General features: G+C 60.9%; 49 protein-coding genes (1 of these 49 only partly in view). 21 read left to right on the plus strand and 28 right to left on the minus strand.

The genetic code is table 11. The annotated features are described in order from the left end of the window. Positions 1-1992, plus strand: the 3' end of a protein-coding gene (locus tag J3P79_RS03335; protein WP_434608155.1) for a TcdA/TcdB pore-forming domain-containing protein. It extends 5037 nt beyond the left edge of the window; the window shows 1992 of its 7029 coding nt (coding positions 5038-7029); the start codon falls outside the window, past its left edge; its stop codon occupies positions 1990-1992. A 145-nt stretch (positions 1993-2137) separates the two neighbouring features. Here J3P79_RS03335 and J3P79_RS03340 read toward each other — a convergent pair whose 3' ends face one another. After that, positions 2138-2785: a hypothetical protein gene (locus tag J3P79_RS03340; RefSeq protein ID WP_434608158.1), complete on the minus strand. Its 648-nt coding sequence runs from the start codon at positions 2783-2785 to the stop codon at positions 2138-2140. 214 nt (positions 2786-2999) lie between these two features. On the opposite strand from J3P79_RS03340, the gene J3P79_RS03345 reads away from it, so the two are divergent. Then, complete coding sequence (locus J3P79_RS03345; protein ID WP_434608159.1) at positions 3000-3824, plus strand: hypothetical protein; 825 nt, start codon at positions 3000-3002, stop codon at positions 3822-3824. A gap of 18 nt (positions 3825-3842) precedes the next feature. Here J3P79_RS03345 and J3P79_RS03350 read toward each other — a convergent pair whose 3' ends face one another. The 8 genes from J3P79_RS03350 to prmA all read right to left on the minus strand — a co-directional run bounded on the left by J3P79_RS03350 (position 3843) and on the right by prmA (position 14189). Then, positions 3843-4439 carry a MarC family protein gene (locus J3P79_RS03350; protein WP_434608161.1) on the minus strand — a complete coding sequence of 199 codons (597 nt, stop codon included), beginning with the start codon at positions 4437-4439 and terminating at the stop codon, positions 3843-3845. A gap of 61 nt (positions 4440-4500) precedes the next feature. After that, entirely contained in the window at positions 4501-7272 is a 2772-nt protein-coding gene (locus J3P79_RS03355; RefSeq protein WP_434608162.1) for a response regulator, read from the minus strand. Between the two features lie 99 nt (positions 7273-7371). Then, positions 7372-8667: a phosphoribosylamine--glycine ligase gene (gene purD / locus J3P79_RS03360; RefSeq protein ID WP_434608164.1), complete on the minus strand. Its 1296-nt coding sequence runs from the start codon at positions 8665-8667 to the stop codon at positions 7372-7374. Positions 8668-8855: 188 nt separating this feature from the next. Then, positions 8856-10463 carry a bifunctional phosphoribosylaminoimidazolecarboxamide formyltransferase/IMP cyclohydrolase gene (gene purH, locus J3P79_RS03365; RefSeq protein ID WP_434608166.1) on the minus strand — a complete coding sequence of 536 codons (1608 nt, stop codon included), beginning with the start codon at positions 10461-10463 and terminating at the stop codon, positions 8856-8858. A gap of 83 nt (positions 10464-10546) precedes the next feature. Next, the gene (gene fis / locus J3P79_RS03370) at positions 10547-10867 is read right to left on the minus strand and encodes a DNA-binding transcriptional regulator Fis (protein WP_003186237.1); all 321 of its coding nucleotides are present in this window, start codon (positions 10865-10867) and stop codon (positions 10547-10549) included. Beyond that, entirely contained in the window at positions 10864-11871 is a 1008-nt protein-coding gene (gene dusB, locus J3P79_RS03375; RefSeq protein ID WP_039593520.1) for a tRNA dihydrouridine synthase DusB, read from the minus strand. Before dusB ends, fis begins: the two co-directional genes overlap by 4 nt. 185 nt (positions 11872-12056) lie before the next feature. Beyond that, complete coding sequence (locus J3P79_RS03380) at positions 12057-13280, minus strand: DUF3426 domain-containing protein (protein ID WP_434608167.1); 1224 nt, start codon at positions 13278-13280, stop codon at positions 12057-12059. A 30-nt stretch (positions 13281-13310) separates the two neighbouring features. Beyond that, the gene (prmA, locus tag J3P79_RS03385) at positions 13311-14189 is read right to left on the minus strand and encodes a 50S ribosomal protein L11 methyltransferase (protein WP_434608169.1); all 879 of its coding nucleotides are present in this window, start codon (positions 14187-14189) and stop codon (positions 13311-13313) included. A gap of 192 nt (positions 14190-14381) precedes the next feature. Between prmA and J3P79_RS03390 the strand changes: the two genes are divergently transcribed. Beyond that, the gene (locus J3P79_RS03390; protein WP_434608170.1) at positions 14382-18326 is read left to right on the plus strand and encodes a type III effector 1; all 3945 of its coding nucleotides are present in this window, start codon (positions 14382-14384) and stop codon (positions 18324-18326) included. Positions 18327-18387: 61 nt separating this feature from the next. Here J3P79_RS03390 and accC read toward each other — a convergent pair whose 3' ends face one another. The 6 genes from accC to J3P79_RS03420 form a co-directional block, all read right to left on the minus strand. Beyond that, positions 18388-19743: an acetyl-CoA carboxylase biotin carboxylase subunit gene (accC, locus tag J3P79_RS03395; protein ID WP_039593524.1), complete on the minus strand. Its 1356-nt coding sequence runs from the start codon at positions 19741-19743 to the stop codon at positions 18388-18390. Between the two features lie 17 nt (positions 19744-19760). Further along, on the minus strand, positions 19761-20225 hold the full coding sequence (gene accB, locus J3P79_RS03400) for an acetyl-CoA carboxylase biotin carboxyl carrier protein (RefSeq protein ID WP_434608172.1): 465 nt from the start codon (positions 20223-20225) through the stop codon (positions 19761-19763). Between the two features lie 48 nt (positions 20226-20273). Next, on the minus strand, positions 20274-20726 hold the full coding sequence (aroQ, locus tag J3P79_RS03405) for a type II 3-dehydroquinate dehydratase (protein ID WP_434608174.1): 453 nt from the start codon (positions 20724-20726) through the stop codon (positions 20274-20276). Positions 20727-20972: 246 nt separating this feature from the next. Then, positions 20973-21293: a hypothetical protein gene (locus J3P79_RS03410; protein WP_434608176.1), complete on the minus strand. Its 321-nt coding sequence runs from the start codon at positions 21291-21293 to the stop codon at positions 20973-20975. 440 nt (positions 21294-21733) lie between these two features. After that, positions 21734-22282, minus strand: coding sequence for a methyl-accepting chemotaxis protein (locus J3P79_RS03415; protein WP_434611334.1), 549 nt, complete (start codon positions 22280-22282; stop codon positions 21734-21736). Between the two features lie 1450 nt (positions 22283-23732). Then, positions 23733-25403 (minus strand): GGDEF domain-containing response regulator, encoded by a 1671-nt coding sequence (locus J3P79_RS03420; RefSeq protein ID WP_434608178.1) that lies wholly within the window; start codon positions 25401-25403, stop codon positions 23733-23735. A gap of 427 nt (positions 25404-25830) precedes the next feature. Here J3P79_RS03420 and J3P79_RS03425 point away from each other — a divergent pair, with 427 nt between their 5' ends. The 6 genes from J3P79_RS03425 (at position 25831) to J3P79_RS03450 (ending at position 32477) form a co-directional block, all read left to right on the plus strand. Beyond that, positions 25831-26898 (plus strand): DUF2333 family protein, encoded by a 1068-nt coding sequence (locus J3P79_RS03425; RefSeq protein ID WP_434608180.1) that lies wholly within the window; start codon positions 25831-25833, stop codon positions 26896-26898. 3 nt (positions 26899-26901) lie between these two features. Next, positions 26902-27459, plus strand: coding sequence for an NUDIX hydrolase (locus J3P79_RS03430; protein ID WP_434608183.1), 558 nt, complete (start codon positions 26902-26904; stop codon positions 27457-27459). Positions 27460-27630: 171 nt separating this feature from the next. Then, complete coding sequence (locus J3P79_RS03435) at positions 27631-28002, plus strand: translation initiation factor Sui1 (protein WP_434608184.1); 372 nt, start codon at positions 27631-27633, stop codon at positions 28000-28002. Between the two features lie 210 nt (positions 28003-28212). Next, a complete protein-coding gene (gene speA, locus J3P79_RS03440; RefSeq protein ID WP_039593533.1) occupies positions 28213-30126 on the plus strand; it encodes an arginine decarboxylase in 1914 nt (637 codons plus the stop codon). Between the two features lie 246 nt (positions 30127-30372). After that, positions 30373-31683, plus strand: coding sequence for a contractile injection system protein, VgrG/Pvc8 family (locus J3P79_RS03445; protein WP_434608186.1), 1311 nt, complete (start codon positions 30373-30375; stop codon positions 31681-31683). Continuing rightward, positions 31680-32477 carry a DUF4123 domain-containing protein gene (locus tag J3P79_RS03450; protein ID WP_434608188.1) on the plus strand — a complete coding sequence of 266 codons (798 nt, stop codon included), beginning with the start codon at positions 31680-31682 and terminating at the stop codon, positions 32475-32477. The genes J3P79_RS03445 and J3P79_RS03450 overlap by 4 nt, the downstream gene beginning before the upstream one ends. Positions 32478-32481: 4 nt before the next feature. Here the strand turns inward: J3P79_RS03450 and J3P79_RS03455 are convergent, their stop codons facing one another. Beyond that, positions 32482-33831 (minus strand): MATE family efflux transporter, encoded by a 1350-nt coding sequence (locus tag J3P79_RS03455; protein WP_434608190.1) that lies wholly within the window; start codon positions 33829-33831, stop codon positions 32482-32484. 70 nt (positions 33832-33901) lie between these two features. After that, the gene (locus J3P79_RS03460) at positions 33902-34195 is read right to left on the minus strand and encodes a hypothetical protein (protein WP_434608192.1); all 294 of its coding nucleotides are present in this window, start codon (positions 34193-34195) and stop codon (positions 33902-33904) included. Positions 34196-34358: 163 nt separating this feature from the next. On the opposite strand from J3P79_RS03460, the gene J3P79_RS03465 reads away from it, so the two are divergent. The 4 genes from J3P79_RS03465 to J3P79_RS03480 are packed head-to-tail and all read left to right on the plus strand — an operon-like array spanning position 34359 to position 36621. Then, entirely contained in the window at positions 34359-34667 is a 309-nt protein-coding gene (locus J3P79_RS03465; RefSeq protein ID WP_039593538.1) for a MazG-like family protein, read from the plus strand. Further along, positions 34660-35409: a methyltransferase gene (locus J3P79_RS03470; RefSeq protein WP_434608194.1), complete on the plus strand. Its 750-nt coding sequence runs from the start codon at positions 34660-34662 to the stop codon at positions 35407-35409. The genes J3P79_RS03465 and J3P79_RS03470 overlap by 8 nt, the downstream gene beginning before the upstream one ends. Before the next feature lie 24 nt (positions 35410-35433). Continuing rightward, entirely contained in the window at positions 35434-36042 is a 609-nt protein-coding gene (locus tag J3P79_RS03475) for a DUF4136 domain-containing protein (RefSeq protein ID WP_434608196.1), read from the plus strand. A gap of 21 nt (positions 36043-36063) precedes the next feature. Beyond that, positions 36064-36621 carry a DUF4136 domain-containing protein gene (locus J3P79_RS03480; RefSeq protein WP_434608197.1) on the plus strand — a complete coding sequence of 186 codons (558 nt, stop codon included), beginning with the start codon at positions 36064-36066 and terminating at the stop codon, positions 36619-36621. 15 nt (positions 36622-36636) lie between these two features. On the opposite strand, the gene J3P79_RS03485 is transcribed toward J3P79_RS03480, so the two are convergent. Both J3P79_RS03485 and J3P79_RS03490 read right to left on the minus strand, forming a co-directional pair. Continuing rightward, on the minus strand, positions 36637-37491 hold the full coding sequence (locus J3P79_RS03485; RefSeq protein WP_434611336.1) for a MaoC family dehydratase: 855 nt from the start codon (positions 37489-37491) through the stop codon (positions 36637-36639). Positions 37492-37493: 2 nt separating this feature from the next. Next, entirely contained in the window at positions 37494-38846 is a 1353-nt protein-coding gene (locus J3P79_RS03490) for a 3-oxoacyl-ACP reductase (protein WP_434608198.1), read from the minus strand. Positions 38847-38991: 145 nt separating this feature from the next. Between J3P79_RS03490 and J3P79_RS03495 the strand changes: the two genes are divergently transcribed. Then, the gene (locus J3P79_RS03495; RefSeq protein WP_434608200.1) at positions 38992-40269 is read left to right on the plus strand and encodes an acetyl-CoA C-acetyltransferase; all 1278 of its coding nucleotides are present in this window, start codon (positions 38992-38994) and stop codon (positions 40267-40269) included. Here J3P79_RS03495 and J3P79_RS03500 read toward each other — a convergent pair. Then, a complete protein-coding gene (locus J3P79_RS03500; RefSeq protein ID WP_434608202.1) occupies positions 40256-41284 on the minus strand; it encodes a bile acid:sodium symporter family protein in 1029 nt (342 codons plus the stop codon). The genes J3P79_RS03495 and J3P79_RS03500 overlap by 14 nt on opposite strands. Positions 41285-41363: 79 nt before the next feature. On the opposite strand from J3P79_RS03500, the gene J3P79_RS03505 reads away from it, so the two are divergent. Together J3P79_RS03505 and J3P79_RS03510 are read left to right on the plus strand one after the other, a co-directional pair. Further along, positions 41364-42155 carry a helix-turn-helix domain-containing protein gene (locus J3P79_RS03505; protein ID WP_434608204.1) on the plus strand — a complete coding sequence of 264 codons (792 nt, stop codon included), beginning with the start codon at positions 41364-41366 and terminating at the stop codon, positions 42153-42155. 209 nt (positions 42156-42364) lie between these two features. Continuing rightward, on the plus strand, positions 42365-43258 hold the full coding sequence (locus J3P79_RS03510; RefSeq protein ID WP_249876276.1) for a PA4780 family RIO1-like protein kinase: 894 nt from the start codon (positions 42365-42367) through the stop codon (positions 43256-43258). A gap of 59 nt (positions 43259-43317) precedes the next feature. Here J3P79_RS03510 and cueR read toward each other — a convergent pair whose 3' ends face one another. From cueR to J3P79_RS03525, 3 genes are all read right to left on the minus strand, one after another. Beyond that, entirely contained in the window at positions 43318-43719 is a 402-nt protein-coding gene (gene cueR / locus J3P79_RS03515; RefSeq protein ID WP_434608206.1) for a Cu(I)-responsive transcriptional regulator, read from the minus strand. After that, positions 43716-46109 (minus strand): heavy metal translocating P-type ATPase, encoded by a 2394-nt coding sequence (locus J3P79_RS03520; RefSeq protein WP_434608208.1) that lies wholly within the window; start codon positions 46107-46109, stop codon positions 43716-43718. The genes cueR and J3P79_RS03520 overlap by 4 nt, the downstream gene beginning before the upstream one ends. Positions 46110-46217: 108 nt before the next feature. Beyond that, positions 46218-46601, minus strand: coding sequence for a hypothetical protein (locus J3P79_RS03525; protein WP_434608209.1), 384 nt, complete (start codon positions 46599-46601; stop codon positions 46218-46220). A 147-nt stretch (positions 46602-46748) separates the two neighbouring features. Here J3P79_RS03525 and J3P79_RS03530 point away from each other — a divergent pair, with 147 nt between their 5' ends. Beyond that, complete coding sequence (locus tag J3P79_RS03530; protein WP_434608210.1) at positions 46749-46946, plus strand: heavy-metal-associated domain-containing protein; 198 nt, start codon at positions 46749-46751, stop codon at positions 46944-46946. A 94-nt stretch (positions 46947-47040) separates the two neighbouring features. Continuing rightward, positions 47041-48243, plus strand: coding sequence for a multidrug effflux MFS transporter (locus J3P79_RS03535; protein ID WP_434608212.1), 1203 nt, complete (start codon positions 47041-47043; stop codon positions 48241-48243). Position 48244: 1 nt separating this feature from the next. On the opposite strand, the gene J3P79_RS03540 is transcribed toward J3P79_RS03535, so the two are convergent. Beyond that, positions 48245-48415, minus strand: coding sequence for a hypothetical protein (locus tag J3P79_RS03540; RefSeq protein WP_434608213.1), 171 nt, complete (start codon positions 48413-48415; stop codon positions 48245-48247). A gap of 170 nt (positions 48416-48585) precedes the next feature. Then, entirely contained in the window at positions 48586-49599 is a 1014-nt protein-coding gene (locus tag J3P79_RS03545) for a zinc-binding alcohol dehydrogenase family protein (protein WP_434608214.1), read from the minus strand. A gap of 390 nt (positions 49600-49989) precedes the next feature. On the opposite strand from J3P79_RS03545, the gene J3P79_RS03550 reads away from it, so the two are divergent. Together J3P79_RS03550 and J3P79_RS03555 are read left to right on the plus strand one after the other, a co-directional pair. Further along, the gene (locus J3P79_RS03550; protein ID WP_434608215.1) at positions 49990-50724 is read left to right on the plus strand and encodes an ArsR/SmtB family transcription factor; all 735 of its coding nucleotides are present in this window, start codon (positions 49990-49992) and stop codon (positions 50722-50724) included. 86 nt (positions 50725-50810) lie between these two features. Next, a complete protein-coding gene (locus tag J3P79_RS03555; RefSeq protein WP_434608216.1) occupies positions 50811-52193 on the plus strand; it encodes an MFS transporter in 1383 nt (460 codons plus the stop codon). A 118-nt stretch (positions 52194-52311) separates the two neighbouring features. On the opposite strand, the gene J3P79_RS03560 is transcribed toward J3P79_RS03555, so the two are convergent. Next, complete coding sequence (locus J3P79_RS03560; protein ID WP_434608218.1) at positions 52312-53265, minus strand: adenosine deaminase; 954 nt, start codon at positions 53263-53265, stop codon at positions 52312-52314. 166 nt (positions 53266-53431) lie between these two features. Here J3P79_RS03560 and J3P79_RS03565 point away from each other — a divergent pair, with 166 nt between their 5' ends. Further along, positions 53432-54523, plus strand: coding sequence for a calcium:proton antiporter (locus J3P79_RS03565; protein WP_434608220.1), 1092 nt, complete (start codon positions 53432-53434; stop codon positions 54521-54523). A gap of 54 nt (positions 54524-54577) precedes the next feature. Here J3P79_RS03565 and J3P79_RS03570 read toward each other — a convergent pair whose 3' ends face one another. Together J3P79_RS03570 and J3P79_RS03575 are read right to left on the minus strand one after the other, a co-directional pair. Continuing rightward, entirely contained in the window at positions 54578-55936 is a 1359-nt protein-coding gene (locus J3P79_RS03570) for an 8-oxoguanine deaminase (RefSeq protein WP_434608222.1), read from the minus strand. 157 nt (positions 55937-56093) lie between these two features. Beyond that, the gene (locus tag J3P79_RS03575; RefSeq protein WP_434608224.1) at positions 56094-56780 is read right to left on the minus strand and encodes an SDR family oxidoreductase; all 687 of its coding nucleotides are present in this window, start codon (positions 56778-56780) and stop codon (positions 56094-56096) included. Positions 56781-57034 lie beyond the last annotated feature (254 nt).

Consider the following 57034-nt stretch of genomic DNA (forward strand, 5'->3'; position numbering starts at 1 on the left):
TACAACCCGGAGGACGTGCGAATCTGGCAAGTCGATGCCGACAATGGCCAAGTGATCCGCTGTTATTGGTTGTGGTGTCCGCAAAGCATGACGAGCAAGATCCAAAGTATCGAGGTCGATGCCCACGGCATGATCAGTTTCGCACAGCACATTGCCCATAACGACGGGTCCCACGATGTGTTGGGTTATCTGATTCATGAAGAGAAGCTGCTTCTCAGTTCAGTGATTCGAGGCAGGGATAGCAGGCTGGAGTCGGTGTTCAATGCTGGCGAGACGTTGGCAAGCTGGTCGAGCGTGCTTCGTGAGGCTTTTGTCGTCCAGGCGCATTTGTCGGACGGACATGCCTTCGATACCGTGGTTTGGCAGCCGGCTCCTTTCGTTTCGGTTTGCTGGAAGATTGATGATGAATCACGGGATATGGCGTGGATTCGCAGCCGTGATTGCTTGATCATCCGCCCCTCGCCACGGCCCAAGCATTATCGTAGCTGGCCCGATTCAATCAAGAACCTGACCGATCTGGCGTTGCTTCCCCCGGTAGATGGTGGTGATAGTTTTATCATCTACAACAGACTCACCCAGTTCCTTTGTCACCAGCAACGCACACTTGTGGGGGGCAAGGGGCAATGGTCTGCTGCCTGGAAACGTCCCGCAAAACTGAACAATATTGTGGCTACCGGCACGGGGTATGTGGCTGTGAATGACGATGGGTTGTTTTTCAACCTGACGCCTCAATTCGAACTGTCATTGGCCGGCGTCGGTGAGCTGTGGCTCAAGGACCGCCAGCATTGGTGGGCTGACCTGGACGCGCTAGGCGGGAAGTACAAGGTTGATAGCTTTGCCATCGCCGGTTTGACCAATGCCGCTGGCGACTCGAAATTATGCGCCTGGTACCTGGGCGGCAGGCTATTGCTGGCTAACCTCGGCTATGGAAAGGATGTCCGTTTATTGAGGGGTATCCCGGACAGCGAGGCTGCCTGGTTGTTCGATGTTTCCAGTGGTGAGGTGTATCGCCAAGCCTTGATCGACCCGCAAGCGTTGACGCTCGCGTTTGGCTCCGGATCGAAATTATTGAAGGCTGACGCGATACCCGCCGCCGAACGTGAATGGGCCCCCCTGCAGTTCAACAAATTGACGACCGACGGTCCGGGGCTTCGGGGCGTCACCCTCGAAGGTGTGATTGTTACGCTGCGCGAGGCAGAGCCGGCGCTGATCACCGGAGTCTCAGAGGATTGGGTGGCTATCCAGGGTGACCGTGTGCTCGAGGGGCTTGAGCGACTGGCGGCCCAACCGTCGCGCAGTGCCCTGCTGACGGTTGAAGATGCCAATCAACTCAAGTGGTTCGTCGCCGCGACCGGGAAGTTGATCCAGGCTCCCAAGGCCGCCGCCCCGCAAGTCTTCGAGGTGTTGGGAACGTTAAGGCGCACCAACGTATTACTCCACGATAAAACGGATGGAAAGTTGCTCCTCTTGCCAAAGCCGAAACAGACCGCGTCACTCGATTATGTCCTTCGTGAGGGAGAAGTGATGGTCGTCGAGGGTCAAGCTTTGAAAAGCGGGGATCTGCGCCCGCTGGTTCCGGATGATGTACGCACACTTGTCTTGCGCTTGGGGCTGGGGGAGACCACTTATCGTTTGTCAAAGGCGGTCTGGTTGCTGGTCGACTCGGTCATCCTTGATTGTCAACGTTCATTGGGCAGCGTGGTGGCAAGTCCGTCCAAGTTTATCTGGGTGCTGGATGAGCCCGACCAACTGCTGCTCAGCAAAGTCGACAAGCACTTGGTCATCATTGACCCGGACAGCGGGCGCAGTGTGATTGGTCGCGATGTATTCGCCACGGATGACGTCTTGCTTGGCGACGTGTTGCTCAGTTTCGGTGAGAAACGGCACTGCGAGCTCTCGACCTTGATATCGCGTATGAGGGCTTTATCGGACATCCAGAACGGCGTAACACTGGGTAAATTGTTAGCGGTGACGGCGATCCCGACAACTTGATGGGTTAAATGGCTGATCCATGGGGTGAAAAAAGGGTTGCAGATATCATCCATCTGCAACCCTTGATCATAGTGGGCCGTTCGTTATTAGATCTATTTCGCCGCAAACGCATCGGGTGAAAGTAACAACCTCAAGCCAAGTTTCATCAAACGTTCTTTCGCAGGGTAAAACGCCTCATGACGTGTGTATCCAGCTTCTTGTTGATAAGCGCTCTTCGCCCGTCCAGCGCGCTTCTGTCCAACTTCAGATATGCCTTTCGCTGGGTAATGCTGGCGGAATTCTTTGTCCACTCCCAGAACAAGAAGCTGTGCTTTCTTGTGCTGACGCTCAGTTCGAGTTTGTACAGGGCGATAATCAGATTGCCCCGTGCATCGTAGCGCGCCGGAACAATTTGAAATGACTCGCCCTCGCGGGTTTGCGTGTCCAGCGAGAGCATGGCCGCCTCGCTGGTTTTGAGCGTATCCAGCGTATCGATCATCGCATTGGCCTGCGATGAGTCACGCATTCCATACGCACTCTCCACCAGGAAATCCGCCACGGAGCCCGAGACCATATGCTGGGTGGTTGTGTAGATAGAGTCGTGGTGCAGCGACCAACCCAGGAAATTAAGGGTGCGCACATACTCTTCGAACCAGCCCTTGGGGTCGGCGTAGCGGTGATAACCGAGATCGGCCGAGCCGGTGGCAATGTTATTGCAATCGGCGATGTCGTCGTGGTCTTGCTGTAGAGGCGCCCCGATATATGAGAAAAGATTCGGGCCTGTCACCAGTCCGGTTAAGGGTTGTTCGTCCATGGTAATTATCCGTTTGCTGATGTAGGGCTTATATGAATACAGCTGCGGCGAGGATCTTCAAGTTTGTTGAGATTTTCATTGGCTTCTAAATGTGTTGTTTCGGATGGCTGTGCTACATATGTTGTATTCAGTTTTCAATGTTAATTCTTAGTTCGATAAATTAGATTCTGAGTCGTCCGCAGGAGCGGTCGTTTATTTAAAAAGGGAAGCAATCATGGAAATTTTTGAAAGTGGCGTAAGTATTGCGCAGAGCGTTGAACTGGTGAGTGCACGTATCAACAGGCGCAAGGCGTTGGCTTCTACTATGCGGCGCATGCGCAGGTCTGCCGTGCTGTCGGTACAAGACAACCCAACCCAAGAGATGGATGCGCTGATGTTGGGGGATGCACTGGTAGGCTACGGCCAAGGCATGTCGCTCAATAACATGGCAATCATGGAAAACCTGATGACCATGGCGATCATGGAAGCCAACTTCGAAGTGCCCGGTGGCAAAAACACCCGCGGATGGTATGACGCCTTCATTCGCTGCCTGCAGGACCTCGGCTGTTTCGTCGCCGATGACGGTTACTCCCGTTATTCCGAGAGCTCCCTGCAGGTGGATATGGACCTGGTGATCAGCGATATCGTCAAAGGGATCGTCGACGGCGTGAAAGCCAGCATCCCCGCGGCGACAGTGCTGGGTTCCGTGGTCAACACCACGATCGATGGTTTGAAGCAGGACAAGGAAACCCTCAATCTGTTCGACACCCAGGCCAAGTCGGCCGATGGCGCACGTCTATCCGTCATCCCTTGCGAACAACTGTCCAACGGTATTCTGATTGCGTCCTCCAGCTCGATCAAACAGACCGGGTCTTCCAGTAACGGTGGCGTGCTCTTCGTTAACTGGCGCGCCTCGGCGCGGGAGATCTTCCGTGGCAAGTCGTTCGTGACCTTCAATCCGGCGCGTTACGAGGACTTCAGGCAGGAAATCGAAGAATACCTGGGCGTACATCGTCGGGAAGTCTTGAGCAAGCGTTTCAGCCGTCGCAAGCGTGCCTGAGTTCAATACTGGCCAGGGTCACGGCGCCAGGTAGCCTTTCACCCCGGTAAAGATGATCTGCGCTGCCAATGCACAGACGAACAGTCCCATCAAGCGGCTGACAATCTGCAAGCCCTGGTCGCCAAGAATCCGTTCGATACGGCTGGACAGGTAAAGCACGACGCCAACGGTGAAGCTGGCCAGGGCAATGCTGATGATGGCCATGAGTTTGTCGTCCCAGTGCGGCTGGCTCACGCCCATCACCAGCAAGGCCCCGATGGTGCCGGGGCCGACGGTCAACGGAATCGTCAGCGGGACGATGGTCACGTCCTGCTGCACGTTATCGGTCTGTACGGCGGATTTGCCTTGGGCCATGCCCAACGCCGAAATGAACAGCACGCTGCCAGCGCCGATACGGAACGCATCTACGGTGATGCCGAATACGCTGAAAATCACTCTTCCGAACAAGTACAGCAATACGCTGGACACCAGCGTTGCGATCGCCACCTTCCAGGCCAGTCGACGTTGTTCCTTGCGTGAGTAGCCGCGAGTCAGGCTGATAAAACACGACAGGACAAAGAAGGGGCTGTAGAGCACCAGCATCTTCAGGTAAACGCTGAACAACACATGGAGCATGGCAAGACTCGAGAAGGGGGAACACGACGGGAGTCTATCAGGCGTTTCGGCGCCTGTCGGCTCAGGAGGTTTGTGCCGTGCGGTTTTGCTGATCGCGCTGGGCCACCCAGTGTTCAATCAGCTCGCGCAACTGCGACAGTTCCACGGGCTTGGCCATGTGCCCATCCATTCCAGCCTGGCGGGCGCGTTCCTTGTGTTCGGCCAGGATATGCGCCGTGAGCGCCACCACTGGCGTACGGGTGCGCTGGTTACCGACTTCCCATGCACGCAGCTGTTGGGTGGCGGAGAATCCATCGAGGATCGGCATCTCGCAGTCCATCAAGACCAGGTCGTAGCGCTGTTCTTTCATGGCTTTGAGCGCTTCCTCGCCGTTGCTGGCGGTGTCGGGTTGCAGGTTGAGCTTGCCGAGCATGCCCCGGATGACCTTGGTGGAAATGGTGTTGTCCTCAGCCACCAGGATCCGGAAATCGCTGGGAACCTGCACGGGAGTGGGAGGGCCGGCATTGACCGGCAGGTTCGGTGCCTGGCCTTTGTTGCGCTGGTTCAGTTCGTCCGCCAGGGTCGTCTTGAGCGTATAGCCCGCCACCGGTTTGGCGAGGATGCGCTTGACGCCGCTGTTTCGCGCCACGATCTTGCTCGGCGCGTTGCTGATGCCGGTCAGCATGATCAACAGGATGTCGTGGTTCAGGCTCGGATCTTCCTTGATCTTGGCCGCCAGCTGCATTCCCGTCATGCCCGGCATGTTCTGGTCCAGCAGCACCACGTCGAAATAGTCGCGCAGGTGAGCCTTGGTGCGCAGCAGCGCCAAGGCTTCCTTGCCCGACGGCACGGCGCTGACGTTCAAGCCCCAGGCGCTGCATTGCTGCACGAGGACCTTGCGGCAAGTGTCGTTGTCGTCGACGACCAGCACCCGTGCGCCTTGCAGGGGGCTATCGAGGTCTGCGGTCGGATGTTCGAGGCGGTCCGGGTCCAGCGGCAAGGTCAGCCACAAGGTGCTGCCTTGGCTGCTGCCGCTCTTGATGCCGAACTCGCCGTGCATCAGCATGATCAGTTGCCGGGCAATGACCAGCCCCAGGTTGCCACCCAGGCGCGTGGCGGACAGAACATTCTTGCTGTGCAGCTCGGCATGCATCAGCGTGTCGCGTTCTTCGGCATCCATGGGCGACCCGCTGTCCTGTACCGCGATGCGCAGGCGTGGCTGGTCGCTGCGTTCGTCGAGGGCGACGACGATCAGCACCTCGCCTTCGTCGGTTTTCTTCAGGGCGTTTTCCAACAGGCTCAACAGTGCCTGGCGCAGTCGCGTCGGATCGCCGCTGATGACTCGAGGAACCTGGGGCTGAATGAAACTGATCAGTTCGACGTTCTGCTGTTCGGCCTTGGCGCGGAAAATGCTCAGGCAGTCCTCGATCAACGCATTGAGGTCGAACTGCACATCATCGAGCTCGATTTGTCCGGATTCGAGACGGGAAATGTCGAGAATCTCATTGATCAACGTAAGCAGTTCGTTGCCGGCGCTGTGGATCGTCTGTACGTAGTCGCGCTGCTTGACCGATAGCGGCGTGCCTAGCAGCAGCTCGGTCATGCCCAGCACACCATTCATCGGCGTGCGGATCTCGTGGCTGATCTTCGCCAGGAATTCGGCCTTGGCGTTGATCTCGGCGTTGCTTGCGGCTAGGTCGCGACTGACGCTGAAGCGATTTTCATTGATTGAACGCTGACGTTCCCCCAACGCGATGCTCATCAGCAGGCCACTGACGCAGATAATGACCAGCAACGTGACGATCAGCCCTTGGGGCGCGACTTCGGTCAGCCCCTGCAAGGCCGGAAGGATGATCAGCGTACCCAGGTTGAACACCACCATGGCGGCGACGAACAACCGTGCCGGGCGGTAGCCTTTCTGCCAGTGCCAGGCGCTGACGAACAGCATGCTCAGGCCAGCCAGCGCCACCAAGGCGTAGGTCATGATATTGAGTGGCAGCGTGTTGACGAACAGCAGCAACAGGCTACACAGCATGATGAAGACTATTTCGCCCAGCAGGAGACGGTTCAGCGGGTGCGGTCCCAGCGGCGCGAAGTAACGATAGGCAAACATCAGCCCACAGGGCGCCGTCAGCAACAGGGCCAGGTAGGCCCCCGGCGTCTGGATTGCCGGCCAATCAGGCAGCCAGGCCCCCGCGAGGTTCAGCAGCAATATCAGGCTGAGCATCAGCAACCCTTCGCAGGCCGCCAGCCACAGGCAACTGCGCGATCGGGTGTAGGCATAGCGGGTAAGGTTGTGCAGGATCAACATGGCGATGCAGCCGAACAACAATCCATAGACCAGCGTCTGGTTCTGGTTGGCTGCCGCCAGGACGGCCGGCTGCAAGGTGACATAGGGGCGCAACTCGTAGCGCGATGCCAATCTCAGGTAGACGTCCAGCGATTTATCGCTGCGCGGCAAGGGCAGCATGAAATCGCTGCTGGGCACCATGGGTTCGGTATGCGGCATGGCATTGCCGCTGACTTGTTGGCCGACGAGCGTGTCGCCATCCAATACATAGAGATTCAGGCGCGATAGATCAGGCGCGAAGACACGCAGGATCTGCTCATGCCTGTCGGGAGAAAGCCGGAAGCGCAGCCACAAGGCACCGCCAGGTTCGGCTGCCTTGAGGTGGTCCAGGTCAATGGGGCTGAACTGGTTGGTATAGCGTGCAGAGCGGATGTCGCTCAGCTTCAGGTCGCCCTGTTCGTCGAGCAAAACCGCCCAGCCACTGCCGGGCGCCGCCTGGGCCGGCACGCAGAGCAGCGTCAGCAGGGTAACGGTCAAGCTTATGGCAATCCTGAGCCAGCGCACGGCGAAATCCCTTCGTAGGTTGATGCCAGATTATAACTATGCGCGGCGCCCGAGCAGACAGGCAAGAGCCCTGGGCCCCTGCCTGTCTGAATGGCCGGGTTATTCCAGGTTTTCGCCACGCTCGCGGGCAATGGCACGGTAGCCAATGTCCTTGCGGTAGAAACAGCCTTCCCAATCAATCTGCGCGGCAAGCTTGTAGGCCTGCTGCTGAGCGGCATCGACGCTGATGCCCATGGCCGTGGCGCACAGCACCCGACCACCGGCAGTCACGACCTGACCGTCCTTCAGTGCCGTACCGGCGTGGAAAACCTTGCCTTCCAATTGGGCGGCGGCTTCCAGGCCTTTGATTGCGCGGCCTTTGGCGTAGTCGCCCGGATAACCACCAGCGGCCAGCACGACGCCGACGCTCGGACGCGGATCCCATTGAGCTTCAACCTTATCCAGCGCCTGCGCCAGGGCGGCTTCGACCAGCAGCACCAGGCTCGATTGCAGGCGCAGCATTACCGGCTGGGTCTCAGGATCGCCGAAACGGCAGTTGAATTCGATGACTTTTGGGTTACCAGCCTTGTCAATCATCAAGCCAGCATAGAGGAAACCGGTGTAGACGTTGCCTTCCTCGGCCATGCCACGCACGGTTGGCCAGATGACTTGGTCCATTACACGCTGGTGTACTTCGGCCGTGACCACTGGCGCCGGGGAGTAAGCCCCCATGCCGCCGGTGTTCGGGCCGCTGTCGCCATCGCCGACACGCTTGTGGTCTTGGCTGGTTGCCATCGGCAGGACGTTCTTGCCATCGACCATGACGATGAAGCTGGCTTCCTCGCCGTCGAGGAATTCTTCGATCACAACCCGCGACCCGGCATCACCGAAGGCATTGCCGGCGAGCATGTCGCGCACGGCCTCTTCTGCCTCGGCCAGGGTCATGGCAACGATCACGCCTTTGCCGGCGGCCAGGCCGTCCGCCTTGATCACGATCGGTGCGCCTTTTTCGCGCAGGTACGCCAGGGCCGGTTCGATTTCGGTGAAGTTCTGGTAGTCGGCGGTCGGGATCTTGTGACGCGCCAGGAAATCCTTGGTGAACGCTTTCGAACCTTCCAGCTGTGCAGCACCGGCAGTCGGGCCGAAGCAATCCAAGCCGCGGGTCCGGAACAGATCGACCACGCCGGCGACCAGCGGTACTTCCGGACCAACGATGGTCAGCGAGACGTTTTTCTCGGCGAAATCGGCCAGTTGTTCCAAGGCCAGCACGTCGATCGCGACGTTCTCGCATTTGGCTTCGATGGCGGTACCAGCATTGCCCGGTGCGACAAACACTTTCTGCACGCGCGGATCCTGAGCTACTTTCCAGGCCAGGGCGTGTTCACGGCCACCGCTGCCAATGATCAAAACATTCATTTCAAAAACCTCGGATGACGCTGATTCTGTTTGGAGCCTAGGGCGTCATGCGCCGTAGGAGGTCGCAATGAAGCCGGTAGATGCAAGGCAGAGTGGACCTCGGTGAGCGGAGTTGCCTTTTGGCAATGAGCATCATCGAGGTCGGCTCCAACGCAGCAGATGCCGGCTTCAGTGCGGCCGTTGTCTTGTTAGTGACGGAAGTGGCGCATGCCGGTGAACACCATCGCGATGCCGGCTTCGTCGGCGGCAGCAATCACTTCACTGTCACGCATCGAACCACCCGGCTGGATCACCGCAGTGATGCCAACCTTCGCAGCATTGTCGATACCGTCGCGGAACGGGAAGAACGCGTCGGACGCCATCACGGCGCCCTGTACCTGCAAGCCGGCGTGTTCAGCCTTGATGGCGGCGATGCGGGCCGAGTTTACGCGGCTCATCTGGCCGGCGCCGACACCGATGGTCTGGCGGTTCTTGGCATAGACGATGGCGTTGGACTTGACGTACTTGGCGACTTTCCAGGCGAAGATCAGGTCGTTGATTTCCTGCTCGCTCGGGGCGCGCTGGGTCACCACTTTCAGGTCTTCGCTGCCAATCATGCCGATGTCCCGGCTCTGGACCAACAGGCCGCCATTGACGCGCTTGTAGTCCCAGGCCGACGCACGGTCGGCCGACCATTGGCCGCAGGCCAGCAGGCGCACGTTGGCCTTGGCGGCGACGATGGCACGGGCTTCTTCGCTGACCGAAGGGGCGATGATCACTTCGACGAACTGGCGCTCGACGATCGCCTTGGCGGTCTCCGCGTCCAGTTCACGGTTGAAGGCGATGATGCCGCCGAACGCCGACTCGGTGTCGGTGGCGTAGGCCAGTTCGTAGGCCTGGCGGATGCCGCCCTCGGCGTCCGGGCTCACGGCCACGCCGCACGGGTTGGCGTGCTTGACGATCACGCAGGCAGGCTTGACGAAGCTCTTCACGCACTCCAGCGCGGCGTCAGTGTCGGCCACGTTGTTGAACGACAGTTCCTTGCCTTGCAACTGGGTGGCGGTGGCGATGCCGACTTCGGCAGGCTTGGCTTCCACGTAGAACGCCGCGCTCTGGTGCGGGTTCTCGCCGTAGCGCATTTCCTGGGCCTTGATGAATTGGGTATTGAAGGTGCGCGGGAATTCGCTGCGGCCTTCCGTACTCAAGGTTTCGGCGGCCTGGTTCACGGTGCCCATGTAGTTGGCGATCATGCCGTCGTAGGCAGCGGTGTGTTCGAAGGCCTTGAGCATCAGGTCGAAACGCTGGGCGTAGGTCAGGCCTCCGGCCTTGAGGCTGTCCAGCACGCTGGCGTAATCGCTGGCGTTGACCACGATCGCCACGTCCTTATGGTTCTTGGCCGCCGAGCGGACCATGGTCGGACCGCCGATATCGATGTTCTCGATGGCGGTTGGCAGGTCGCAGCCAGGCTTGTTGATGGTAGCTTCGAACGGGTAGAGGTTGACCGCCACCAGGTCGATCGGCTTGATGCCGTGCTCATTCATGATGGCGTCGTCGATGCCGCGACGACCCAGGATCCCGCCATGGATCTTTGGGTGCAGGGTCTTGACGCGACCGTCCATCATTTCCGCAAAACCGGTGTAGTCCGCGACTTCCACTGCGGCGATACCGTTGTCCTGCAGCAGCTTGAAGGTCCCACCGGTGGAGAGAATCTCGACGCCCAGCTGTTGCAGCTCGCGGGCGAATTCGAGGATCCCGGTCTTGTCGGAAACGCTGATCAAGGCGCGGCGGATCGGCAGGCGGGTGGTCTGGTCGGTCATTTCAAGTTCCATCAAAAGCAAGGGAAGTCAGCAAAAAAGGCGACCGTTTTTTACGCGGGCGCCTTTCTGGTTTGATTGAATGCTTAAAGCAAGTCGTACTGTTTGAGTTTCTTGCGCAGGGTGCCGCGATTCAGGCCCAGCAGCTCGCTGGCCTTGGTCTGGTTGCCCTTGACGTAGTTCATCACGCTTTCGAGCAGAGGCGCCTCGACTTCGGAGAGCACCAGGTTGTACACATCCGTGACGGCAGCGCCCTCAAGGTGGGCGAAATAATTGTGCAGCGCCTTCTCGACGCTCCCGCGAAGGGTCTGGCCTTCTTCGCTGGGCGTATTGAGGTGCTGTTTCAAATTCACGTTGTCGCTCACGGGTGTTGTTCCACTCACTAAAGTCTCGGTCATCATCGTCATGCGGCCACCCCTTCGTCCCCTGTCAGGCTCTTGTAACGTTCGGCGAAGAACGCCTGAACGTCGGCGCATTGTGCTTGCGTACCATCCAAACGATTGAAACGGGCGCGAAACTCCCTGGCGCCCGGCAGGGTTGCGAGATACCAGCCCACATGCTTGCGAGCGATGCGTACGCCCATGACTTCTCCATAGAAGGCATGCAGCGCGGCCAGATGCTCTAGCAGAATACGTTCCACCTCGGACAACAACGGCGCAGCGAGTTTTTCACCGGTGCGCAGGTAGTGTTCGATTTCACGAAAAATCCATGGCCGCCCTTGGGCGGCCCGACCGATCAACAGGCCATCGGCACCGGTCGCGTCCAGCACGTACCGGGCCTTCTCGGGCGAGTCGATATCGCCGTTGGCAAAGACCGGAATGGACACCGCCTGCTTGATCGCGGCTATGGTGTCGTACTCGGCTTCGCCGGTGTACAGGTCTGCGCGGGTGCGGCCATGGACCGCCAACGCCGTAATGCCTGCCTGTTCGGCGATCTTCGCCACCGTCAGGCCGTTCTTGTTATCCCGGTCCCACCCGGTGCGGATCTTCAGGGTCACCGGCACATCGACCGCGGCGACAACCGCCTGCAGGATCTCGGTGACCAGCGCTTCGTCCTTCAACAGTGCCGAGCCCGCGGCCTTGTTGCAGACCTTTTTCGCCGGGCACCCCATGTTGATGTCGATGATCTGCGCCCCCAGCTCTACGTTGGCTCGGGCCGCCTCCGCCAGCATCTGTGCATCACCACCGGCGATCTGTACCGAGCGGGGCTCGGGATCACCTTCGTGGATCATGCGCAGGCGCGATTTGCGGGTGTTCCACAAACTCATGTCGCTGGTCACCATTTCCGACACCACCAGTCCTGCGCCCAATCGTTTGCACAACTGACGAAAGGGCTGGTCGGTGACGCCCGCCATAGGGGCGAGAACCAGGCCGTTCTGCAATGTATATGGGCCGATGCGTACCGCCGACATAGGACTTCCCTGAAGTGGGGCCGGATCATGAGACTTCGAAAAAGGGTTGGCATGATACCCGCTCTCGATGACTGGATAAAGATCGAATTGGATAAAATCTGAACAGCTATTTTGTTATCGCCAGCGGTTTGGTCTGGGTGGGGGCAGTCAGAAAGCTGCCGTCAATTGGCCGACCCTGGCCGGGTTCATTCGGGGGAATGAAAGCTCAGGCTGTAGTTCACCGCCTTGGAACCTGGGTCCAGGATATCCAGCGCGATATGGATGGGTGTCTGCGGCGGCATTTCGCCGCGGCCCTCGAGATCGCCGCCCAGGTATTCCCCGGGCTTGAAGCGACGGCTGGCGATCAGGTGCCCGTTGAGGTCGGCAAAGCGCAGCTCCAGCAACGGAAAAGGCTGGGAGAAGGGCGCACGGTTGTAGATGATCGCGTCCACCACCAGGGCGCCGCTGAATTCCGGATGACTGCGCACTACCAGGTTGCTGCTCTTGATCTTGGCAATGTCGACCTTGGACGGGACGTCGCAGCCAATGACGGGGCAGATCTGCAGGAACCACGGGCGGTACTGGTCCTGGCGGGCCAGCTCCTCGAAATGATAGGCGATGTACTGGCCGGCCAGGGCTGCGGCGCCGAGCAATACCAACAGGCCCCAGAGCAAGCGACGCCCCCAGGGCGAACGGCGTTTGCGCCAGTCCAGTTGCAATGGGTCGTCGTCAAGGTCCTGAAGCACTTCGGCGCGTATGCCGGGCTCATGGCGCTCGCGTTTCTTGCGCGACGCCGCCAGCGGCTCCGGTTCATCGTCCAGGTCGTCCGTGGCGGACAGGCGCTCAAGGTGTTCGTGGGGTTCGTCATCCGGCGCGAGGCTCAGCGGGGCGACGGGCTCATCCTCCGGTTCCAGGGGCTCGAGAGCGAGGGACAAGGACGGCTCGGTCCGCGGTGGTCGGGCTGGTTCGTGGGGCTCGAACGGTTCCAGCGGGGATAGGATGGCGGCCTCGGCACGCTCGGCGGGAGACTCGCTGTACAGGCTGTCGGCCCATGGCTCCTGCTCGCTCGCAGGATGCTCGCGCAGGGCGCTCAGGTTGTCTTCGCGACGCCGTCCAAACGTGTCTGGAGCCCGTTTGTCGCGCCGTTCCAGGCGAGCCAGTTCCTTATCCAGGTCATCGAGGTCCAGCTCGGCGGCGGTCCATTGTTTCTGGCTGATTGCCCGTGGTGCTTCGACCGCCGGTTTTACCGGGGAAGTCGTGGGAGGCGCGACGTCCTTGGAAGTGCGCTGCTCCAGCAATTGCTTCGCGGCATTGAACACTTGCAGGCACGAGCCGCAACGAACCACCCCGCGTGCCACGCTCAATTGAGCATGGCTGACGCGAAAACTGGTGCGGCAATGCGGGCACTGGGTGACGAAGCTGTCGGTCATGCGGCAATCCGGTCGATACAGGCGGTCATTCTAGCGCCGACGTCCGCTGATGCGCACCCAGCCATCGCGATTGGCGATGGGGTCCAGGTCGAAATCCGCGGAGTAAGCGGCAGCGACTTCTTCGCCCTGTTCGGCGAGGATGCCCGACAACGCCAGGCGTCCGCCCGGTTTTACCAGGCTCGACAGCTGTGGCGCCAAGGACACCAGCGGACCGGCCAGGATGTTTGCGACCAACACATCGGCTTGCACCTTCGGCAGATCCTGGGGCAAGTACAGCGGGAAAAGCTCGTCGGCAATGTTGTTGCGCCCGGCGTTGTCGCGGGACGCTTCCAGGGCCTGGACATCGATGTCGGTGCCGACCGCTTCCTTGGCGCCCAGCAGCAGGGCAGCGATGGCCAGGATCCCCGAACCACAGCCGAAGTCGAGCACATTGCAGTCTTCGAGGTCCTGGCCGTCCAGCCATTCCAGGCACAGCGCGGTGGTGGGGTGAGTGCCGGTGCCGAAGGCCAGACCCGGGTCCAGCAGCAGGTTCACCGCGTCCGGTTCCGGCGCGGCATGCCAGCTTGGCACGATCCACAGGCGCTGGCCGAAACGCATCGGCTGGAAATTATCCATCCAGCTGCGTTCCCAATCCTGATCTTCAATCACCTCGCTGTGATGTTCGGGCAACGGGCTGCCAGTCAGCAGCTCCAGATGGGCGAGCACGCTGGCCGCCTCGGTGCCGCCTTCGAACAGCGCCAGCAAATGGGTGTGGGACCACAGGGGAGTGGTATTGAGCTCGGGCTCGAAGATCGGCTGGTCTTCGGCGTCCATGAAAGTCACCGATACGGCACCTACTTCGAGAAAAGCGTCTTCGTAGGTTTCGGCTTGTTCCGGGCTGATGGCCAGGCGTACTTGCAGCCAAGGCATGGCGGGCACCTTTGAAAAATCGACAGGAAGCAGCGTGGGGCTGCAAAGGCGCGCAGTGTACGCCAGGTCGCTGTCAAAGTGGATAAGCGAGTCTGGAGCGTCAGGCTGTGGTGTTTCCATATATATATGTATGACATCGGTGTGTCGCGACGTCGATAAGGTGCCGGTCCCACACCACAAGGAAAGATGTGTATGGACACCATCACCGAGTCGAAGCGAAACAAGGACGGCGAAGCAGCGGCATCGTCCTCGCCCCAGGCGGTTCTGGAGAGGTTGATGCGTTGGCAGTCCGCAATCGACTCGCGACTGCAGACCCAGATGACCCTTCTGGAAATACTGGAGCAGTATTTGCTGGTCGAGTTGCGCACGTACTATAGCGAGGGCAATGTCGATTCATATTTTATCGGCGTGCTGCTTGAGGCGGTGCTGCAGCGCACGATAGATCAAGCCCTCGTGGCTTACGACGAGCAGCAGGATGCGCCTTATCGCTGGCCAGGCGGGGCGGACCAGGGCTTTTCGGCCGAACGTCGGGATGCCGTTGCCCAGGTTGTTGAAGGTACCGCCTCGAGTTTCGTTCGGCATTACCAGGATTATCTGCGACGACATTGGGAAGCAGTCGGGCTCGACGCTTCACTTGAAACACTCATCCAGCAGAAACTGGATGAACATCTGGCGGCGGTCGAAAGCGCTTTGCAGCCCGGGCAACTGGTTGGGCGGGATGTCGCGGCGCTACGTGAGGAAATCGAAACGCTCCAGGATGGCTGGCGTCGGATGAGCCAACTGGCCGAGTTGGCTACTGTGCAAGAGCGCCAGACGCTGGATGCATTGGCGCGCTCGCAGTTGCCGGACTGGCTGCGGGGACTGGGCGACGCAGAACGTAAGCGGCTGGAAGCTCTCCAAGAGCTGGCTTCCGAGGCGCAGGCCCGGGTTGATGAGCTGCTCGATGGCCTGGGCTCGCTGAAAGACTTCGCCCGGCACTCGGTCAAGGATTACATCAGGCACGAATTGGACATGGACGTCGAACCCGACAGCGTTCGGGTGCAGTTGCAGTGGCAAACCGTAGTGGGTCGCCCTTTGCAAACCTACACCTTGACCGAGCTGGTAGCGTCGGGCCCTGTCCGGCCGGACGTCATATCGGTGCGCCTGGTCGAGAACGGCGGCATGTTGCGCAACCAGCCGCTTGCGCCCGAGTTCGTCGCACGATTGCTGTCGGACCTGGACGTTGCTGCCGAATATTGGCCGGCGCTTTCAAGTCGATATGATCGCGTGGACTTGAAAATGGCCATGCTCGATTGGTTCGGCACGCGATTGCGACACGGTGCGTTTGTTGCGCGTTGCGCCGGCCAGATCACGAACGCCGACTATGAGGAGATCCGCAAGTCGTCGCAAGGCGACAGCATCCGGCAAGTCTGCAATGTCGTACTGCCCAATGCGATGCGTTGTGCTGATCTCTTGCTGTTCTACCGAGAAGATAGACCGGGTGACGCCAGCGACTTGCTGCTGTATGCCCCCGGCAAACCGGATGGCCAGGAGTGGATCAAGTTGCCTTCGCTTCGTGCCGTGAGCGCCGAAATGGGGCTTTGGATTGAAAGTGAAGTCGGTCGCGAATACTTGTTGCAGCAGCTCTCCCCGGCTGATCGTGGGGAGGCGCGGGAATATTTTATCGGTGTGATGCACAAGCCGACTCATTGGGATCTTGGCCGGGATCCCAGGGGGCCATTACGTGGCTTCAGGGACTGTCTCGAGGCCGCCGTGCTGGCAGGGTTGGCAAACAACCTGTTGCAGGTGGAATTGAGTGATTCGCCTGCCTGGTATCGCGCTTTGCCGCTTGCCAGTCGACAAATGATCCGCGGCCTGAACCAGGAGTTCCTGGTTCATCAGAAGGTTTTCGACGAGCAGCTCGAGGGCTACGAAGTCTTCATGGACTTTGCCAAGCGTACTGTCACGCAGGCGATTGCACCTTATATGCGTAGCAAGGGCGTGGAAGAGCCGGTAGATCCTGCAACGGTCCTTATCGATTACCGCCCCGGGTTGGGAAATGACATGAAGGTCGCCAATCTGCTGGACCTGGCTATCTACGGGTATGACGACAATTCAGGTATCGACCACCCAGCCAAAGGGGTGCGTTCCTCGATTGGGCAGGATCTGGGGCAGGTCCGCAGCGCCGATCTGGGAAGTTATATTCGACAGGCCTACCTGGGTGACCAGTACGCCAGGGAAATCCGCAGCAAGTTCCTGGATAGTCGGACTCCGGAGTACACCAAGCGCCGCGATGCCTTTCGCTACATGTTGCTGACACGGATGGATCGTGACCTGCGAATCGTTTATGGGCAGTCGGTGTTGAGCGACGACGAGTACCAATGGCTTGCGCGGCAAGTCACCCTGCTGAGCCGCTGGGTGCCTGGGCGCAGGCGTGTGCATTCCACAAATCTGGTGGCGAGCGAAGGCGTGATGAATTTCACTGTCGGCGGTCATGTTGTGTTGGGGGTGTACGTTTTCGCCTATTTTGCTTCCAGGAGTGCTTACTGGTTGTACACACCTGATGCGCCTGACGGTATCGCCTTTCGCCAATACGTTGAGTTCACCGCAAGCGTGGTGACGCAGCTGCATGACTACGTGTTGGAGCGAGTCGCGCTGACCGCGCGTGACGCGGTGCGCACATCGCTGAACGCTCTGGCGGCCGGAAGCATTCGTGTGGATGGGGTGCGCGAGCTGAACCGGGTCGTTGATATCAGCGCGCAATTCGACAGGTATATCGAGCGTGCGATCACCGATGTGCAAGACATCACCACCAACCGTGCGAAGGTGATCAAGCATCAGATCGTCAAAGGGCTGCTGTTCGCGGCCGCTCCCGTTTGCATGGTCTACCCTCCCTTTGCCCTACTGCTGGACGTCATGTTTATCGGCATAACCTCCAAACAGGCAATCGACGCGCACAGGCAAGGCGATACGCAGGGAGCACTCGGCCACTGGCTGGCCGTGTCTTGGGGGGCGCTGTTCGCCACGCTGGGGCCATGGATGGTCGCCAAGTCGCTCGGATGGGCCGTCAAGGGGCTGAATCTGCTCGTCAGGCCTATGTCGTTGGCTGCCCAGCGCTTGAGAAACGTGACCACGATTGCCGCCAAGGAAAGCGGGCCGGCCGTCAGGGGCTTGCGTTTCAAGCCAAAACAGGCAGTCAGGAAAACGCCTGATAACCTGCAGCTCGTGACCGATGACAGTATTTTCCATGGCACCTACCGCAGTCCTCCCAGTGCCACGCAACCGCAAAGCACCTACTACATAAAAAACACGGGCAAGTATTACCAGGTCAGGAAGGATTCTTATTTCGACGGTTTGTGCCTGGTGGACGCTCGCCGTCCCGGTGCGTTTTACAAGCTCCCCATACGCCGGGTGGCGGAGGGCAAGTGGGTGCACAATTCGGTTGGCCTGAGAGGGGGGAGCGATGAGGTGCGCAACCTGGGGCGAGTGAGGGATTTGCGTGAGGCGTTCCCAGGGCATGTTTCGCCGGACGTGACACGGGGAGCGCTCCAGGGTGAAGCCGTAGTGGCAAGGTTCAGCGATGCAGCGGCGGACAACTATCTGTTCTCGCTTAACGCGCAGACATGCGTGGTCGCTTCGTTGTACAACCCGGCCACTCGGATGGGGGCGGTGATTCATTTCGATCACAACATCCGCGCGCTGATCGAGCGCAGTATTCGCGAGGTGAAGCAGCGCCTGGGGGGGCCAGCCAGGAACATTCGCGCTACCTTGGTGGGGGGCGACTGGTTGACGGGAACGGACATCGGCGAACCGGTCAGGCTAATGATGCGGCGCCAGGGACTGCAGCCTACCTGGGATCATTGGTCGTACTCTTCCTGCTTCGGCAACACCTATGGTGTTGCACTCGATTTGCGCACGGGTGTCACTTCCGTGTTCAAGACTTCACAGGATCTGGTCGAACGCTACTACATACCTGTGCTGGCAAGGGCCAGGCGTGGCACCGATTCGGTATCGCTGCGGGCGCGTGGATTCATGACGCGCGTGCGCAGCGAGCCGTTGATGGCAACTGCCAACGGGGCCGTTCGCACCGTTCAAGGCAGGCCGGCGACGGCGGCGCAGCTTGCCTTGAACGAGTTCTCCATGGTTGTGCTGAGCTGATTGCGAGGCAAAAAAAGACCCCGGCAATGGGCCGGGGTCTTTTTTTACTCCACTTGAAACATCAGTGCTGGTTGCCCAGCTTGTGCTCCAGGTAGTGGATGTTGACGCCGCCTTTGCAGAAGCCTTCGTCACGGACGAGGTCGCGGTGCAGCGGGATGTTGGTCTTGATACCGTCTACGACGATCTCATCCAGCGCATTGCGCATGCGCGCCATGGCTTCGTCACGGGTCGCCCCGTAGGTGATCAGCTTGCCGATCAACGAGTCGTAGTTCGGCGGAACCGCATAACCGCTGTACAGGTGCGAATCGACGCGAACGCCATTGCCACCCGGCGCATGGAAATGCTTGACCGTGCCAGGGCTTGGCATGAAGGTCTTCGGATCCTCGGCGTTGATCCGGCACTCCAGCGAGTGACCGCGGATAACGACGTCATCCTGGGTAAACGACAGCTTGTTGCCGGCGGCGATGCTGAGCATCTCCTTGACGATGTCGATACCGGTGACCATTTCCGAAACCGGGTGCTCCACCTGAACACGGGTGTTCATTTCGATGAAGTAGAAGCGACCGTTTTCGTAGAGGAACTCGAAGGTGCCGGCGCCGCGATAGCCGATGTCGATACAGGCCTTGACGCAGCGAGCCAGGACTTCCTGGCGAGCCTGCTCGTCGATGCCCGGTGCCGGCGCTTCTTCGAGGACCTTCTGGTGGCGACGCTGCAGCGAGCAATCGCGGTCGCCCAAGTGAATCGCCTGGCCTTGGCCGTCGGACAACACCTGGACTTCGACGTGACGCGGGTTGGTCAGGAATTTTTCCAGGTAGACCATCGGGTTGCCGAACGCCGCGCCTGCTTCGGAGCGGGTCAGTTTTGCCGAGGAAATCAGGTCTTCTTCCTTGTGCACCACACGCATGCCGCGACCACCGCCGCCGCCGGCGGCCTTGATGATCACCGGATATCCGACTTCGCGACCAATGCGCAAAGCGGTTTCTTCGTCTTCAGGCAGCGGGCCGTCGGAGCCAGGAACGGTTGGTACGCCGGCAGCGATCATGGCGTGCTTGGCCGAAACCTTGTCGCCCATCAGGCGGATGGTCTCGGCTTTCGGACCGATGAAGGCAAAACCGGAGTTCTCGACCTGTTCGGCGAAGTCGGCGTTTTCCGCCAGGAAACCGTAGCCAGGGTGAATGGCAGTGGCGCCGGTCACTTCGGCGGCGGCGATGATTGCCGGGATATGCAAGTAAGAGTGCGCAGCCGACGCCGGACCGATGCAGACGGATTCGTCCGCCAGGCCCAGGTGCATCAGTTCTTTGTCGGCCTTGGAGTAAACGGCGACGGTCTTGATGCCCATCTCTTTGCAGGCACGCAGAATCCGCAGGGCGATCTCACCGCGGTTAGCGATCAGAACTTTTTCCAACTTCGCAGTCATCAAAGGCTCTCCGCGGTTCAAACGATGGTGAACAGCGGTTGGTCGTACTCAACCGGCTGGCCGTCTTCGACGAGGATGGACTCGATCACACCGCTGGTTTCAGCTTCGATGTGGTTCATCATCTTCATGGCTTCGACGATGCACAGGGTGTCGCCTTTCTTCACGGTCTGGCCGACTTCAACGAAGGACGGCGAGGTTGGCGAAGACTTGCGATAGAACGTGCCCACCATTGGCGAACGGGCAACGGTGCCGTTCAGCGCGGGTGCCGCAGGAGCCGCTGGGGCTGCGGCGGCAACTGGCGCTGCTGCCGGAGCAGGTGCGGCAGCCGGGGCTTGCATCGGGGCCGGTGCATAGAACTGCTGGGCTGGGGTCTTGCTGTGGCGGCTGATGCGTACGGACTCTTCGCCTTCCTTGATCTCGAGCTCGTCGATGCCGGACTCTTCCAGCAACTCGATCAGTTTCTTAACTTTACGGATATCCATGAATCATCAACTCCCAAGGGTCGGTCAGGGGCGTTTAACGCTTGTTGTTCAAGCTGTTGCCTGTTTTTCAAGCTGCTCTAGGGCGGCCTCCAGGGCCAGTCGGTAACCGCTGGCGCCAAGGCCGCAGATCACTCCCACCGCTACATCGGAGAAGTAGGAGTGATGGCGGAAAGCTTCGCGTTTGTGCACGTTGGACAAATGCACTTCGATGAATGGGATGCTCACTGCCAGCAGCGCGTCACGTAATGCGACGCTTGTGTGTGTAAAAGCTGCTGGGTTGATCAAAATGAAGTCCACGCCTTCGCCTCGCGCGGCATGGATGCGGTCGATCAATTCGTATTCGGCGTTGCTTTGCAGATAGAGCAAATGATGGCCGGCTGCGCGGGCCCGCTGTTCCAGGTCCTGATTGATCTGTGCCAGTGTCACGGCGCCGTAGACGCCCGGTTCACGGGTGCCAAGCAGGTTCAGGTTGGGTCCGTGCAGGACCAAAAGGGTCGCCATCTGCTGTTCCTTGTTATCTGTGAGCAGGTATCAGAACCTGGCGACTATGCCGCAAAGCCTTTGTGACTGTCCAGTTCTCTGCAATAGCCAGCACGATGACCGATGTTTGCGCGAAATTTGTGACCCTGGGCTCTGATCCGGTCATACCGTTGGAAACCGAACCCCGTGGGAGCTTGCTCGCAATGACAGCCGCACATCCAGCATTGATCCCAGCTGACCCGCCGCTATCTGAGCTCGCTCCTTCATTCAATCTGTTGGACTTGAACGCAAATAGATATTCACGGGTGTGTAGTCGACACCCCCAGCGTGTCGATAGAGGGTGTTGCTGTGGTAGGCATAGACTTCCTTATCAACTGACACCGTAATCGTCGACTCCTGAATGTCGACGGTTATTGAGTCATCCCGAGTGACAAGGAATGGCGTCGCGGTTTTCAGCTCGGAAAGGATGTCGCTGTCGGCTGCCAAGGTTCGATAGACGTAGTAGCGATAACTGAAAGGGACCGTTGCTCCGCCACGATCATCCTTTACGCCATAGATAAATGCATCGTGGGACAAAGGTTTTCGCAAGACGACCTCTGTCAGTTGGGGCATGTCCCGAGGGAAGAAACACAGCCAACTCATGCAAGCCAGGGCAAGGGCAAGCAATGCACATAAGACGGCGAGATAGGCGGGCTTTTTAGGTTCGGCGGATAGTTGCTTGTAGTCCCAAGGCCCGCGATTTCTGACTTGGGTGTAAAACCACGAGTAGATAAAAGCCGATCCAGCTTTCAGAGCATTTTTTTTTATGAAATGCCGCTGCGATATTTTCTTCGACAGAAACGCCGGGTGGCGACGCAGGTACCCTCATTGCATGCTCCTTTTGCAATTTCTTGAGGGGGCGGGAGCCTAGCATGAAGAGGGTCGTTACAAAATTCCGTAGCCTGCTCCATGCGGCAAACCCCATCGGGGCTGCGCAGCCGAGCGGAAGCAAGCTCCCTCGCCACAGTCGTGCACAGAGTTTCTTGGTGTTAAACCCGAAAGGCCTGCACAGCGGTATGCAGCCGCCCACCTAGCACCAGCAGGTTGTCGCCCTGTTCCCGGCCTTGGCCGATGCGCAGCAGGTTATCGCCGCCCAACTGATGAATCCGCTCGCTGTGATCGCGAATCTCGCTGACAGCGCCGCTTTGTTGGGCGGTGACGTCGGCGATGCGGACCGCCGTGTCGGCGATGGTCTGGATGGCGCCGACAATCTCATCCAGCGCGCCATCGGCCGCTTGCGCCTGGCTGGCGGTGGCTTCGGCGTGTTCGACCTGGGCGCGCATGCCGTCCACCGATTGGCGCGCGGCCAGTTGCAAGCGGGCGATCAGCGCCTGGATTTCCGAAGTGGCGCCAGCGGTGCGCTGGGCCAGCGAGCGGACTTCTTCGGCTACCACCGCAAAGCCCCGGCCCATTTCTCCGGCGCGGGCGGCTTCGATGGCGGCGTTGAGGGCCAACAGGTTGGTTTGGTCGGCAATCGAGCGAATGACCGTCAACACGCCGCCGATCGTCGCCGACTCCTCGGCCAGTTGTTCGATCATCTGCGCATTGCCTTGCACTTCGCCCACGAGCGCATGGAGGCCGGCGAGACTCAAGCCGATGACCTGTTGGCCATGCTCCACGGCGTTGCCGGCGCTGCGACTGGCCTGCGCGGCCTGGCTGGCATCGCCGGCCACTTGCTGGATGGTCGCCTCCAGTTCGCTGAGGGAATCACGGATCAGTGCGGTGTCGCCGGCCTGGTCCTCGGCGCCGCTGTGCAATTCGCCGCTCAACTCGGCCAGGGTCCGACTGCTCCCCGCGACCTGTTCGGCGTTCACTCGAATGGTGCCCACCAGATCCACCAAGTAAGCGCGCAGACGATTGAGCGAGGCCTCGATGTCTTGCAATTCGCGGTTGCTGGCGCCCACATGGATATCCCGGCTGAAGTCCCCTTCGGCCCAGGTCGACAAGGCTGGCGCCAAGTGCGTCAAGGTGCGTGCCAAGCGTCGCTGCAAGGTGTCGATGAGCAACGCGATCAACAGGATCAGGCCGATCATCACGCCCTGGATCAAGCGAACCTCCCCCTGGATCTGCCCATGCTGGGCGCGTACCGCCGGTTCCAACGTGTCAATCGCCGTCTGCACATCCGCGATTTTCAGGTGTGTGCCGCTGCTCAGTTCGGTGCGCTTCTGGATCAGCTCGCGGGTGCGGGCCAATTCCGCTGGGTAGCGGCCGAGCAAGCTGTTGAGTTCGCGCTTGAGGGCGATGCCAGCATCTTCGGCGACGGTTTTTTCCTGGGTTTTCAGGCCCATCAGCGCGGCAAAATCATCGCTGCCCGATTCGCTGCTGGCGGTGACGCCAAGCAGTGGCAAGTTATCCAGCTGCTGAGCCTGGGCGCGGATACTCGTCAGTTCCCGCTCGACATCGGCGGCCAACTCGCTGCGACCGCTGCTGACCAGTTTGTCCCGCGCCAGCGACAACCGGCCCAGGTGCTGCGAAGCAGTGAGCAATGGAGGCAAGTAGGCTGGGGCGCCGTTGGCGTATTGGGCGATCTGATCGAGACTGGCGCTCAGCTCCCGCTCGGCCTGCAACAGCAGCGCCTGTGGATCGCCGGCCAGTTTGCCGGCGGCCAGCAAATCAGTCTTGCTGAAGCTGTCGAGGTTCGACAGGCTGGGGCGCAGGGCCTTGGCCAGGTCCGGCGGGAATTGGTCCAGGTCCTTTTGCAGGCTTTCCAGCGCTTGGGTCGCCGCACTGAGGCGCAGGGCGTCGCCGCTGGCCAGGTAATCCTCGATGTTGCGCGCCACTTCGCCCTGGAACTGCCGCGACAGGCCCAAGTAGCGTTCCATCAGAAGGTAAGGTCGCTCCAAGGCAATTTGCGACCACCAAAGGGTCGCGCCAAGGCCAAGGCACACGGCAACTAAAAGAAGGGTGTTGAGATTGGTGAGCAGCTTCAGGCGCATCAAGGGTCTACCGGGGGCAGAATCGTAAGTGCCTGAAGTTATTGCGTTTGCGTTACACGTTTATGACTGAATCGGTGGATTCCGATGAAAAGGTGGCATTTTGCTTTGATTGCCTGGCGCTCTGTACCCTGTTTCGTCCTGCATGCTTGGCGCGGTACAGCGCTTCATCTGCCTGGCTGGCCATCATCAGGCTGTCGGACGCTTCGCTCATTTCCACGACCCCGGCGCTGAAGGTGCACCACAAGTCTTGGGGTTGGGCCGGGTAATGGATCTCGGCGAAGCGCTGGCGGATTTCGTCCAGTACCTTGCAGGCCGCGTCAATGTCGGTGTCCGGCATGACAATGGCGAACTCTTCACCGCCGTAGCGCCCGATGAAATCGGTCTTGCGCAGGCGTTGCTTTAGAAACAGCGCCAGGCTCTTGATGACCCGGTCGCCCATGGGGTGGCCGTGGCTGTCATTGACTCGCTTGAAATGATCGATGTCCAGCATGGCGAAGCTCAGGGGCTTGCCTTCGCGGCGGGCGCGGAAACTGCAGTCTTCGAGCAATTGCAGGATGTGGGTGTGGTTGTAGAGACCGGTGAGGCTGTCGCGCACCATCCGCGCCTTGAGATTGCGCGCCCGGGCTGCGCGGTTGCGCACGGTGGTGATCAGGTGCCGGGGCTTGATCGGCTTGGTCAGGAAGTCGTCGCCGCCTTCGCTCATGGCGTCGAGCTGCTTGTCGAGGTCGTCTTCGGCGGACAAGTAAATGATCGGAACGCTGACATACCGGTCGTTGTGGCGAATCACCTTGGCCAGTTCCGTGCCGGTGCAGGCGGGCATGTACATGTCGAGGATGATCAGGTCGGGCTGGAAGTCCGCCAGCTCGGCCATCGCCTGGATCGGCTCGATCAATGTCCGCGTAACGATGCCGGCGCTGTTGAGCAGGCGCTCGGTGTGCAAGGCCTGGGCGCGGGAATCATCGATGATCAGCACTTTATAGGGTTCGTACTGGGCGACGCAGGTCAGCACTTCGATCTTCTCCAGCAGGCTCGAGGCTTCGAGCGTGCCGGTGAGAAACTCCTGGCCGCCGGCGCGCACCGCCGCCAGGCGGGTGGGCGTATCGGTTTCAAGGAGGCTGAAGAAGAGCAGCGGAATGGCCTGGTCGAGTCCTTCCTGGGCTTGGGCGGCCAACGTCAGGCCCACGCCAGGGCCGCTGAAATCCACATCCATGACGATTGCCGCAGGCAGGCGCTCGACCATCGAGGAGCGGAACGCCGCGACACTGTTCAATGCATGGGCGCTGAGTCCGAAGAACTCCAACTGCTTGGCCAGCCGTTCGGCGCGGTCATGGTCTTGCAGCATTACGTAGATGGGTTTGCGCAGCGGCGGCAGGAAGGTCTGCTCGAGTTGATCGCCATGGCGCAAGCCGGTGCGGGACAGGCGCTGCATCAATCGATTGATGTCGGTGATCAGTTGGCTGCTCAGGCGCCCGCGATTGGCATCCACCGCTTGCAGCGACTGGCTGATGCCTTGGGCAAGCTGGCAATGCTCGGGCTGTTCGAAACGCTCGGCAAAGCGCAGCAGGCGCTGATTGGCTTCGCTGAGCTCGGACAGGTCGTTACTCGACCACTCGCTGCGTTGCAGGCGCTGCCATATCTCGAGGATCTGGCGAGCCTGATGAATTACCCGCTGGGCAAAGTGGTGCTTGAGGCGCTCACGGCTGGGGTCTTCTGACTCGGTCATATCCTGACTACTAGTTAGGGGGCATGCTGAGGTCGACTGGTGGCTCTATGCTAGCACCTCTTTTCCCTTACATGAGTGTCGTACGTCAATAAACTGCCAAGAGATGCGATTCAGTTTCTGACCGTGCGGTCTTTGATTGCCTGTCCGTTACGCCTCGAGGGCTGAAAATAAAGGGCTCCAGGGCTCTCGCGGACGGTTTTTTCAATCGCTTCGATGCGTAGGAGAGCACAATTCGCTTGTGCACCTGGCTGCCTCGCGACGTGGCTCGCTCCTCATTCCTGGCGGGCAGGGTTAAGGGAAACCCTTAGGTGTCTGTTGGCAGGGTGGCGTTAATTCTCCGATAAGCCCAACGACGGATGCCGGCCAAGGCACGTTGATGTAAGGTTGTGGTCGAACCGTGAACTCAAGTGATTGAAGGGACATCGCCATGCTGGACTGGAAAAACCGCGCGGGCAGCGCGCCTGAACGCGCCGCCGAGCCGAAATCAGACACCCGCAGCTACCTGGGCGGGCTTTTTTTCAGCCGGGCACTGGCCACGCTCGTTGGGTTGTACCTACTGGTCACCATTGCGGTGGGCTGGTACTGGAGCCAGGAGCCGGCGCTGTTTCCCGTGCAGCAGAACGCCCAGGCAGCGGCCGAAAAGGACGGCAGGCAAATGGTGGTTGGCTACACCACCGTCGAAACCCTCAAGGCCGTGGCTGGCACCTTGCTGACCAAGCAGGGCGGCTACATTTCCAATGACCGCTTCCCGCCGGGCCTGTGGATGGACAACATGCCGAGCTGGGAATACGGCGTGCTGGTGCAGGTTCGCGACCTGAGCCGCGCCCTGCGCAAGGATTTCGCCCGTTCGCAGTCACAGTCCGCGGAAGACGCCGACCTTGCCAAGGCCGAGCCGCGTTTCAACTTCGACAACCGCAGCTGGGTACTGCCCTCCAGTGAGTCGGAATACCAGGAAGGCATCAACTCCCTGAGCCGTTATCAGGCGCGCCTCTCCGATCCAGCACAAAAGAGCGCATTGTTCTATGCCCGCGCCGACAACCTGAACAACTGGCTGGGCGACGTCGGCACTCGCCTGGGTTCGCTGTCCCAGCGTCTGTCCGCCAGCGTTGGCCGGGTCAAGCTCAATACTTCGCTGAAAACCGAGGTTCCGGCGCCGGGCCAGGTGCCGCAGGTCGACGAAGAAGTGGTTGAAACGCCATGGCTGCAAATCGATAACGTGTTCTACGAAGCCCGCGGCCAAGCCTGGGCGCTGTCTCATTTACTGAGGGCCATCGAAGTAGATTTCGCCGATGTGCTGGCCAAGAAGAACGCCACGGTCAGCGTGCGGCAGATCATTCGTGAGCTGGAAGCCTCGCAAGAGCCGGTCTGGAGCCCGATGATCCTCAACGGCAGCGGCTTTGGTGTATTGGCGAACCATTCGCTGGTCATGGCCAACTATATTTCCCGTGCCAACGCGGCGGTAATCGACCTGCGGCAGTTGCTGAACCAGGGCTGATCGATGGACGAAAGTGGTCGGGACGCCGCTCACCGAGCGGCTTCGGATGCAGAGCTCATCGCTTGGGTCGATGAACAGGACAACCTGCTCGGCAGCCTGGTGCGCTCGGACCTGCGCGAACGAGGGCTGATCGGGCGCGGCACCTACATCATGCTGTTCAACTCTGTCGGTGAATTGTGCGTTCATCGCAGGACCCTGAGCAAAGCGATCTATCCCGGTTATTGGGACGTCGCGGCCGGAGGCATGGTGCAGGCTCACGAGAGCTACGCCGAGTCGGCGGCCCGCGAGCTTGCCGAAGAGCTTGGCGTCAGCGGCGTGGAACTGGTCGCCCACGATCATTTCTATTTCGAAGACACCGGCAGCCGCCTTTGGTGCTCGGCGTTCTCGGCTGTGTGGGACGGCCCGCTGGTGCTGCAGCCGGAAGAAGTGCTGGAGGCGCGTTTCCTGCCCGTCGACCAGGTGCTCGATGAAATCCGCCACAAGCCTTATTGCCCGGACTCCCTGGCGGCCCTTGGGCGCTATTTGCGAGCCCGCGAACGCGGTGTCGCAAAGAAGCTGTAAATTGGCGCCGATTGGCCCTTAGCAAGTCGCCTTTTTGTCGTTACACTGCGCGACTTTTCAAGCTTGGCCGACATCGTTCGGCCAAGTTGCGCTGCCCCTGCCTGAGTGGGGCTTCGCGGTCGGGGCACTTTCGCCCCTCGACCAGTCTTTGTCCTCCGAAGAGGATTGCCGGTGGCCAAAAAAGCCGCATCCTTCGCCGCCCTGGGCGGCCTGGTATTTTCTACCGACGCCGGTCGTCATTGCCCCGATTGCCGCCAGCCGGTGGATGCCTGCATCTGCAAGCAGACTGTCATTCCCGCAGGGGACGGTATCGCGCGCGTGCGCCGCGAAAGCAAAGGCCGCGGCGGCAAGACGGTGACGACCATTACGGGTGTGCCGCTGGCCGAAGACGCGCTCAAGGACTTGGCGACGACGCTGAAAAAACGCTGTGGCACCGGCGGCGCGTTGAAAGACGGCGTCATCGAGATCCAGGGCGACCACGTCGATCTGCTGCTGGCGGAACTCACCAAGCACGGTTTCAAAGCGAAGAAGTCCGGCGGCTAGCAGCCTCTGTGAAAACCACCCCGGCTTGATCCGAACCCCCGGTTCGCCAGTCGCCCGCATGGTTTTCACAGAGCCTGTTCTGAACGGGTTTTAAACTCAGCGCTGCGGGCAGGGTCTACCTTGCTTACAGGCAAATCGTCATTTCCATTCTCTAGACTGCGCCAGCCTCCGACCGGATGGTGCATTTTGACTTCTTTATAGGGGACTTCGATGTCCGTACGACGCACACGCAAAGACGATGGCAGCCAATGGACAGTTGCGGACAGCCGCAGTGTTTACGGGATTCGCCATTGGGGGGCCGGGTATTTCGCGATCAATGAAGCCGGTCGCGTCGAAGTCCGTCCGAACGGCCCCGACAGTTCGCCCATCGATTTGTACGAGCAAGTCGACCAGTTGCGCCAGAGTGGCCTTTCGCTGCCCTTGCTGGTGCGCTTCCCCGACATCCTGCAAGACCGGGTGCGCCAGCTCACTGGCGCGTTCGACAGCAACATCGCGCGCCTGGAATACCAAAGTCAATACACCGCGCTTTACCCGATCAAGGTGAACCAGCAGGAAGCGGTGATCGAGAACATCATCGCGACCCAGAATGTGTCCATTGGCCTTGAAGCCGGTTCCAAGCCCGAACTGCTGGCGGTGCTGGCTCTGGCGCCGAAGGGCGGGACCATCGTTTGCAATGGCTACAAGGACCGTGAGTTCATCCGCCTGGCGCTGATGGGCCAGAAGCTGGGTCACAACGTTTTCATTGTGATCGAGAAAGAGTCCGAAGTCGGCCTGGTGATCGAAGAGGCCGCGTCGCTCAAGGTCAAGCCACAGGTTGGTCTGCGGGTACGCCTGTCGTCGCTGGCATCGAGCAAATGGGCCGACACCGGTGGCGAAAAATCCAAGTTCGGTTTGTCGGCGGCGCAGCTGTTGTCGGTCGTCGAGCGCTTCCGTGGCGCCGGCCTGGACCAGGGCATCCGCCTGCTGCACTTCCACATGGGTTCGCAGATCGCCAACCTGGCGGACTACCAGCATGGCTTCAAGGAAGCGATCCGTTATTACGGCGAGCTGCGCAACCTTGGCCTGCCGGTGGATCACATCGATGTCGGCGGAGGCCTGGGCGTGGACTACGACGGTACGCACTCACGTAACGCCAGCTCCATCAACTACGACATGGACGATTACGCCGGTGTCGTGGTGGGAATGCTCAAGGAGTTCTGCGATGCCCAGAGCCTGCCGCATCCGCACATTTTTTCTGAAAGTGGCCGCTCGCTGACCGCCCACCACGCCATGCTGGTGGTGCAAGTGACCGACGTCGAGAAACACCACGATGACGTGCCGGTGATCGAAAACAAGGAAAGCCTGCCGGAAACCGTGCAATGGCTGGTGGACCTGTTGGGTCCGACTGACATCGAGATGGTCACCGAGACTTACTGGCGCGCCACCCACTATATGAGCGACGTGGCTGCCCAATACGCCGACGGCAAGCTGACCCTGGCGGAAAAAGCCTTGGCCGAGCAGTGCTACTTCGCTGTGTGCCGCCGCCTGCACAACTCGCTGAAGGCCCGCCAACGCTCGCATCGCCAGGTACTGGACGAGCTCAACGACAAGCTGGCCGACAAATACATCTGCAACTTCTCGGTGTTCCAGAGCCTGCCGGATACTTGGGCCATCGGCCAGGTCCTGCCAATCCTGCCGTTGCATCGTCTCGACGAAGAGCCACTGCGCCGTGCCGTGCTGCAAGACCTGACCTGCGACTCCGATGGCAAGATCAAGCAGTACGTCGACGAGCAGAGCATCGAGACCAGCCTGCCGGTCCACTCGCTCAACCCAGGCGAAGACTACCTGCTGGGTATTTTCCTGGTCGGTGCCTATCAGGAAATCCTGGGGGACATGCACAACCTGTTCGGTGATACCGACTCGGTGAACATCTACCAGAACGCCGACGGCAGTGTGTACCACGCTGGTATCGAAACCCACGACACCATCGAGGACATGCTGCGCTACGTGCACCTGTCGCCAGAGGAACTGATGACTCACTACCGTGACAAGTGCGCCAGCGCCCGGATCACGGCGGCCGAGCGCACTCAGTTCCTGGATGCGCTGCGCCTGGGGCTGACGCGTTCGTCCTACCTGTCTTCCTGATGGCGGCCCCTTGGAGGGGCCTGCTGTTCCAGGCTTGAGCGATTCATCGTGGCGAGGGAGCACGCTCCCTCGCCACGATGTTTTTGTGTCGAAGAAAAGTGCGCCGTGTTTACTGGCATCTGGATGCTGTTTAACTGGCAGCGTCCTAATTTCATGTAGTCCCTTTCCTAAATAGTCCTTGAGCCCTCTACTCGATCCCTGCTGTCGGCGAGAATGCCCGGTCGCCCCTCCTGTAGAGAAACGCCGATGTCCGATCCAGCCTGCGAGCTACCCTTTCGTCTGGAGATAGCCGGCCTGTCCGAACCTTTCGTTGTCGTCGCCCTGACCGGCAATGAAAGCATCAGCGAGCCCTTCATTTTCGAAGTGCAGCTGTTGGTCAGCGACATGACCCTGGACTTGGCAGGGCTGCTGTATCGCAACGTCTGGTTGAGTTTCGGGACCGGCGATCAAGGTGTTCATGGGCAACTTCACGAAATCGTCCAATATCACGGCGAAAACTGCCATGTGCGCATCGGGCCGAAGCTGGCGTGCCTTGCCCAGCGCTTCAGCCAACGGGTCTTCAATGCCTGCTCGGTGCCGCAAATCATCCGCCAGGTCCTTGCCGGGCATGGTATCAACGGCCGCAGCGTGAGCCTGGACCTGAGCGGCGAGTATCCTTCGCTCGATCTGTATACCCAGTACCGCGAATCCGACCTGCATTTTCTCCAGCGAGTGTGCGCCCAGGCGAATATTCACTTTCATTTCGATCACGCCCGGGACGGGCAATGCCTGGTTTTTGCGGACACGGTGGGCCACGTCCCGGCGATGATCAAGGCCGTCTATTGCGCTGAAGGGCAAGCCACCGCAGTACACGCTTTCGGGGTGAAGACGGACATTCACGGAACATGGGTTGCCCAGGGCCGGAGCGACCTGAAGCAGTTGCGCGCCGGCCAGGTCCTGTCTCTGAGTGGCCATTTCTGCGAGACGTGGAACCAGCGCTGGTTATTGACTCAGGTCGAACATCGCGAACAGTCCGGCGCCTACGGCAATCTTTTCCAGGCCCTTCCCTGGGGCACACCGTTCGTAGTGGACAGGGCCCCGGCCAAGCCTGTCATGGTGAGCCGGCAACGCGGTTGGGTCGTGGCGGTGGATGAACCACGGGTGGCTGGACGAGTGGCGGTGCAATTCGACTGGGCCTATCAGGGAGAGGGTGCCAACCCCAGCCATTGCTGGCTGCCATTGGCACCGGAGCTGTTGGCGTGTGGGGCAGATGAGATTTGCGAGGGCACCGAGGTATTGGTGAGTTTTATCGAGGGCGACCCGGACCGTCCCTTGATCAGCGCATTCTTGGGTAGTGCACCCAGCGCGCAGACGGTGCCAGCGAAATCTCCGAGTCCTGCTGCCGAAGAAGTTCCCGCTGCGCCTGGCATCGATTTGTCCTTGTTGTCCGTGATCGAGGGTGGCGAGCCGCTGGTCCTGCTATGCCTTTTGCCTGGCGGGGGGCGCTTCAGTCCTTGTGCCCAGCCGGTGTGTACCTGTCGAATGGTGACGGGGCAGGGCGCGGGCGCTGCGCCATGAACGTTGCCACCTTGCCGGGTCCCGCCCCCCAATGGTTGCTGCTCGACGTGCCAGGCGCGCCCGAGACTGCGAAGCGCTTGCGGGAACAGTTCCCCGAGGCGCCACGTTTTGCCCTGTTCGAAAGCACCGAGTTTGCTGGGCTGAAGGAGCACGGTCCATTGCTGGTGGACCTGCGACAATCGCCAGCGCTGGCCAGCTTGTGTCATCTGGACGCCGGGTCCTGGCCGGGCCTGCTGTTGGTGAGCCCGACGTCAGCCAAGTCCTTGCTGGCTCATTTGCGGCGCATGTTGACGGTGACGCTGGGCCTGCATTACAAGGCCTTCCTGAGTTATTACAACCCGCACACCGCCAGCTACTTCTTCGATGCCTGCGATCCTCGGGAGCTCAGTTGCTGGCTGGGGCCGATCAGCCTGTTGCGGTGGTTCGGTGGCACCTGGTCCGATCGGACGACGGGGTGCCAGGGGTGGCAACAACTTTCCAATCCCAGGCTGCCGGTGCCAGCACTGGAAAACGAGCATGGCCTCACCGACAGGCAGCAGAGGAAATTGCAGGAGTGCCTGATGGAGCGTCACGTCTGGCGCTGGTCGCGCTCCACCGGACATGACTACTGGTTGCTCTGGGACTACCTGCAACAGGGACATGCGCTGGGGTTTCGCGAGCAGGCTGTTCTCGACGGATGGTTATGGCTGCGCCTGCAATTTCCTGATGCCCAGCCAGCGTCGGCGCTGCCGGGTGGTTCGCAGCGTGAGCGTCTCGACCATCTGCGACGGCTATGGCAAGGCAACCAGGATTGAACGGTCATCGGGCTCGTGCGTCGAGCCAACCATCGCGTCGGTGCAAACGCCAGGCGACGGTGCCGAGCGTCAGGCAGCGCAGCGTCATGAAAGAAAGGAAAGTGATCCACAATCCGTGGTTGCCCAATCCTTGCAGCACCCAGGCAAGGGGCAACACCAGCAACAGTGTCAGCACCATGCCGTTGCGCATTTCCCGGGCTCGGGTGGCGCCGATGAACAGGCCATCGAGCAGATAGCTCCACACCGCAATCAATGGCAGCGCCGCGAGGTAAGGCAGGTAGCGGTAGGCAGTTTCGCGCACCTCGGCGATGTCGGTCTGCATGTCGATGAACAGATGCCCCGTCAGCAGGAACAGGCATGCGAACCCAATGCTAGCGATCAAGGACCAACCGCAGGCGACCACCAGCGAGCGGCGCAGGGCCAGGCGATCGCGGGCGCCGATAGCGTGGCCGCACAATGCCTCGACCGCGTGGGCCAGGCCATCCAGCGCATGGGCGGTGAGCAGCAGGCCGTTGAGCAGCAGGGCATTGGCTGCCACTGTCGCGTCCCCCAGGCGCGTCCCTTGGACGGTGATCAGGAAAAACACCGATTGCAGCACCAGGCTGCGGATGAAGATATCCCGGTTTACCGCCAGCAGCGGTCGCCAGCTCTGCCACAGGCCCAAGGCCGCCCAGGCGATCCGCCCTGGCCAGGCACGCAGCGCGCTTCGGGCCAGGCCCAGGCCCACCAGCGCACCGGTCCACTCGGCGATGACCGAGGCGCGTGCCGAACCCGCCACGCCCCAATCCAAGCCGATCACGAACCACAGGTTAAGGGCAATGTTCACCAGGTTGGTGACCAACAGGATCGCCAACGGCGCCCGCGCGTTCTGGGCGCCGAGAAACCAGCCCACCAACGCGTAGCTGGCCAGCGCCGCAGGCAGGCCGAACAATCGGGTATGAAAAAAGTCCCGGGTCAGTTGATCGAGCTCGGCCGATGGCTGCATGAAATGCAACGCCACGCCACTCAACGGAACCCCAATCGCCCCAAGCACCACCGCCAACCCTATCGCCAGCAATAGCCCTTGCAGCAAGACCTGTCGCAGCGCCGCGCCATCGTTACGCCCGGCTGCCTGGGCGGCGAACCCGGTCGAGCCCATCCGCAGGAACCCCATTGCCCAGGCCAACACCGTGTACAAACTCGCCCCGACCGCCACGGCGCCCAGTTGATGGGCGTGGGGCAGATGGCCGATGACGGTGCTGTCGACCAGTGCTACCAGCGGTACGGATATATTCGAGAGAATCATCGGCGCGGCCAGCGCCCATACCCGGCGATGGGTCAGGCGGTCGCGCCAGTCGGCGATCAGGTTGGACATGGTGGCTCCTGGATGGAGCGCGATTGTAGCGTTATCGCAGCGTTCGTTCCTGATGTCGCCCTGTTGGTCTTCAGTGAATGATCCAGCTCAGCAACCACAACCCCAGCACCAGCCAGATGATGCCCATGACAATCGACGCCCGCATGAAGGCACGGATCGCCGAGTACAGCAACAGCAGCCCGAGGATCAGCGCGACGATGCTGATGATCGAAGTGTCCATGCCAAGCGTTCGGGACAGGCCATCGACAAAATTGCCGCCGGCATTCGCCAGGGTGTTGAACAGTCCGCTGAGCAGGTCGACGATGAAACGGATCACCGAACCGAGCGCTTGGCCGAGCCATTCGAAGAAGCTTTCTACCTGCATGTTTGCATCCTGATGGAGAGAATCGGAATCGAGCCGTCGGCTCCTGATTGTAGGAGTTGTGGCGGCTGCGATCGTTCGATTATGGAGCAATTCGCCGCTTCGTATCGAGACGCTTGCCTTCCCTCCTCATCGCCCCGAAGCTATGCGCATTCAGGAGAGCCCGATGAACCTTGTTGAACTGACCGAACGCCTGCACGCCATCCGTGACCGTAACAACTGGCGGCAATTCCACAGCCCGAAGAACCTCGCCATGGCCGCCAGCGTCGAGATGGCCGAACTGGTCGAGATTTTCCAATGGCTGACCGAGGACCAGTCGCGCCAGTTGCCGGCAGATAAACTGGCCCACGCCGGGCAGGAGGTTGGCGACATCGTGCTGTACCTGTTGCTGCTGTGCAGCGAGCTGGGCTTGGACATGGACGCCGTGGTGCGCAGCAAATTGGCCGACAGTGAACGGCGGTTCGCCCATGAGTGACCGCCACTTCGACCAGCTCGCCACACGGTTCGCGGAAAAAATCTACGGCGGGGCCAAAGGCGCGATTCGCCTGGCCGTGCTCCAGGCCGATCTAATCGAAACCCTGCCGGACCGCCCGTTGCGCGTGCTGGATATTGGCGCGGGCCTGGGACACATGTCGCTGTGGCTGGCTGAGCGCGGTCACCAGGTCACCCTGGCTGAACCGGCCGAGCCCATGCTCGCGGGCGCCCGCCAGCGGTTTGCCGAGGCAGGGCAGGACGCGACGTTCATCCAGGCACCGTGGCAGGATCTGCGCGGCCGGCTCACCGAGCCTTACGATCTGGTGTTGTGTCACGCAGTGCTCGAATGGCTGGCCGAGCCCCAAGCGATCCTGCCGGTCCTGCATCACTTGACGGCGCCTGGCGGCTGGTTGTCGCTGGCGTTCTACAACCGCGACGCGTTGGTCTATCGCAACTTGCTCAAAGGGCATTTTCGCAAGCTGCGCAAAAACGACATGGCTGGCGAGAAACAGAGCCTGACCCCGCAACAGCCGCTTGATCCTCGGGACTTGGCGGCGCAACTTGAAAGCCTGTGGCAGGTCGAAAGCCAAAGTGGCGTACGGGTTTTCCATGACTACATGCCAGTGGAGTTCCAGGGACGCGTGGAGCTGGCGCAACTGCTGGAAATGGAACTGGCCCACCGTCGCCATCCGGCGTTTGCCGGGTTGGGACGCTACCTGCACTGGGTCTGCCGGCCGCTCTGATCCGGAGCGCAATTGGAGAGCGAAATGAAAGGTCGTTCAGGGTTATTGGTGGTATGCCTCGGCTTGGCTGCTTGCCAGGGCAGCAACCCTTATGTCGCGACATCCAATCCGTTGCCGCCGGCACCACCCGAGGCCGCCAACGTGTTTGATCGCAGCGCCTATCCGGCGCCGCCCCGTGATTATGGACGTTATCGCAGCTGGGCCTGGCTCAATGGGCGCTTGCCCCCGGGCACTGCCTGGGCGGATTCGGCCCAGGTGGCCGAAGCGGTGAGCGCTGCCCTGGATCAACGCGGGCTGCGTCCTCTGCACGATAATCACCCGGCCGATCTGTTCGTCAGCGCCGACTTGCGCCTGGAGACTCGGCTGCGCCAGGTCCGGGACGATTACGACGCGGGCTACTACGGCGGCTACAACCGCTATGGGCCGGGGTATGGCATGTACAACACCGTTCCCGTTGTGCGCACCTATCAGGAGCAAGTCGTGGTGGTTCGGGTGGATCTGTTCGACGCTCGCAGTGGACAGCCCGTGTGGAGTGCCAGCGCCGAGACCAGCCAGCGAGGCAATCAGAGCGAGCGCACCGATGCCATTCGTGATGCAGTGGAAAAGGCCCTGTCGGCCTATCCTCCCAGTTGATTCAAGCAACGGAGAAAAACCATGTTTCGCCGTCTCGTCCCGCTTGCCCTTGCCCTGTTGCTCAGCGCCTGCGCTTCCAATCAGGTCAACCATGACTTCGACACCAGCCGCGATTTCGCGGCCTACCGCAGTTGGAGCTGGAAGGAACCGGCGCTGCAATATCGCCCGGACGACCCGCGCATCAAGAGCGACCTGACCGAGCAGCGAATCCGCCAGGCGGTCGCCGATCAGCTCGATCAGCGTGGCCTGCGCCCGGCTGCGAGCGGTGCAGGGGGCGATGTGCAAGTCCAGGCCTACCTGATCGTCGAGGATCGCCAGCAACAGGTGACGACCAACTATGGCGGCGGCTGGGGTGGCCCATGGAATGGCTATTGGGGTGGGCCGATGTACAACGAGACGCGTAACCTCAGCTACAAGGTCGCCACCGTGCAGATCGACCTGCTCGACGGCAAGGACGGCAAGCTCGTCTGGCGTGGCAGCGACGAGCAATTGCTCAGCGATTCACCCAACCCGATGGATCGCAGTGCGAAGGTGCGCGAGACGGTGGGGCGGATCCTGTCCAACTACCCACCCCGCTGATAGATCCCACAGGGATCAGGCAACCGGCTGCCAACTTCCCAGCATATGCTCCAGCTCTCCAGCGCCCACCAGTCGCAGATGCCCACTGGAACCCGCCGCACTTGCCAGCAACGTCACCTCGCTGGGCAGGCGCACCGGCTTCTTGAAGGCCACTTCGATCTCGATGTTGGCCTCGGGCAAACGGTCGTCCAGCGCGGCCAGGGTCCGTGCCTTGTTCCACAAGCCATGGGCGATGGCAGTGGGGAAACCGAACAACCGGGCGCTGGCGCTGCTCAGGTGGATCGGGTTGTAGTCGCCGGACACCTTGGCGTACTGCCGGCCGATATCCGCAGGTGCGGTCCAGCGCGTCACCTCTATCAAATCGAGGGCCGACGACGGCGGGTCCTCTACCAGCGCACCATCGAGCTGGACACCTTTGCAAAGCATCCGGCTCTCGGCTTCCCACAACGGTCCCAACTGATCTTCGATACGGGTCACCAGATCGAACACCGCTCCCTTGGCATGGGGCTGGAGGTTCTCGACGTTGACGCTGGCCCGCACCTGGCTGACACCGCCCATGGGCCGCAGCACGCGGATGCGGTTGCTCAGGTGAATCAAGCCCAGCAAGGGGAACGGAAAGTCGCGAGCGGTCAGCAATTGCATTTGCAAGGCGAACGCCAGCACGTGCGGATAAGTCGGCGGCAACAGCCCGCTTTCGCTGAAACCGCACACCTTGCGATAGGCCGCCAGGTTCTTTTGATCGACCTGGATCACTTGGCGCAGCCCGACGTCAGGCAGGGTCGTGCCGGTGATCCTGCGGCGTGTCGCGGCCTTGGCATACAGCCCGGACATCGAAGGCGCAGTGTTTATCTCCTCCCATTGGATCGTCATGGTCATGCCCCCAACAAGCTTTGCCCGCAGACGCGCAGTGCCTGCCCGGTCACGGCGCCGGTGCCTGGTTGCGCAAGCCACGCCACGGCTTCGGCGACATCCTGGGGCAAGCCGCCCTGGCCCAGCGAACTCATGCGGCGCCCGGCTTCTCGCAGGGCGAAGGGGATGTCGGCGGTCATGCGTGTCTCGATAAAGCCCGGCGCCACCGCGTTGATGCTGATTCCCCGCGCTTGCAGGCTGGGCGCCCAAGCCTGGGCAAGGCCGATCAGCCCGGCCTTGCTCGCGGCGTAGTTGGTCTGGCCGCGATTGCCGGCGATGCCGCTGATGGAGGCCAGCAATACGATCCGGCCATTGTCCCGCAGGGTGCCGCTGTCGAGCAGGGCCTTGGTCAGCACTTGCGGTGCGTTGAGGTTGACCGCCAGCACCGCGTCCCAGAACTCGGGCGTCATGTTGGCAAGGGTCTTGTCCCGAGTGATACCGGCGTTGTGCACCACGATGTCGACGCCGTCGGGCAGGTGTTCGATCAATTGCGCGGCGGCATCTTCGGCGCAGATGTCCAGCGTCACGCTGCGCCCACTCAGGCGCGCGGCCAGGGCGTCCAAGTCGGCCTTGGCCTGCGGGACGTCCAGCAGGATCACATCGGCACCGTCACGGGCGAGGGTTTCGGCGATGGACGCGCCGATGCCGCGGCCGGCGCCGGTCACCAGCGCCTTGAGCCCGGTAAGCGGTCGCGTCCAATCCTGGACCTGGGTTTCGCAGGCCTTGAGACGGATAACCTGTCCGGAAACGTAGGCACTCTTGGGCGACAGGAAAAACCGCAGGGCGCCCTCCAACTGCGCGTCGGCGCCGTCACCGACATAGAGCAACTGCAGCGTCCCGCCATGGCGCAGTTCCTTGGCCAGGGACCGGCTGAAGCCTTCCAGCGCCCGCTGCGCACTGGCGGCAAACGGATCGTCGAGACTTTCCGGGGCGCGGCCGAGGATCACGACATGGGCGCTGTGGTCGAGGTTCTTCATGAGCGGCTGGAAAAATTCGCGCAACTGCTTGAGCTGATCGACCTGCACCAGATGGCTGGCGTCGTACACCACCGCCTTGATTTTCGGGCCGTGACCGGGGATCCATTCGGTCGCCAGCGTCGGTTCGCCACCGTAGATGAAAATGGCGTCGGTCAGGCGCTTGGCGAACGTGCCGACCTGTTCGGTCAACGGGCCACCGCCCAACAGCAACGCGCCTTCGATTGGCCTTAGCCGCCCGGCTTGCCAGCGTTCCAGGCGCACCGGCGAGGGCAAGCCCAGCGCGCCAACCAGACGCAGGCCAATGGGCGAATTGGCGAAGTCTATGTAACGGTCTGACATGGAACACACTCCGGCTGATGAGGTTCCAAGTGTGGACCATGTTTGGCAATTGGTCGTTCGATCGCCCGGATAAAGCCTAAGCTTGTGGCTGGGGAACGTTACAGCAGGCTTATTTCGCACATTCGCGCATACAGGGGAGTTCTTCATGGCACAGCTACGCCGCGTCGCGATCATCGGTGGTAACCGCATTCCATTCGCCCGTTCCAACGGGCCCTATGCCACCGCCAGCAACCAGGCGATGCTGACGGCTGCGCTCGAAGGCTTGATCGAGCGCTACAACCTGCACGGTGTGCACATCGGGGAAATGGCCGCAGGGGCGGTGCTCAAGTTTTCCCGGGACATGAACCTGACGCGCGAATGCGTACTCGGCTCGCGACTTTCACCCAGCACCCCGGCCTATGACGTGCAGCAAGCGTGCGGCACCGGGTTGGAGACCGTGCTGCTGGTGGCGAACAAGATCGCCCTGGGCCAGATCGACAGCGCCATCGCCGGCGGCGTGGACACTACGTCCGACGCACCCATCGGCGTCAACGAAGGGCTGCGCAGGATTCTGCTGCAAGCCAATCGCTCCAAGACCACCGCCGATAAGCTCAAAGCCTTCCTGCAACTGCGTCCCCGACACCTGGTTCCTGACCTGCCGCGCATCAACGAACCGCGCACGGGCCTGAGCATGGGCGAGCATTGCGAGTTGATGGCGCAGACCTGGCAGATTCCCCGGGACGAACAAGACCACCTGGCGCTGGAAAGTCATCAGAAAATGGCCGCTTCCTATGCCGAAGGCTGGCACAACGATTTGATGACGCCGTTCCTGGGCCTGACCCGCGACAACAACCTGCGCCCAGACCTGACCCTGGAAAAGCTCGCGTCTCTCAAGCCCGCTTTTGAAAAAAGCGCCAAGGGCACCCTGACAGCAGGCAATTCCACGCCGCTCACCGACGGTGCCTCGCTCGTACTGTTGGGCAGCGAAGAGTGGGCCAAGGCCCGGGGGCTGCCGATCCTGGCTTACCTGCGTGACGGTGAAACGGCGGCGGTGGATTTCGTCAATGGCGCCGAAGGCCTGCTGATGGCGCCGGTCTACGCCGTGCCGCGCTTGTTGGCACGCAACGGCCTGACGTTGCAGGATTTCGATTACTACGAAATCCACGAGGCGTTCGCCGCCCAAGTGCTGTGCACGTTGAAGGCCTGGGAAGACCCGGACTACTGCAAGTCCCGCCTGGGCCTCGACACGCCGCTGGGCGCTCTCGACCGCAGCCGGTTGAACGTGAAAGGCAGCTCACTGGCCGCCGGACATCCATTTGCCGCGACTGGCGGGCGCATCGTCGCCAACCTGGCCAAACTGTTGGATGCGGCCGGGAAGGGGCGAGGGCTGATTTCCATCTGCGCTGCGGCGGGCCAAGGTGTGACGGCCATCATCGAGCGCTGACCATCGCCTCGCGCTTGGACGCGGCCTGGGCCCGCTGGCGGCTGGCGTAGCGTTCGGCGAGGATCGAACAGACGATCAGTTGCAAGGGGTGGTAGATCATGATCGGCAGCAGGATCAGTCCCAGGCCGGGGTTGTTGCCGAAGATCAACGCTGCCATCGGCACCCCGGCGGCCAGGGATTTCTTGCTCGCGCAGAACACCGCGGCGATTTCATCGGGACTACTGAACCGCAGGGCGCGAGCGGTGCGGGTGGTCATCCCCAGGATGATCGCCAACAGCACGGTGCTGCCGAGCACGGCGCTGAGCAACACGCCATTGCCTTGTTCGCGCCAGATCCCGGAAACCATCGAGTTGCAGAACGCCGCGTAGACCAGCAGCAGGATGACCAGTTTGTCGATGATGCTGGTGTAACGCTTGTATCGGGCGAAAAAAGCACCCAGCCAACGCCGCAGCAACTGCCCAAGCACCAAGGGCAGCAGCAACATCACGCACAGATCGAGAAGGGTCGAGCCCAGATCGATGCCACCGGCACCGCTGCCGACCGCGAAGCTGACCAGCAATGGTGTCAGGAAAATCCCCAATACACTGGACAGGCTCGCGTTGAGAATTGCCGCCGGCACGTTACCACCCGCGCTGCCTGTCAGGGCCACCGATGAAGAAATGGTCGAGGGCAGGGCGCACAGGTAGAAAAAGCCCAGCATCAACAGCGGCGGGACATGGCTGCCCAACAGCCAGTCACTGGCCAGCCAGATCAATGGAAACACGACGAAGGTAAAACCCTGCACCATCACATGCAGCCGGACGTTCTTCAAGCCGTGGCGGATCTGCTCGCCGGAAAGGTTGATTCCGTGGAGGAAAAACACCACGAAGATACCGATATTGACCACCCACTCGGCATGCATCGCGCCGCCCGTGGCACCGAAGCGGGGAAAGAAGTACGCCAGCAGGGTGGCAAGCAACATGCCGCCCAGGAACCAGTCGGTCACCAGGCGTTTGAGGTGTCTGAAGATGTGCATAGGGCACCGCAAGTTGTATGAGAAGTCGACTTAGCCTAACGTCGCTCTAAACAGTCGTCTTGCGACATAAGGCCAATCAATGCCGACAAACGGACATCAACAGCTTGAACGGCGCATTCCTGACCTGACGGAGCTGCCCCGGCCACTTTATGCACGGGTCGAAAGCTTGGGCGCGGGTTCGTGGACCCAGGCTCATCGACACGACTGGGTGCAATTTTCCTATGCCATCAGCGGCGTGCTCGGCGTGCATACCGCCGAGGGCAGTTTCTTTGCGCCGCCGCAACGGGGCATTTGGATTCCGGCTGACCTCGAGCATCAAGTGGTGACGTCCACCCAGGCGGAAATGCGCAGCCTTTATGTGCATCGCCAGGCTTGCTTGTGGGCGGACGAGCGCTGCCGGGTCTTGGAGGTCACACCGTTGGCGCGAGAGCTGATCAAGGTCTTCTGTCAGTTTCCCGTCACCTATCCACAAGGCGATACCCAGGAGGCGCGCCTGGTGCAGGTGTTGCTGGATCAACTGGCCGCGTTGCCCGAGGTGGGATTTTCCCTTCCGCTGCCGCGACATGCACGCTTGCTGGAGCTTTGCAACGAGCTGATCGTAAAGCCCGAGGGCAACGTGACCTTGCAAGCCTGGGCCGAGCGCTTGGGCATGTCGGAAAAAACCTTGATGCGATTGTTCCTGCGCGAAACCGGCCTGAGCTTTCGTGCGTGGCGCCAGCGCATGCGGCTGCTGTCCTCCTTGGGGTCGCTGGAGAGGGGCGACAGCGTGACCGGCGCGGCGCTTTCTTGTGGCTATGAGTCGACGTCCGCTTTCATCGCCGCATTCAAGGTATTGTTCGGTTTCACCCCGGGCGAATTGTTCAAGCATTGAGTCATTGTCAGTTTTTGTCGCAATTACACGCTTATCCAATGATCCGCATCAGGACGGGGGGCGGCTATGATTTGGCGTGGTTGATTTGATCCGGCACAGTGTGTGCATCCAGGGTTCATAGGTCGGAACCCCTCCCCGTGACGAGAGGATTGCCGTATAACGACCTGTCATTCGCGTGTTTGGTAATAAAGGACCCAGAATAAAAGCTGATGAAGACTCCAAAACGCATTGAACCCCTGATCGAAGACGGTCTGGTCGACGAGGTGCTGCGCCCACTCATGAGTGGTAAAGAAGCAGCTGTCTATGTGGTGCGCTGCGGCAATGAGCTGCGTTGCGCCAAGGTCTACAAGGAGGCGAACAAGCGAAGTTTTCGCCAGGCGGCCGAATACCAGGAAGGTCGCAAGGTTCGTAACAGCCGTCAGGCTCGCGCCATGGCGAAAGGTTCGAAGTTCGGACGCAAGGAAACGGAAGACGCCTGGCAGAATGCCGAGGTGGCCGCGCTGTTCCGCTTGGCCAGCGCCGGTGTGCGAGTGCCCAAGCCGTACGACTTCCTTGAGGGCGTGCTGCTGATGGAGCTGGTGGCCGACGAATATGGCGATGCAGCACCGCGCCTGAACGACGTCGTGCTGGAGCCGGATCAGGCCCGTGAATATCACGCCTATCTGATTTCCCAGATCGTACTGATGCTGTGTACCGGCCTGGTGCACGGTGACCTGTCGGAGTTCAACGTGCTGCTCACGCCGACAGGCCCGGTCATCATCGATTTGCCGCAAGCGGTGGACGCCGCTGGCAACAACCATGCCTTCAGTATGTTGGAGCGGGATGTCGGCAACATGGCGTCCTACTTTGGCCGTTTCGCCCCTGAGCTCAAACGCACCCGGTACGCCAAGGAAATGTGGGCGCTCTATGAAGCCGGCACGTTGCACCCGGGCAGCGTGTTGACCGGTGAGTTCGACGAGCCAGAAGAGCTGGCGGATGTTGGCGGGATCATGCGCGAGATCGAGGCCGCGCGGCTGGACGAAGAGCGTCGCCAGGCGGTTCGCGCCGCCGACGATGCGCCGCCAGGCAAGACCGAGGAGCCGCCTCCGCCTTGGATGCAATGATCGGTTGACCCAGAAACCCGGCCCAGGCCGGGTTTTTTATCGGCGTCCCTACAGGGGCATCAACTCTTGCAGCACCCCGATTCCAACTCCTTGAGGATCGGACAGTCGGGACGGTGGTCGCCCTGGCAGTGTTCCACCAGGTCCTGGAGGGTATCGCGCAGCTCGGCCAGTTCGCGGATCTTCTGGTTCAGTTCATCGATGTGTTGCTTGGCCAGAGTCTTCACATCGGCGCTGGCGCGTTGACGATCCTGCCACAGCGTCAACAGTTTGCCGACCTCCTCCAAGGAAAACCCCAGGTCCCGGGAGCGCTTGATGAACGCCAGCGTGTGCAGCTCATCGGTGCCGTAGATCCGGTAGCCGCTGTCCGTACGATGGGCGGCCTTGAGCAAACCGATGGATTCGTAATACCGGATCATCTTCGCGCTAAGGCCGCTCTGGCGGGCCGCTTGGCCGATGTTCATCGCTTGTCCTCCAGGTCTGCTGGCTTCCAGAATTTCAACAGTAATGCATTGCTGACCACGCTGACGCTCGACAGCGCCATGGCCGCGCCGGCCAGCACCGGGTTGAGTAAGCCGAACGCGGCGAGGGGGATGCCGATCAGGTTATAAACGAAGGCCCAGAACAGATTCTGGCGGATCTTGGCGTAAGTCTTGCGGCTGATGTCCAGCGCTGCCGGCACCAGGCGCGGGTCGCCGCGCATCAACGTGATACCGGCGGCGTGCATCGCCACATCGGTGCCGCCGCCCATGGCAATGCCGATGTCGGCGGCGGCCAGGGCTGGAGCGTCGTTGATACCGTCGCCGACCATTGCCACCACCGAATGACCTTTCAATTGCTCGATTATGGCGGACTTGTCGGCCGGCAATACTTCGGCGTGGACGTTGGTGATACCCAACGCGTGGGCCACAACCCGGGCGCTGCCTCGGTTATCGCCGGTGAGCAGATGACTGGCGATACGGCGGTGATTCAAGGCGTCCACCGCCGCCAGGGCACCCGGCTTGAGTGTATCGCCGAAGGCAAACAGGCCCAGGACCCGAGGTGTCGAGCCTTGTTCGATCAGCCAGGATAACGTCCGGCCTTCCATCTCCCAGGCCTGCGCCGATTCGGCCAGCGAGTCGGGGCCTAGCCCGAGCTCTTCCAGCAAACGCCGATTGCCCAGCGCGAGGCGGCGTCCGTCGAGGTTGCCGGCGATGCCGCGCCCGGTGAGGGACTGGCTGTCGCTGATATCCGCTACGTCGAGGTCGCGCTCGGTGCAGGCGTCCAGCGCCGCTTTGGCGAGCGGGTGCTCGCTGCCCCGTTGCAGGGCTCCGGCCATTCTCAGCAGCGCATTTTCGTCGCCATCGAGCGCGGCCAAGTGAGCAATGCGCGGCGTGCCGGAGGTCAGGGTTCCGGTCTTGTCGAACACCACCGTATCGACTTCATGGGCACGCTCCAGCGCCTCGGCATCCTTGATCAGAATGCCGTGACGTGCGGCCACGCCGGTGCCGGCCATGATCGCCGTCGGTGTCGCCAGCCCCAGGGCGCACGGGCAGGCGATCACCAGCACGGCAACGGCGTTGATCAGCGCCGTTTCCAATGGTGCGCCATAGAGCCACCAGCCAATCAGCGTGGCGAGGGCCAGGAGCAATACAACCGGTACGAAAATCCGGCTGACTTTGTCCACCAATTTTTGAATGGGCGCCTTAGCCGCCTGGGCGTCTTCCACCAGGCGAATGATGCGCGCCAGGACCGTCTCGGCACCGAGGGCCTGGGTGCGCACCAGCAAACGACCCTCGCCATTGATCGCCCCGCCCGTGACCTTGTCGCCGGGTTGCTTGGGCACGGGCAGGCTCTCGCCGCTGATCAGCGCCTCGTCGGCATGGCTTTGGCCTTCGATCACTTCACCGTCCACCGGGAATCGCTCGCCGGGCTTGACCAGCACCCAGTCATTCACGCGCAGCGCGCTGATGGCAACGTCCCGTTCCTCGCCGTCAACCACTTGGATTGCCCGCTCCGGTCGCAAGGCTTCGAGGGCGCGGATGGCGCTGGCGGTTTGTCGCTTGGCACGGCTTTCCAGGTATTTGCCGAGCAATACCAGGGCGATCACCACGGCCGAGGCTTCGAAGTAGAGATGCGGCATGCTGCCTGGCTGGGCAATCGCCCATTGATAAAGGCTCAGGCCATAACCGGCACTGGTTCCCAGGGCGACGAGCAGGTCCATATTCCCGGCCCCGGCGCGGACAGCTTTAAAAGCCGCAATGTAAAAACGCGCACCGAAGAGAAATTGCACAGGCGTCGCCAACGCGAACTGCACCCAGGCCGGCAGCATCCAGTGCACCCCAAGCGGCTGCAACACCATCGGCAATACCAAGGGCAGCGACAGCAAAATCGCCAGGATCAGTGCCAGGCGCTCTCGGTTCAGGCGCTCGTCTTGGGTTTGTCGAGGTTGCTCGGCCTGCCTGACGCTCGCGTCGTAGCCGGCACGCTTGACGGCGTCGATGAGCATTTGCGGAGCGACCTGGCCGAGCAACTCGACATGAGCCCGTTCATTGGCCAGGTTGACGCTGGCGCGATTCACGCCTGGGACTTTACTCAACGCTCGCTCGACCCGACCGACGCAGGAGGCGCAGGTCATGCCCTCGATGTTCAATTCCAGGGTTTGCGCGGGAACGCTATAGCCTGCTTGCTCGACCGCCTCCATCAAGGCCGGCAGGCTGCCTTCCGGCGCCTGGACCCGCGCCTGTTCCGTCGCCAGGTTGACGCTGACGGCACTTGCGCCCGGGACCTTGCTCAGGGCTCGCTCTACCCGACCGGCACAGCTGGCGCAGGTCATGCCGGAGATCGGCAAATCGAAAGTGGTGGATTCGGACATGTGCAGGCTCCCTGTAGTGGATGACCACAGGATCAACCTTGCCATGCTGGCAAGGTCAAGCGCCAATGTAACTTGCATATTGCTCGGTGGGAGCGAGCAACCGTAACGTCAGTAACCGAGATCGGCCTGCTTGAGGTACATGCCTTGCTCATTCGCCGCGATGCGGTATTTCAAAATATCGCCGGCCTTGAGGGTGATGTCCTGCGACCCTGGAGCGAGCATGCCCGGGGCGCAACCTGCGGCCTGGCCTGGCAGCAGTTTCAGGCGCAAGGAAAACCGACCGGGTGGCAGGTTGAACGAGGTGCTTTGTTCCTGGAATAGCCTGCCTGAGAGCTGGTCCTGGATGTAGACGCCGATTTCGCAACTGGTCGGCACCTCCAGGCGCTCCCGGGAAATGATCAACACGCCATAGTCTTCACCGGCAGCCGATGCCTGGGGGGCCACTGCTGAAAGACCGAGCACGCAAAACAGGCTGAACGCTGACCAGCGCATGGCTGAACCTCCGGTATGAAATCCTGATAGGTGCAGCTTGGCCGAGCACGACGCCGATTGCCAGCCCGGCAGTTTTTTCGAAAACTTGACCTTGCCATGATGGCAAGCTTGAAACTGCGGGCAACCTCATTCCCAAGGAGTCATTTCATGCAAACTTTCAACGTTCAAGGGATGTCCTGTGGTCATTGCGTAAAGGCCGTTACCCAGGCTGTGCAGGCCAAGGACCCAGCGGCGCATGTGCAAGTGAACCTGGGCGCCGGGACCGTCCAGGTCCAGAGTACCTTGCCGGTGGAGACGGTGATCGAGGCGATCAGGGAAGAGGGCTACGAAGCCAGCCCAGCCTGAACATTTTTAATCGTTAGCGACCTATCGGAATGTTCAACGGCGTCCAGCCCGGCTAGACTGTCGGGCTGCCGACTGACGCTGAGCTGGACGCCTGATGAACCTCCGTACCATTCTGATTCTTGGCGCCTTGAGCGCTTTCGGTCCCTTGGCGATCGATTTCTATCTGCCGGCGTTTCCGGCGATGGCAATCGCTTTCGGCACCGATGAAAAACATATCCAACTGACCCTGGCGGCCTATTTCCTCGGGCTGTCTCTCGGCCAATTGGCCTACGGGCCGGTCGCGGATCGCTTCGGACGACGTGTTCCGCTGCTGACGGGGGTCGCTTTGTTCACTGTGGCATCGCTGGCCTGCGCCTATGCGCCAAGCCTCGAATGGCTAATCGGTGCGCGCTTCGTGCAGGCGTTGGGCGGGTGCGCGGGGATGGTGATTTCCCGGGCAGTGGTCAGTGACAAATGCGACGCGGTGGGCTCGGCCAAGGTGTTTTCGCAGTTGATGCTGGTGATGGGCCTGGCGCCGATCCTTGCGCCGATGCTCGGCGGCTTGCTGGTGAACCTCTATGGTTGGCAATCGATTTTCATTGGCCTGACGCTGTTCAGTGCACTCGCGGCAACCGCGGTCGCCTTGTGGTTGCCGGAAAGCCTGCCCGACCATGTGCCCCGCCAACCGCTGTCCGGCGCACTGCGCCAATACGGTCGTCTTCTGAAAGACTCCGTTTACCTTGGCCACGCCCTGACCGGGGGCATCGCGATCGCCGGGATGTTTGCCTACATCGCCGGTTCGCCGTTTGTATTTATCAAGCTCTACGGCGTGCCGGCCGAGCACTTCGGCTGGCTGTTCGGAACCAACGCGGCAGGTTTCATCCTGGTGGCGCAGGTCAATGCGCGATTGTTGTCCAAGCGCGGCCCGGCCTTCTTGCTGGCCCGCGCGGTCTGGGTCTACTGGATTGCCGGGCTGAGCCTGTTGGCCGTGAGCGCCCTCCAGCCGGAGCGGCTGTGGCCGCTGCTGATCCCGCTGTTCATCTGCATCGCCAGCCTGGGCTGCATCCTCCCCAATGCGTCGGCTTGCGCCATGAACGGGCAGGGCGCCCGGGCGGGGAGTGCCTCGGCCATGTTGGGATGCCTGCAGTTTTCCGTCGCTGCGGGTGCCGCCGCGTTGGTGGCCGCGCTACATGACGGCACGGCGGTGCCGATGGCGATTGTCATCAGTCTTTGTGGCTTGTTCGTGGTCGGTGCGGCAATGCTGACTCGCCGTCTGCAAAACGCCTTGGCGCTTGCCCAGGCGGGTCAGCGAAATTGAGTCAGCCGGCAGCGCGCTGCTGGTGTTCGGGAAAGTGATGGGGCGCTCGGATGCGCGCTTGCAGGGTATTGGCGAAAGCCTGGGCTTCGGCCTCGGTGCGAAAGGTCACGACATGCTGGTCAAGGCGCACTTGCCATTGGGATTTTGCCACTTCTTTTATCAGGATCTCCATTGCTGACCTCCTCGTGTAGAAGACTGCGTTGCAAAGGCCTCGAGTGTAGACCGGAATACGGGCGCAGTTGTGACAACGGTCAATTGTCGGACTGACGGTGCAGGCTTCGGTGGCGAGGGAGCGAGCTCCCCCGCCACCGGATTTTCTGAGGGGCGACGGCCCTGGAACGGTTAGAAACCTTCAAGCACGATCTTACCCTTGGCCTTCCCACTTTCAAGCAATGCGTGGGCCCGACGCAGGTTCTCGGCATTGATGACGCCGAAGTGTTCGCCGACCGTCGTTTTCAACGTGCCTGCGTCAATCAGTCCGGCCACACGATTGAGCAGCTTGTGCTGTTCAAGCATGTCGGCTGTCTCGAATAGAGAGCGGGTGTACATGAACTCCCAGTGCAACGACAGGCTCTTGCGCTTGAGCTTGGTCACGTCCAGGGATTTCGGATCATCGATCAGGGCCAGCTTGCCTTGGGGTGCCAAGGCTTCGACCAACTGGTCCAGATGCTGGTCGGTCTGGGTCAGGCTGGCCACGTGGGTCACTTGGGCCTGGCCGGCCTTCTTGAGTACTTCGCTCAGCGGCTGGCTGTGATCGACCACCAGGTCGGCACCCAGGCCACGTACCCAATCCACTGTCTGCGGTCGGGAAGCGGTGCCGATGACCTTGAGGCCAGTCAGCTGGCTGGCCAGTTGCGTCAGGATCGAACCCACGCCGCCGGCGGCGCCGACGATGAGCAGGGTCTGGCCCAGGTCGGCCTGGCCTTCTTTTATCTGCAATCGGTCGAACAACAGTTCCCAAGCGGTGATGGCTGTCAGCGGCAGTGCGGCGGCTTCGGCGAAACCGAGGGTCTTGGGCATGTGGCCGACGATACGCTCATCCACCACATGCAATTCGCTGTTGCCGCCAGCCCTGGCGATGGAACCGGCGTAGAACACCTTGTCGCCAGCCTTGAACAGCGTGACTTCGCTGCCCACGGCCTTGACCACGCCGGCCACGTCCCAGCCCAGCACTTTGGCGGCGCCGCCTTCGGGCTGCACGTTCTGGCGGACCTTGGTGTCGACGGGGTTGACTGAGATGGCCCTGACCTCCACCAACAGGTCCTTCGGCCCGGCGACGGGCTCCGGCAACTCGATGTCTTGCAGCGATTGTGGATCGTTGATGGGCAATGATTGGTAATAGGCAATGGCTTTCATGAAGCGGCTCCGTGAGTGGGACGATGGCGACCATGTTTGGCTATTTGGTGACGGGGTAAAAGTGGCTAAACCAACAGGCTCTTTCAGTGTTTTTTTGATAATGACCATTAGTCGCGTGCAAATAGAGATTTTTCCCTCAGGAACAATCGCCTCCAAAGGTTTTCTGGAGGACAGGAAAGCGTGATCCGCACGCTTATACTAGCGGCTGCCTGTGTCGACGCTGAAACGGGCACGAAGGCAAATGGCTTGGCGACTGCCATTTGCCCCGACACGAGCGACGTCCGGATGGGCATGCCGGTCTTACAGGCGGTCAGCCGCTTTGGGCGGCACCTTCTCACGGGTCAATATGCCCCAAAGCAGTAGACAGATGATTCAACAGGGAGTGAATACATGGAACATGCACCTTGCATCAGCCAGATTGCCACGCTGCTGGCCGACCCAAAGCGTAGCGCAATGATGTGGGCCTTGATGGATGGTACGGCCCGACAGGCCGATGAATTGGCTTTGCTGGCCGGGCTTTCGCCCTCTTCGGCCAATGCCCATCTGGGGCGGTTGTCCACAGGTGGCCTGTTGAAAGTCGAAATCCGTGGTCGCAAGCGGTTTTTTCGCTTGGCGGCCCCCGAGATCGGCGCTGCAGTCGAGGCGTTGGCGAGCGCAACCCTCGCCAGCACGCCTCGGCAGATTCCAGAGGTTTTCAAGCGCGGCCTCATGCCAACCAAGGCGCCGACGGCACCGGCGTCGTTGATGCGCGCCAGGCTTTGCGATGACCATTTGGGCGGGACCCTGGCGGCTGATCTGTATCAGCGATTGCTGGATGCCGGGTGGCTCGAACAGATTGAGCAGCGTGTGATCGTCTCCCATAAGGGCGCCACTCAATTGGCTGGGCACGGCCTGTTCATCCAGGCGTTGGCACATCGCAATGCTCGCATCGCTTGCCCCTGTCCCGATTGGAGCGAGCGGCGACCGCACCTGGGAGGCGCGCTGGGGGCGGCGTTGCTGCAATTGTTCATGCAGTCGGGTTGGCTGAGCTTGCCAAATGACTCAAGGGCCCTGCAGGTGACCACGCTCGGCCAGCAGGAAATCCATCGGTTCGCCAGGCAGGACACGCTGGAAATGGCGCTCTAGGACTGTTGGCAGGTCGCAATCAGCAATAACCGTCGGCGAGGTTCGCGCACACTCGGTCCAGGGCTCTTTCGGATTGGGGAATGCAAATGGACACTCACGTTTACAGCGCTGCGGAACGACTGGAGCGATTGCCTATCAGCGGCTATCACCGGGTCATCTTCATCATCATTGCCTTGGCGTTTTTCTTCGACTCCATGGACCTCGCCATGATGACGTTCCTGCTGGGGTCGATCAAAACCGAGTTCGGCCTGAGTTCGGCCCAGGCGGGGTTGCTGGCCAGTTCCAGCTTCTTTGGCATGGTGGTGGGCGCCTCGCTGTCGGGCATGTTGGCCGATCGGTTTGGACGCAAGCCGGTGTTCCAATGGAGCATCGTACTGTGGGGGCTGGCCAGTTATCTCTGTTCCACTGCGCAGGACATCGAGACATTGACGTTGTTTCGCATCCTGCTCGGCGTAGGCATGGGCATGGAATTTCCGATCGCCCAGTCGATGCTTTCCGAGCTTATCCCGGCGAAGCGTCGCGGGCGCTATATCGCCTTGATGGACGGCTTCTGGCCGCTGGGCTTTGTGGCGGCGGGCGTGCTGTCGTATTTCCTGCTGCCGGTGATCGGCTGGCGTGACATCTTCCTGGTATTGGCGGTGCCGGCGGTGTTCGTCCTGGTGATCCGCTTCTTCATTCCGGAATCGCCGCGCTGGCTGGAACAGGCCGGTCGGGGCGATGAAGCGGATGCCGTGCTCAAGCGGATCGAAGACAAGGTCCGGGCTTCGTTGGGGACGCGGGATTTGCCCGAGCCGATTCGCCTGCCGAGGCTGGCGACTGTCCCTGGCAATTTTTTCTCGGCGTTGGCGCAGATTTGGTCACCGTTGTACCGCCAGCGCACCGTGATGATCTGGAGCGTCTGGTTTTTTGCCCTGCTCGGGTTCTATGGCCTGACGTCCTGGCTCAGCGCGTTGTTGCAGCAATCAGGCTTCGCGGTGACGCAGTCGGTCTACTACACCGTGGTGATTTCCCTGGGCGGGATCCCCGGCTTCCTGATGGCGGCGTGGCTGGTTGAGCGCTGGGGACGCAAGCCGGTGTGCATCATCACGCTGTTGGGCGGCGGGGTGATGGCTTTCCTGTATGGCCAGAGCGCGGTGTTTGGTGGCAACGTCAGCCTATTGATCAGCACCGGACTGTTGATGCAGTTTTTCCTGTTCGGCATGTGGGCGGTGCTCTATACCTACACGCCGGAGCTGTACCCGACCTCGGCGCGGGCCACGGGATCGGGATTTGCCTCGGCGGTGGGTCGCATCGGTTCGCTGCTTGGGCCCTTGGTGACCGGGCTGGTATTTCCCATCACAGGGCAGGGCGGTGTGTTTGCCCTGGGTGCGCTGTGCTTTGCCGTGGCGGCGGGGGTAGTCTGGCTGTTTGGAATGGAGACGCGGGGCAAGACGCTGGAGGAGTTGAGCGAAGGCGCACTATCTGATTGAACACAAACCCCTGTGGGAGCGAGCTTGCTCGCGATAGCTCCGGGCCAGTCAACATCGATGTCGACTGATAGACCGCCATCGCGAGCAAGCTCGCTCCCACAAGGTATGGACGCCGGGCTTAAGGTTTTACCAACCGCGCATCCAGGCTGTTCTGCGCCAGCCGCTGGGCCTGGTCCTGGGTCATGCCCAGGTGAGTGTGCAGCGCATGGAAGTTCTCGGTGACATAACCGCCAAAGTACGCCGGGTCATCGGAGTTCACCGTGACCTTCACGCCGCGTTCAAGCATGTCCAGGATGTTGTGCTGCGACATGTCGCCGAAAACGCACAGCTTGGTATTGGAAAGCGGGCACACCGTCAGCGGAATCTGCTCATCGATGATCCGCTGCATCAACCGCTCGTCTTCGATAGCACGCACGCCGTGGTCGATGCGCTGGATCTTCAGCAGGTCCAACGCTTCCCAGATGTATTCGGGCGGGCCTTCCTCGCCAGCGTGGGCGACGGTCAGGAAACCTTCGTTACGAGCGCGATCGAACACTCGCTGGAACTTGCTCGGCGGATGACCCATCTCCGAACTGTCCAGGCCGACGGCCACGAACGCGTCACGGAACGGTAGCGCCTGGTCGAGGGTTTTCTCGGCCTGTTCTTCGCTCAGATGGCGCAGGAAACTCAGGATCAGGCCGCTGGTGATGCCCAGTTGCTGCTCGCCGTCCTTGAGCGCGGCGGCAATGCCGTTGAGCACCACTTCGAATGGAATGCCGCGATCGGTGTGGGTCTGCGGATCGAAGAACGGCTCGGTGTGGATCACGTTCTGCGCCTTGCAGCGCAGCAGGTAGGCCCAGGTCAGGTCGTAGAAATCCTGGGACGTGCGCAGCACATCGGCGCCCTGGTAATACAGGTCCAGGAACTCCTGCAAGTTGTTGAAGGCATAGGCCTTGCGCAGGGTGTCCACATCGTTCCAAGGCAGGACGATCTTGTTGCGCTCGGCCAGGGCAAACAGCAGCTCCGGCTCCAGCGAGCCTTCCAGGTGAAGATGCAGTTCGGCCTTGGGCAAGGCATTCAGCCAGTCGTACATGTCTTTTTCTCATCAGCGAATCAATGGCGGGCATTCTACAGGGGGTAGGCGCCGATGTCGGGTAAAACCTGACCGGGTGATCCACTCCGTAGTGCTGCATCCGCACGAAACGTTCCCGGCCTGCCACAGTCTAGTAGCTCATGACCCGTCCATTGCCAGGCCCGCGATGTTCTCGTTGATCAAGCAAGAAAAACTGTTGTTGTTGGCCCTGATAGCCGCCTTCGTTGCCTACCCGCTGGAACATTGGCTGCTGGGCAACGGGCGGGCCGTAGCGTTGGCAAGTGGGTTGGTGCTCATCGGTTTCATCGTTTCTGCCTCCATGCGCGTGGCCCATCACGCGGAGCTCCTGGCGGAAAAAGTCGGTGATCCCTACGGCACCATGATCCTGACCTTGTCGGCGGTTTTGGTGGAAGTCGTGATCCTGGCGATCATGATGAGTAACGAGGCATCACCCACCCTGGTACGGGACACCATCTATTCGGCAGTCATGCTCGACATCAACGGTATCCTCGGGCTCGCGGCGCTGATGGGAGGGCTCAAGCATGGCGAGCAGGTCTATAACGACGATTCGGCGCGCACCTACAGCGTGATGATTCTCACCGCGATGGGCGTGTCGATGGTGGTGCCGGAATTCATTCCCCAAGAGAACTGGAAGCATTATTCGGCGTTCACAATCGGCGCGATGATGGTCTTGTATGCCTTGTTCCTGCGGATGCAGGTGGGGCCCCACAGTTATTTCTTCAGCTACAGCTACCCGGAGAAGCGTCGAAAAAAAGAGCCGGTGGAAACCGAGCCGAAACCCATCAGCCTGGCATTCTCCGTCGGCGCATTGGTGTTTGGCGTGGTGGTGATCGGTGCGCTGGCCGAGGTCATGTCCAAGGCCATCGACCTGGGACTGGAAGGCTCCGGCGCGCCGCCGGTGGTCACGGCTATCCTGGTGGCGGCCATCTCCGCAGCGCCGGAAATCCTCACGGCCCTGCGTGCAGCCCTGGCCAATCGCATGCAGTCGGTGGTCAACATCGCGTTGGGGGCGTCGCTGTCCACCGTGATCCTCACCGTGCCGGTGATGGAAGCAATGGCGCTCTACACCGGCCAGCCTTTCCAGATGGCGATGACGCCGGTGCAGACGGTGATGATCTTCATCACCTTGATCGTCAGCGCCATCAACCTCAACGATGGCGAAACCAACGCCATCGAGGGCATGACCCATTTTGTGTTGTTTGCGACGTTTGTGATGTTGTCGTTGCTGGGGCTTTGACTTGTCATAGCCCCTGTGGGAGCGGGCTCGCTCCCACATTCGTTTTCGGTTTGATCAGGATGCTGCGATCAACTCCCGAGCCGCTTGGCTGTGATCGGCAATCAACCCTTTCAGGTCAAGGCCCTCGACCTGTCCGTCGATCACCCGCCACTCGCCGGCGACCATCACCCGATCCGCTCGATCAGCGCCACATAGCAGTAGTGCCGAGATCGGGTCGTGGCTGCCGGAGAAGCGCAGCTCATCGAGCTTGAACAGCGCCAGGTCGGCCTGTTTGCCCACCGCCAGTTCGCCGATATCGTTGCGCCCCAGCAATTGCGCCGAACCGCGGGTCGCCCAGCCCAGCACCCGTTCCGGCGTGATCGCTTGCGCGCCATAGCGCAGGCGTTGAATGTACAGCGCTTGGCGGGCTTCGAGGATCATGTTCGAGGCATCGTTGGACGCTGAGCCGTCAACGCCCAGGCCCAGTGGCGCGCCGGCAGCCGTGAGGTCGAGTGTCGGGCAAATGCCCGAGGCCAGGCGCATGTTCGAACTGGGGCAATGACAGATACCGGTGCCGGCGGCGCCCAGGCGGACGATTTCGTCCGGATTGAAATGAATGCCATGGGCCAGCCAGGTACGCGGGCCCAGCCAGCCGACGCTGTCCAGGTAATCGACGGTGCGCAGGCCGAAGCGTTGCAGGCAGAAATCTTCTTCGTCGAGGGTTTCGGCCAGGTGCGTGTGCAGGCGTACGTCGAGTTTTTCCGCGAGCTCGGCGCTGGCGCTCATGATTTCGGGTGTCACCGAAAACGGTGAGCACGGCGCCAAGGCAATCTGGATCTGCGCGCCATCGCCTCGTTGGTGATAACGGGCGATCAATCGCTGACTGTCGTCGAGAATAACCTGCCCCTGCTGGACGGTCTGTTGCGGCGGCAAGCCACCGTCGGCTTCGCCCAGGCTCATGGAACCGCGAGTGAGCATTGCGCGCATGCCCAGCTCGCGGACGCTTTCAACCTGCACGTCGATTGCGTCCTCCAGGCCTTGCGGAAACAGATAATGATGGTCAGCCGCCGTGGTGCAGCCCGACAACAGCAGTTCGGCCAGCGCCACTTTGCTTGCCAGGGCCAGTTTTTCCGGTGTCAGTCGCGCCCATACCGGGTAAAGGGTTTTCAGCCAGGGGAACAATGGCTGGTTGACCACCGGGGCCCAGGCGCGGGTGAGGGTCTGATAAAAATGATGGTGAGTGTTGATCAGCCCCGGCAGGATGACATGCTCCCGGGCGTCGAAGACAACATCACAGGGATGGTCGGGGTGCTGGCCGAGGCCGAGCAGTTCGACGATCGCACCGTCCTGCAGGACGAGACCGCCACGGGCATCGAGGTCGTTGGCCGTGAAGACGGCGAGGGGGGTTTTTAACCAGGTACGGGTCGCAGGCATGGTCGCCGGCTCCTCTGAAAGTGGGTTCAGGTTAGCCAGCTCAGTGATGCCCTGTCTGCTGATCCAGGGGCGCCCTTGGGAGGGCGCGGTTTGGAGTTTACCCAGTTTATGCGGCACCCATCCAGTGTTCGGCGAAATCTACCGAGGGAGTGGCGTTTTACCAGGGAATCGTCTCGCCCCTGTAGTTGACGAAGTGATGCCCGCCCTTGCCGGCGAAGGCATTGACCTGATCGATCAACCCTCGCGTGCTGGTCTCGACGTCGATGTCGGCGCCTTCCCCGCCCATATCCGTCTTCACCCAGCCCGGATGCAGCGATAGCACGGTCAACGATTGCTCGCTCAATTGACTGACAAAACTGTTGGTCATCGAGTTGAGGGCGGCTTTGCTTGCCTTGTACAGCGCCAGTTCCGGCGCATCGGGCATGGTCACGCTGCCGAGCACGGAGCTCATGAAAGCCAGTACTCCGCTGCCCTCGCGAATCTGCCCGACGAAGCGCTGTGCCAGGTTGATCGGCGCCACTGCGTTGGTGAAGAACAACTGGCCGACCTCCGCCAACGTTGCGCCGCCCGGGTTCTGGTTTTCCGGGCCCTTGACGCCGGCGTTGATGAACAGCAGGTCAAAGGTGTCATCCTTGAGCTGCTGGCTCAGGGCGATGACGGCTTGTTGGTCGTCCATGTCGAGCTTTTCGATGCGCACCGGCCCCAGCGCTTTCAGCGCGTCTGCGTTCTGCGGGTTGCGCACGGTGGCAGTGACGTTCCAGCCATCGCCGAGCAACGTCTTCACCAAACCCAGGCCCAAGCCCCTGGAGGCGCCGATGATCAATGCGTTTTTTGCGTAATTCATGAGGGCATCCTTGAATGAAAAGGTCATGGGATTAATGGACAGCGTTTACCGAGCCGTTGTTTCAGATGTGACGCAGTGTGTCGAGTCGAGTCGATCCCACGGAAGCTTCTTCAATCACCGTAACGATTGATTAAAAATTGATCAAGCGGCTGCGAACCATGCTGCTCTTGATGCAGCCGGAGCCATGAACGGGTTATCCACAGGTTGCTCCACAGTAATTGTGCGCAAGCTGGACAGTCGGGCATAAGCCTCGT

The sequence above is a fragment of the Pseudomonas sp. R1-7 genome (genome assembly GCF_051132105.1).
Classification (GTDB): domain Bacteria; phylum Pseudomonadota; class Gammaproteobacteria; order Pseudomonadales; family Pseudomonadaceae; genus Aquipseudomonas.

What these genes read in the sequence shown, in the direction of transcription:
- J3P79_RS03420 (WP_434608178.1), bottom strand. Translation starts at nt 25,403, where the DNA reads ATGACCGAGTCAGAAGACCCCAGCCGTGAGCGCCTCAAGCACCACTTT.
- J3P79_RS03505 (WP_434608204.1), top strand. Translation starts at nt 41,364, where the DNA reads ATGCCGACAAACGGACATCAACAGCTTGAACGGCGCATTCCTGACCTG.
- J3P79_RS03550 (WP_434608215.1), top strand. Translation starts at nt 49,990, where the DNA reads ATGGAACATGCACCTTGCATCAGCCAGATTGCCACGCTGCTGGCCGAC.
- J3P79_RS03425 (WP_434608180.1), top strand. Translation starts at nt 25,831, where the DNA reads ATGCTGGACTGGAAAAACCGCGCGGGCAGCGCGCCTGAACGCGCCGCC.
- J3P79_RS03415 (WP_434611334.1), bottom strand. Translation starts at nt 22,282, where the DNA reads ATGATCGAACAACTGGCCGAGGAGTCGGCGACGATCGGCGGCGTGTTG.
- cueR (WP_434608206.1), bottom strand. Translation starts at nt 43,719, where the DNA reads ATGAACATCGGCCAAGCGGCCCGCCAGAGCGGCCTTAGCGCGAAGATG.
- J3P79_RS03470 (WP_434608194.1), top strand. Translation starts at nt 34,660, where the DNA reads ATGAGTGACCGCCACTTCGACCAGCTCGCCACACGGTTCGCGGAAAAA.
- J3P79_RS03560 (WP_434608218.1), bottom strand. Translation starts at nt 53,265, where the DNA reads ATGTACGACTGGCTGAATGCCTTGCCCAAGGCCGAACTGCATCTTCAC.
- prmA (WP_434608169.1), bottom strand. Translation starts at nt 14,189, where the DNA reads ATGCCTTGGCTGCAAGTACGCCTGGCCATCAGCCCGGAACAAGCCGAA.
- J3P79_RS03390 (WP_434608170.1), top strand. Translation starts at nt 14,382, where the DNA reads ATGGACACCATCACCGAGTCGAAGCGAAACAAGGACGGCGAAGCAGCG.
- J3P79_RS03500 (WP_434608202.1), bottom strand. Translation starts at nt 41,284, where the DNA reads ATGCACATCTTCAGACACCTCAAACGCCTGGTGACCGACTGGTTCCTG.
- purH (WP_434608166.1), bottom strand. Translation starts at nt 10,463, where the DNA reads ATGACCGACCAGACCACCCGCCTGCCGATCCGCCGCGCCTTGATCAGC.
- J3P79_RS03495 (WP_434608200.1), top strand. Translation starts at nt 38,992, where the DNA reads ATGGCACAGCTACGCCGCGTCGCGATCATCGGTGGTAACCGCATTCCA.
- J3P79_RS03565 (WP_434608220.1), top strand. Translation starts at nt 53,432, where the DNA reads ATGTTCTCGTTGATCAAGCAAGAAAAACTGTTGTTGTTGGCCCTGATA.
- J3P79_RS03535 (WP_434608212.1), top strand. Translation starts at nt 47,041, where the DNA reads ATGAACCTCCGTACCATTCTGATTCTTGGCGCCTTGAGCGCTTTCGGT.
- dusB (WP_039593520.1), bottom strand. Translation starts at nt 11,871, where the DNA reads ATGTCGGCGGTACGCATCGGCCCATATACATTGCAGAACGGCCTGGTT.
- J3P79_RS03465 (WP_039593538.1), top strand. Translation starts at nt 34,359, where the DNA reads ATGAACCTTGTTGAACTGACCGAACGCCTGCACGCCATCCGTGACCGT.
- aroQ (WP_434608174.1), bottom strand. Translation starts at nt 20,726, where the DNA reads ATGGCGACCCTTTTGGTCCTGCACGGACCCAACCTGAACCTGCTTGGC.
- J3P79_RS03570 (WP_434608222.1), bottom strand. Translation starts at nt 55,936, where the DNA reads ATGCCTGCGACCCGTACCTGGTTAAAAACCCCCCTCGCCGTCTTCACG.
- purD (WP_434608164.1), bottom strand. Translation starts at nt 8,667, where the DNA reads ATGAATGTTTTGATCATTGGCAGCGGTGGCCGTGAACACGCCCTGGCC.
- J3P79_RS03475 (WP_434608196.1), top strand. Translation starts at nt 35,434, where the DNA reads ATGAAAGGTCGTTCAGGGTTATTGGTGGTATGCCTCGGCTTGGCTGCT.
- J3P79_RS03450 (WP_434608188.1), top strand. Translation starts at nt 31,680, where the DNA reads ATGAACGTTGCCACCTTGCCGGGTCCCGCCCCCCAATGGTTGCTGCTC.
- J3P79_RS03520 (WP_434608208.1), bottom strand. Translation starts at nt 46,109, where the DNA reads ATGTCCGAATCCACCACTTTCGATTTGCCGATCTCCGGCATGACCTGC.
- J3P79_RS03555 (WP_434608216.1), top strand. Translation starts at nt 50,811, where the DNA reads ATGGACACTCACGTTTACAGCGCTGCGGAACGACTGGAGCGATTGCCT.
- J3P79_RS03530 (WP_434608210.1), top strand. Translation starts at nt 46,749, where the DNA reads ATGCAAACTTTCAACGTTCAAGGGATGTCCTGTGGTCATTGCGTAAAG.
- J3P79_RS03380 (WP_434608167.1), bottom strand. Translation starts at nt 13,280, where the DNA reads ATGACCGACAGCTTCGTCACCCAGTGCCCGCATTGCCGCACCAGTTTT.
- J3P79_RS03525 (WP_434608209.1), bottom strand. Translation starts at nt 46,601, where the DNA reads ATGCGCTGGTCAGCGTTCAGCCTGTTTTGCGTGCTCGGTCTTTCAGCA.
- J3P79_RS03485 (WP_434611336.1), bottom strand. Translation starts at nt 37,491, where the DNA reads ATGACGATCCAATGGGAGGAGATAAACACTGCGCCTTCGATGTCCGGG.
- J3P79_RS03340 (WP_434608158.1), bottom strand. Translation starts at nt 2,785, where the DNA reads ATGGACGAACAACCCTTAACCGGACTGGTGACAGGCCCGAATCTTTTC.
- J3P79_RS03460 (WP_434608192.1), bottom strand. Translation starts at nt 34,195, where the DNA reads ATGCAGGTAGAAAGCTTCTTCGAATGGCTCGGCCAAGCGCTCGGTTCG.
- J3P79_RS03480 (WP_434608197.1), top strand. Translation starts at nt 36,064, where the DNA reads ATGTTTCGCCGTCTCGTCCCGCTTGCCCTTGCCCTGTTGCTCAGCGCC.
- speA (WP_039593533.1), top strand. Translation starts at nt 28,213, where the DNA reads ATGTCCGTACGACGCACACGCAAAGACGATGGCAGCCAATGGACAGTT.
- J3P79_RS03445 (WP_434608186.1), top strand. Translation starts at nt 30,373, where the DNA reads ATGTCCGATCCAGCCTGCGAGCTACCCTTTCGTCTGGAGATAGCCGGC.
- fis (WP_003186237.1), bottom strand. Translation starts at nt 10,867, where the DNA reads ATGACGATGATGACCGAGACTTTAGTGAGTGGAACAACACCCGTGAGC.
- accB (WP_434608172.1), bottom strand. Translation starts at nt 20,225, where the DNA reads ATGGATATCCGTAAAGTTAAGAAACTGATCGAGTTGCTGGAAGAGTCC.
- accC (WP_039593524.1), bottom strand. Translation starts at nt 19,743, where the DNA reads ATGACTGCGAAGTTGGAAAAAGTTCTGATCGCTAACCGCGGTGAGATC.
- J3P79_RS03455 (WP_434608190.1), bottom strand. Translation starts at nt 33,831, where the DNA reads ATGTCCAACCTGATCGCCGACTGGCGCGACCGCCTGACCCATCGCCGG.
- J3P79_RS03350 (WP_434608161.1), bottom strand. Translation starts at nt 4,439, where the DNA reads ATGCTCCATGTGTTGTTCAGCGTTTACCTGAAGATGCTGGTGCTCTAC.
- J3P79_RS03430 (WP_434608183.1), top strand. Translation starts at nt 26,902, where the DNA reads ATGGACGAAAGTGGTCGGGACGCCGCTCACCGAGCGGCTTCGGATGCA.
- J3P79_RS03575 (WP_434608224.1), bottom strand. Translation starts at nt 56,780, where the DNA reads ATGAATTACGCAAAAAACGCATTGATCATCGGCGCCTCCAGGGGCTTG.
- J3P79_RS03545 (WP_434608214.1), bottom strand. Translation starts at nt 49,599, where the DNA reads ATGAAAGCCATTGCCTATTACCAATCATTGCCCATCAACGATCCACAA.
- J3P79_RS03490 (WP_434608198.1), bottom strand. Translation starts at nt 38,846, where the DNA reads ATGTCAGACCGTTACATAGACTTCGCCAATTCGCCCATTGGCCTGCGT.
- J3P79_RS03510 (WP_249876276.1), top strand. Translation starts at nt 42,365, where the DNA reads ATGAAGACTCCAAAACGCATTGAACCCCTGATCGAAGACGGTCTGGTC.
- J3P79_RS03345 (WP_434608159.1), top strand. Translation starts at nt 3,000, where the DNA reads ATGGAAATTTTTGAAAGTGGCGTAAGTATTGCGCAGAGCGTTGAACTG.
- J3P79_RS03540 (WP_434608213.1), bottom strand. Translation starts at nt 48,415, where the DNA reads ATGGAGATCCTGATAAAAGAAGTGGCAAAATCCCAATGGCAAGTGCGC.